The sequence below is a fragment of the Agrobacterium vitis genome (assembly GCF_014926405.1).
Taxonomy (GTDB): Bacteria; Pseudomonadota; Alphaproteobacteria; order Rhizobiales; family Rhizobiaceae; genus Allorhizobium; species Allorhizobium vitis_H.
In genome coordinates, this window is the sequence record NZ_JACXXJ020000003.1 from 528,015 (window position 1) to 585,685 (window position 57,671).

The following is a 57,671-nucleotide window of genomic DNA, read 5'->3' on the forward strand; positions in this document are numbered from 1 at the left end:
TTGTTGACGCCGTGCCTGCGCATCAGCGCGAAAGCATCTTCCGGCGTTGCCAGCTTATCCGCCGTCAGCACGACACCGCCACCCGCCATCAACGGCACCATCCAGCGCTCATGGCCACCATCCGAGGTGAAGGGCAGGACCGGATATTCGCAGGAAGTCTCATCCATTTCATAGATGCGCAGCGTCGCCTTGCAATGATGCGCCAATGGACCATGCTCAACGGCAACACCCTTCGGAATGCCGGTGGAGCCGGAGGTATAGATCACATAGGCAAGTTGGGCCGGTGCAATGGCGATGACCGGCGGCTCGGTGCTTTCCGAGGATAGATCGAGCTTGTCGAGATTGAGGATCGGCGTGCCGATATCACGCGGCAGATCGGTGATGTAGCGGCTGCGCGAAATCACCAGCGCCAGACCCGGCGCGCTGAGGATATGACGGTTGCGGGCCTCGGGATGATCCGGCTCGACCGGCGTAAAAGCGCCACCGGCCTTCAGCACCGCCAGAATGGCGATGATCGCGTCGATGGATTTGTTCAGCGCCACCGCGACCCGGTTTTCCGGGCCGATCCCCATGGCGACCAGCCGATGGGCGAGCCGGTTGGCGGCGACCTCCAGCGCGCCATGGGTAATCGACGTATCGCCCTGAGCCACCGCGAAAGCGTCTGGCCTGCGCTGCGCCTGCGCTGAAATCACCTGATGGATCGGCGTGCCATCATCGGTCTCAGGCTGGTCGGGATAGGGCGCTGACAACAGGTCCAGCTCTTCAACCGGCATGAAAGCAATCGCGCTGACCAACTGCTCCGGCTGACGCCGCAGGGCCTCGAACGCCAGGCTCAGATCGCGGGCGAACCGCTCGATCATTGCATCATTATGGCTCTGCGGATCATAGCCAAGGCGTATCGCCAATGTCTCCGACCCCAGACCGGAAACGGTAACCACCAGACCTGCATCGCGCCGCGCAGGCGGCTCCACCAGAACGGCAACCGGCTGACCGGCCACAACCTGGGCCTCCAGTTGCAGGGCGGGCCGCACATCCAGCACCGTTGCAACCAGGCTGGCGGTCTCGAACCCATCGTCGCGCCGCGCCAGGGCATTCGTCAGCGCTTCGAACGGCAAATGGTGGGACAGCGCGGTGGCAACACCCTCGGCCAGCCGCTCGCGCACTGCGTCAAGAGCCAAACGACCGTCGATCTCGCTGGTCACAAGCAACATATCTTCTGTGCGGGTCGCAACCGGGCAATCCGCCTGCCGGGTTACCAGCCCGATCCGCTGGGTACCACAGCCGCTATAGCGACGAAGCACAATCGAAAGCGCCGCCAGGCTGTCCTGCGTCACATCAGCCACGGATGTCGAGGCAGAGCATGCGACCTCGACGCGTTTTTCGCGCCATGCCTGCTGATCAGAACTGGTCACGCCTGCCGCTGGAGCCTGGGTTGGCAGCATTGCGACCGTCTCCTGTGCAGCCAACCGGTGAAACCAGAAATCGGCGTCAGCATCTGAGGTTTGGGGCATTGCTGCGCCCTGGGCCAACCAATGTGAGGCCTCGATCAAACCCACCTCTTCGCCCACCAGATCAACCTGCCGATCTAGTCCAACAAGAAAATCGACCGCCAACCGGTCGAGTGCCACCCGGTCGCCGATCAGAGGATGCAGGGACAACAGCACACCAACCGCCTGCCCCCCAGCCGTAAATAGCGTCAATTGACCGGCGGCATCCTTTTCCAGGTCGAGCGCCCTTCCGGAATAGGCGGCGGACGCCTGCTTTAAGGCTACCTCCAGATCCTCATCCCTTGCCAGATCACACTCGACAACAGGCAAGGGCTTTTGGCCGAGCAACTGATAAACGATCCCACCCGCCCGGACCTCAAAGCGACGATTTAACAGGGGATGACGACGCATCAGCGCGTCAATTCCAGCGTGTGCACGACCAATCCCGACGGACGCGAAGCGAAAGCCGATCGACTGACGTCCATAGACCGCCTCATGGCCCGCCTGCGACAACAGCCAGACCCGTGATTGCTGCGATGATAATGGCCATGCACGCCCCTCATCGAATCCGGGTTTGGCGATTGATGCGGCCGTCGTTGCCCGATCATGAATTGTCATTGCTTCCGGAGCCTCGCGCTTTTGCAGTTTTCATCTGAATTTTTATTTATAATTTTCTAATTCAATAAATTTCTGATCTATTTTTAAAGCAATACCAAAGAAAATCAGATTTTTTATTATGCATTTTCTGAAACAGCTCTCGTCAAATCTATTGGCTTGATGACGAATGACAGGTTGGAAAATTCAGAAGAAAATTTTCGGAAATTAAATTTCGCGATACATGTGAATTCGCGAAGCGCTCATTCGTCCTGCTGGGAGTGGCACTATTTTATCGCGGGCATGATCCATGTCCGTGCAGGTTTGGCCACGACGCAAACGGAGACATAGATATGGACGCCTCTCTCGCAACCGTGCAAGCAAACACCGGCACGCCTTGCTCCGGCCTGCGCCTTCCCGCAGATGGCTTCCGCAGTTATTCTTTCAACGATTTACAATCTTTGATTGTCATCGCGCATGATCATACTTTGCGGATCGAGCAGAGCGGTTCCGTCATTGCCGGAGGCCATATCGTCTGGTCAGATACGCCCCGGCTGATCGTTGAAACACTCTCCATAGAGGCGGTCGTTTCCCAGCAAGTCAGCAGTTTCTCCACACTCGGTGCTATGCTGGAGGCGATCCTGACCTGCCACCCGGAGATCCATACGCTTGCCGTGGACCTGCCGGAAGGAGTGGATGGCACACCCTTTGCCGCTTCCGGCATGCTGCTCCCCACAGAGGGCGGCTGGATCGCAAAAGCCCAGGGCTTTTTTCAGCAATCGGCGCTCTGGCTCGGCCAAGTACCGCCTGCCTATCCAGACATTCCGGTGATGACCAATGGCACCTTGCATCCCATGCGCCCGCCAAAGCCGGTTGGGCCGGTCTATAGCCGCTTCATTCCCTGGCTGGACAAGGCGCTCGGTTTTCACGTCGCCTCACCAGAAGCGGATCTGCCGCATTTCCACCGTTGGATGAACGAACCGCGCGTGGCTGCGATCTGGGAAGACAACGGCACGCTTTCCCAACATCGTGAATTTCTCGAAAACCGGCTTGCCGACCCCCGCACCTTGCCGCTGATCGGCACGTTCGGTGGTACGCCTTTCGGCTATTTTGAGCTTTACTGGGCCAAGGAAGACCGGCTCGGCCCGCATTACGATGCTGACAGCCATGATCGGGGCTGGCATGTGGCAATCGGCGAGGATGCATTTCGCGGCAAACCCTACGTTAGCGCCTGGCTGCCCTCGCTGATGCACTACATGTTCCTCGCCGACCCGCGCACGCGGCGCATCGTCGGCGAACCCATCCACCATCATCACCAGCAGATCCGTAATCTCAACCGTTCCGGCTTCGCCAAGATCAAGCATGTCCAATTTCCGCATAAAAAGGCTTTGCTGGTCATGCTGCTGCGCGAACGTTTCTTTGCCGACCAGCTGCTTTCACCCGACCTGACCGGTCTGGTCGATAAGGATGGCCTTAACGTTCCGGGCTCCCAGATTCCAGGTTCCTTGGCGCGAGGCGGCCTTTAATGACATCTTCAAAGACGAAAATGGCAGCAGATCTGAACGATCCGCGCATCAAGCGACTGGTGATGACGGTTGCCCTGCCCGCCGTGGCAGGGCTGACGGCCAGCGCCGCCCACCATGCTGTCAACGCCATGTTCATCGGCGCGTTGGGGCCGCAGGCGTTGGCAGGCGTCAGCCTCGTGCTGCCGCTGTTCCTGCTGGTTAGCGCCGCAACGGAAGGCTTGGGCATCGGCCTTGCCACGCTTCTGGCCCGCTCACTTGGTCAGGGCGATGTGAAGGCCGCCTCCTCCGTGGCGGTGACGGCCCTGGTTGCCGCCGTGCCGATGGGCATCGTGCTGTCCACACTGATTTATCTCGCCTTGCCAGCGTTCGTGCAGGCGGTGGGCGGCGAAGGCGATCTTCTCGCCTCGGGCCTGATCTATGGACGGCTGATTGCCTTTGGCGTGACGCTCGGCATGTTGCAGGCGATCTGCGATTTCATTGCCATTGCCGAGGGCAATTCCCGGTTCTCGATGACGGTGTTGATTGCCAGCTTTGCCCTCAACATCGCGCTCGATCCGGTGTTCATTTTCCTGCTCGATTTTCGGGAAGCGGGCGCGGCGATTGCCACAATGGTATCGACGGTTGCGGCTCTTATGGCCTATGCTGTTTATTTCTACCGCAGGAAGGGCAATGTCCGAATTGATCTGAGCCTGATCCGCTGGCACCTGCTGAAGCCGATCTCCAGCATCGGCATCCCGGCCTGTGCCACCAGCATCGTCACCGGCCTCGGCTTCATGGTGCTGTTGCGCCAAGCCAGCCAAAGCGGCGGGGAAACCGGCGTTGCCGCCATTGCTATTGCCATCCGGCTGATTGCCTTCGGGCAATTGCCGGTCTTCGGCTTCTGCCTTGGCGCGCAAAGCGTCGTCAGCCATGCCGTGGGGCTGGGTGACGACCAGCGGATCAAGGCCGCCATTCGCTTCATGCTGATGGTCACCATTCCCGTTGCTCTCTGCTATTCCACGCTCTTGCTGGTCGCAGCAGGTCCCATCGCCCGGCTGTTCACGCAAAGCCCTGAGGTTGCCGCGCAAACCGCCGCCTGTCTTCGCCTGCTGTTTCCGGTCTTTCCGCTGGCAGCTTTTCAATCCGTTCTTCTGGTCATGCTGCAATCACGCGGACGGGCTGGCCTGTCGGCCCTCGTCGGGCTGGCACCGAATGGTTACATGCTGATCCCGCTTCTTTTGTTTTTACCCGCCTGGCTCGGCTTTACCGGCGTTGCAATTGCGCCTGCCGCCGCTGCGGTTCTGACTGCCGCTCTTGGCATTGTCGTCGCCCGCCGCGAATGGGCGACCATACTCCCTTCCAGCCTTCCTTCCAGCGACGGCCCACTTCCCGGCCTGTCCGCACTCCATCCAGAGACAAGAGGTTTATCATGAACGAGACACCCAGATTCGACCCCGCCGCGAAAACCATTCCGGTTCCACCCCCTGCCGGCTTTACCGGTCACGACCCCTTCGATGCCGCCGTGCCGCCGATCTATCAGACATCGCTGTTTCTGTTCGATAGCTATGCCGAGTTGGAAGATGTGTTTGCCGGGCGCTCCCACAAGCCGATCTATTCGCGCGGCGACAACCCAACCGTCCAGATTCTCGAGAACCGGATCGCCGAGATGGAAGGCGCGGAAGCCGCACGGGCTTTTTCCAGCGGCATGGGCGCGATTGCCGCGACCATTCTTGCCTTCGTCAATCCGGGCGACCGGATCGTCACCGTCCGCCATGTCTATAGCGATGCGTTCCGGTTTTTCGAAAAAGTGCTGAAGCGCTTCGGCGTTCTCGTCGATTATATCGACGGCACGGATACCGAAAGCCTGATTGCCGCCCTGCCGGGAGCAAAACTCGCCTATCTCGAAAGCCCGACCTCTATGGTGTTCGAGCTTCAGGATCTGGTCGTGGTTGGCGCTGCGGCGCGCCGTCATGGTGTGTTGACCATTGTCGATAATTCCTGGGCAACACCGCTCTTTCAGAAACCGATTGCCGCAGGCATCGATCTTGTCATCCATGCCGCCTCGAAATATCTGGGCGGCCAGAGCGATACGGTCGCCGGTCTCGTCACCGGATCGAAGCAGCATATCGCCCGGATCAACGGCGAAATCTTTCCCTATACCGGTGCCAAGCTTTCGCCCTTCGAGGCCTGGCTGGTGCTGCGCAATCTGGAAACGCTGCCATTCCGCATGCGCCACCATCATGAAGCAGGTCTCGAAATCGCCCATTGGTTGAACGCCAGCCAAGCCGTAGGACGGGTCATGCACCCGGTCTTCAGCGATCATCCGGGCCGCAACACATTGACGGGCTTTGGCGGATTGTTTTCCTTCGAAGTGACCGATGACATCGATGTCGCGGCGTTTGTCGATGCCTTGCAACTGGTGCGGATCGGGGTCAGCTGGGGCGGGCCGGAAAGCCTAGTGGTGCCTGCCAAGGCGGCGCTCAGCATTTCGCCGGAAACCAATGTCTTTGCCCGCTTCGGCGTCAGCGACCGGACCATCCGCCTCAATGTCGGACTGCATGAGGCAAAGGCGATCATTGCCGATCTGGAACAGGCGCTCGCGCAAGCCGTGCGATAAAAGCCGTTTCCACGTGCTCTCTCAATTGATTGAAACTGACAAAAGACCGGCGGGGCGCCTGTAGCGCTTCGCCGGTATTTTTGCCATATGTCACGCGCGCGCCATCGTTAGCCTGCCTTTATCCGCATAGGCGCCCCATGTCGCGCTCAAATGTGCCGCCCGATTTTCGAACCCGGATCGATCCATACACCATGACACGCCTTTCAAACGACACACTTACCACGCTTGCACAGACCTACGGAACGCCGGTCTGGGTCTATGACGCAGACACGATCCGCGCCCGTATCGCACAATTATCATCCTTCGACGTCATTCGCTTTGCCCAAAAGGCTTGCTCCAACACCCATATTCTGCGGCAGATGCGTGAGGCCGGGGTGGTCGTCGATGCGGTGACGCTGGGGGAAATCGAGCGGGCCAGACGGGCGGGTTATGTCACCGGCCAAGCCTCCGGTGTTGCAGAGATCGTCTTTACCGCCGATGTGTTTGATCGCAGCACCTTGGACCGGGTGGTCGCTGATAAAATCGAAGTCAATGCCGGCTCCATCGATATGCTGCACCAACTTGGCGCACGCTCTCCGGGGCATCGCGTCTGGCTGCGCATTAATCCCGGTTTCGGCCACGGGCATAGCAACAAGACCAATACCGGCGGCGAAAACAGCAAGCATGGCATCTGGTTTGAGCAATTGCAGGAGGCTCTGGCAGCCGTGCGGCGCTACTCGCTGACGCTGGTCGGCCTGCACATGCATATCGGCTCCGGCGTCGATTACCGGCATCTGCAACGGGTTTGCGGGGCGATGGTGACGTTTTGCTGCGAGCTTGGCGCCGATATCGAGGCAATTTCGGCGGGTGGCGGCCTCTCCATCCCCTATAAGGATGGTGAGGAAGAAATCGATACCGTCCATTATTTTGCACTTTGGGATAGCGCCCGCAAACAGATCGAGGAATATCTGCGCCACAAGATCCGGCTCGAAATCGAGCCGGGCCGGTTCCTGACGGCGGATTCGGGCGTGCTGCTGGCCGAGGTCCGCGCCACCAAAACCATGGGCAGCAATCATTTCGTCCTTGTCGATGCCGGGTTCAGCGATCTGGCCCGCCCGGCGATGTATGGCAGCTATCACGGCATCTCCGTCTTGCCCGCCCCGAATAATGACGCACCGCGTAGCGACGTGCCGGTGCCGACAGTGGTGGCGGGACCGCTTTGCGAATCCGGCGATGTCTTCACCCAGGGCGAATTCGGTACGATTGAAAAGCGCGACCTGCCGCAAGCGCAACCGGGCGACTACATGGTGTTTCACGACACCGGCGCCTATGGCGCCTCCATGTCGTCAAACTATAATAGCAGGCTGTACGCACCGGAAGTCCTGATCGAGGGGGACAACCACCGGCTGATTCGCAGGCGCCAGACGCTGGATGACCTGCTGGCGCTTGAAACAACGGCATAAGCCAAAGACCCAACGAGAGCCGAGACGGCAAACTCTACCGACGACAACGAAGAATATGCTCAAGGCGGTCAAATGCCTGAGCATATTCGCAGGCCGAATGCGGCAAGGCCGTCGCCAGAATGGGCGGCAGGCATTTATGGCTACCTCTGACAGAGCTTCGCGTTTTATAAACCGCACACAGGATGCTGTAATACGTTATATTTCCTGGATGATTTTGCATCGCAACACGCGAATTTACCCCTAAAAACGCCCAGAGTCACAGCAGGACTCGTGCCACAACAGACCACAAACACGAAATCTGCGCGCGCAAAACTGACCTGATCTGGGGCAGTCGCCAATCGTAAACGCACCATACGGGCGTGGCAGGCGTCAATGTTCAGATTTTGTTTCCATTGAAATTGACCCGTTTCAATTTCAAATTGACATTGACCCCCTGCTTGTAAATGCTACACTGCAACATGACGCATAATACAACACATTTTCAAGCACTACCAATAGTTACATTTATTTTCCAATATTAAAACAGCATTTTCTGAATTTTATATTTGCGGGCATTCCAATCCTCCCTATTTCCGGCCCCGAATGCCCGGCCTCAAAAATTTCACGAAGTGACGATTTGGAGTTTTATTTCATGCATGACATCAAACATAAGACCGTAGATCCTCTCGATCGCTTTATTATGCGCCTCAATGCCGCCGTCTCCGCCGCTGAGATGAAAGCCGTCATGGAATCCAGTATAAAATCACTGGGTTACAAGTATTTTTCCTATCACATTCTTCAAACCCCTGTGCTGAATGCTACGAATGAAACCCGCCATACATTCGGCATCAACAACTATCCAGAGGAATGGGTGGAGCGATACGCATCGGAGCGGTATGTCTATTGCGATCCCATCGTCGGGATTTCTCTCTCTCGCAAGACACCGTTTCGTTGGAGCGATGCCATTGATAGCGACAAGCTGACGGAAGAAGAGCGTTGCGTTATCGAAGATGCTGCAAAACGTGGCATTGTCAACGGGCTGACCGTGCCTCTCATGTCCCGCCATGGCGAACTGGCAATCATGACTGTAATCCCCGACGAAAAATTCCAGGACAGCCTGCCGGAAGCTCATCTTATTCACATTATCTCGCAATTCTTTCATTCCTGTGCGCTGCCAGTTGTCATGGAAGAGCACCTGATCGGCAGCTATCGCCGCCGTCGGTCATTCCTGTCGGCACGGGAAAAGGAAACCGTGATCTGGGTGTCCAAGGGCAAGTCGTCCTGGGAAATTGCTAAAATCCTCGGCATTTCCGAAAAATCGGTCGAATTTTACATGGAGTCGGTCAAGCGCAAGCTGGAGGCCGTCAACCGTACCCAGGCCGTCGTCAAGGCAATCATGCTTGGATTGATCCAGACCGACCGTTTTCAGTCGGGCGACGGACGCAAAGCCACAATGGCCATGCCCAGCCGAGCCTGACGTCATCGTCGCTGACTAAAATCCTCTTAGGCTTGATAGGGGGAGTGGGGCTGAACGACTGACGTGTTGCAGTGCCAAGTCGCTAGCATTGGCACATTGCAATTCGAAAGTTGCATCGCAGAAAATGCATGGGGCATTGAGTGACTTGCCCAATAGCCGCTTTAGAATGTGTCCAATGTCGGGTGCCAATGTCAGGCATCACTATCTGGTGAATGAGTAAACCATGCAGATCGTCATATTCACGATTGGCACCGAAGGCGATGTGCGGCCGCTGGTTGCTCTTGGCGTTGGGTTGAAGCAGGCCGGTCACAAGGTCAGAATTGCCACCGATCCGCAATGCGCCGATCTCGTCACCCATCACGGCTTGGAATTCGCTCCCTTGCGTGGCGATTTCCTCGACTGGATGCGCAATGACCGGACGACACTGTCCAACGGTCTTTCACCGCTTGCTATTGCCAAGGCGGCGCGGCGAAGGTTGAAAACCATGGCCGCCAGTTGGCCTGCCCAAGGCCTTAGAGCAACAGAGGGTGCCGATCTGCTGATTGGCAACGGTATGGTCTTTCATCTTGCCGCAGCGCTCGGCGAATATCTGGGCCTTCCTGTCGCGGAAACGCAATTGGTCCCCACCCTGCCCTCGCGGCAACCGCCGCTTCTGCCGCTGCCGGGTTGGGCGAGGAGCTTGCCGGGGCCAATCAATGTGGCTCTTGGTCATGCTACGCAAATGCTGATTTGGCATATTTTGCGCCCCGCTTATAATGAGGTCGTGCGTCCGGCCCTGCGGTTGGCGCCTTATCCCTGGCGTGGTCCCTATACCTATAAGCCTCGTTCGCATCTGCGCCTGTTTGCCTATAGCCCGACGCTTGTCGAGCCGCCTGCCTCGCTCCCCTCCAATGTCCGGGTCACCGGCCCCTGGCAGTTGCAGGAAAGTTCGACATGGGCCGCACCGGACGATCTGACGCGCTTTCTAAAAGGTGGGCCTCCGCCCGTCTATGTCGGCTTCGGCAGCATGGTTGGGCCGGATGGAGGCCGCTTCACTGATATCGTGTTGCAAGCGGTACGCAAGACTGGCAAACGCATAGTGCTTGCCAGTGGCTGGGGCGGTCTGAATGGTGCTGATAGCGAGGCTGGCGGAAATATCTTCCGGATAGACCGGGCGCCGCATGATTGGCTGTTTCCCAAAATGGCGCTGGCGGTTCACCACGGAGGCGCTGGCACCACCACTGCTGCGGCACGTGCTGGCATTGCCTCAGTGGTTGTGCCATTCTTTGGCGATCAGCCATTCTGGGGCAGCCGCCTTGAAAAACTCGGCGTTGCGCCGCCTGCGCTGGACCGCGCTGCCTTGACCGCAGATGCCCTAGCCTCGGCAATTATCTCTGCCGACTGCGACGACATGCGCCATCATGCGACAGCGCTTGGTCAACGCATGCGGGCAGAAGACGGGATCGCTGTGGCCATTTCTGCAATCGAAAGCCTTGGCGTGAAAAGCAAATGGTCGGTCTGACCTTTGCTAGATAGATCCTGTCAGGCCGCGCCCTTCCGGTTCAGGGAAATGGCATAGAGACTGGTTGTTGCGGTTATGAACAATCGATGCTTGCCACGCCCGCCGAAGCAGAGATTGGAGACCGTTTCCGGCACCAGGATCTTGCCCATCAGATGGCCGTCCGGGGCGATGCAGTGGACGCCATCGGCAGCCGAGGACCAGAGATTGCCGTCAGAGTCGAGCCGCATGCCGTCGGCACAGCCCTTGTCGATTACATGAAACACGTTGCCGCCGGTCAGCTTCCATCCGTCAGCGACATCAAACACGCGGATATGCTGCGGATCGCTGCTATGCATACGACCAGTATCGGCCACGTAAAGCCGTTTTTCATCCGGGCTGAAGGCCAGTCCGTTCGGGCCGTTGAAATCGGTTAACACAGCAGAAATCGCCCCGGATGGATCGACGCGGTAGACATTGCAGGGCAATTCCTGCTCGCTTTTCGTGCCTTCATAATCGGTAGCGATGCCGTAATGCGGGTCACTGAACCAGATCGCACCATCGGAGGCAACGACCACATCATTGGGCGAGTTGAGACGCCGACCCTCAAAGCTGTCAGCAATCACCGTGATCGTGCCGTCATACTCAGTGCGGGTCACACGCCGCGTGCCGTGCTCACAACTGACCAAGCGCCCCTGCCTGTCGCGGGTATGGCCATTGGCAAAATTGGAGGGCGCACGAAACGTGGTAAGACTGCCATCCGGCATCCAGCGCAGAATACGATTGTTGGGGATGTCGGAAAACAGCAGGCAGTCCAGATCGCCGAACCAGACCGGCCCCTCCACCCAATCGAAGCCGGTTGCCAATTGCTTGACCGGGGCATTTCCCATCACAAACCGGCCGAAGGCGGGATCGGAAATTTCAAAGAACGACATGACGTAGCGCCTCCCAACACTTGATAGTCTGGACTTGGTATTCAAGTTCGAAAATCAAACTGACCGTGACAGGTGAGAACTCCTATTCCTACTCGCCAAGCTGGTCCGGTTCGAATATGGTATCGATAACATGACCGGTAGAAACTGCCAAGGGAGAGCATGCCATGAGCTTTACGATACAATCCAGCGCCTTGACCGACGAAGGCGTCGCAGCACTTTTGCGCGCTGCAATTGATGCCGCAACGGCGATGGGCCAGCCGCAATGCATTATCATTGTCGATCACAGCGGCGTAGAATTGGCGTCGTTTCGGATGCGCGGTTCGCGGTATCTCTCCTTAAAAAGCGCGAGGGCCAAGGCACGGACCGCAGCCTCGCTTGCCGCCCCCAGCCATAGCATTCCCGACCACGCCAAGCTGTTGCTGGCCGCAGCAACCCAAGGCGAAGCGACGGGGCTGAAGGGTGGCCTGCCCATTAAGGTCAACGGCATGTTGCTCGGCGGGATCGGGATCGGCTCCGGCTCGGGTGAGCAGGACGAAGACGTGGCGCGCGCAGCTCTTGCCGCCATTGGGGCGGAACTGTCATGACGCGTATCGCCTTTCTCGGCACCGGATTGATGGGGGAGCCCATGGCCCGTCATCTGGCGGTGGATTTCGAGGTCGTGGTCTGGAATCGCTCCTCACAAAAGGCGCAGGCCTTGTCCGACGTGGCCCGCATTGCCGCCAGCCCGGCAGAGGCAGCCAAGGGTGCGGATGTGGTGATTTCCATGCTGCTCGATGGTCCGGCCACCCGCGCCACACTGGAGGACAGCGGCGCAATGGCTGCGGCAGGCGAAGGCGCGCTGATCATCGACATGGGATCGGTGGAGCCGGCCTGCGACCGCGATCTCGCGTCTCTGGCTAAGCAAATGGGGAAGCGCTTCCTCGATGCCCCCGTCTCCGGCGGTGTGGCCGGGGCCAAGGCAAAAACGCTGTCGATTTTCGTCGGCGGCGCGCCGGAGGATTTCGCAGCCGCCGTGCCGGTTCTCGAAAAACTGGGCCGCCCAACACTGATGGGGCCGGTTGGCACCGGCCAAACGGCGAAGCTCGCCAATCAGTTGATCGTCGCAGTCACCATCGGCGCGGTCGCGGAAGCCTTTCGGCTGGCACAATCGGCGGGATGCGATCCGGCAACGCTACGCGGCGCCTTGCGGGGTGGCTTTGCCGATAGCCGGATTCTTGACCTGCATGGCGAGCGGATGGTGACCGGCAATTTCACGCCGGGCGGACGGTCCGCTGCGCAGTTGAAAGACTTAAACAATGCGCTTTCGGTCGCTGCCGAGCACGCCCTGACCTTGCCACTCTCTGAAACGGTGCGGGCGGGCTTTACAGATCTTGTGCAAAACAAGGGCGGGGCAGATCTCGACCACTCGGCCTATTATCTCTGGCTGCAACAGATTCAGCCTGTTCAGGACTAGAGTTTGTCAGGGAAAAGTGGAATCCGGTTTTCCCGAAAAGACAAACGAAAACAAGAGAATCTAGAGTCTGTCTGGTTCAATCTGAACCTGACAGACTCTAGCGGCCTCAACCATCCCCCCGGTTACCGCCGGGGGGATGGCAACGACTGATTACTCGACGTCGAATTTCACGCCCTGGGCCAAGGGCAGCGAGCGTCCGAAATTCACCGTGTTGGTGGCGCGGCGCATATAGGCTTTCCAGGCATCCGAGCCGGATTCGCGCCCGCCACCGGTTTCCTTCTCGCCCCCGAAAGCACCACCGATTTCAGCACCGGATGGGCCGATATTGACATTGGCAATGCCGCAATCGGAGCCGCGATCCGATAGAAACGCCTCGGCTTCGCGCAGGTCGTTGGTGAAAATCGACGAGGACAGGCCCTGCGGCACATCATTATTCAGCGCCAATGCGGCATCAAAATCGCTGTAGCGGATCACATAGAGGATCGGCGCGAAGGTTTCATCCTTCACCGGTCCGGTCTGGGAGGGCATTTCCACCAGGGCGGGGCGCACATAATAGGCCGAAGCAGCCTCTTCTTCCCGCACGCGCATGCCGCCATGCACCACGCCGCCAGCGGCCTTTGCCGCAGCCAGCGCCGTTTGCATCGCCTCATAGGCGCGGCCATCGATCAACGGTCCAACCAGCGTGCCGGTCTCCAGCGGATTGCCGATGGTGACGGAGCCATAGGCCTTGATTAGCCGGGGAACCAGCGTGTCGTAAACGCTGTCATGCACAAACAGGCGGCGAAGCGTTGTGCAGCGCTGGCCAGCTGTGCCCATGGCGGCAAAGGCAACGCCGCGCAGGGTCAGATCGAGATCGGCGGTTGGGCCGACGATGGCGGCGTTATTGCCACCCAGTTCCAGGATTGACCGGGCAAAGCGGGCCGCCAAACGCGGACCGACCGCCCGGCCCATGGCTGTCGAACCGGTGGCCGAAACCAGTGGCACTTTCGGATGATCTACCAACACTTCGCCAATGGCGCGCTCACCGATCAGCACGGTCGAAAGCCCCTCCGGCGCGCTGCCGCCAGCGGCCACATAACGGCGAACCGCTTTTTCGAAAATAGCCTGAGTAGCAAGGGCGGTAATCGGCGTCTTTTCCGAGGGCTTCCAGACGGTTGAATTGCCGCAGACCAGGGCCAGCGCCGCATTCCAGCACCAGACGGCAACCGGGAAATTAAAGGCCGAGATAATGCCGGTGACGCCGAGGGGATGCCAGGTTTCCATCATCCGGTGTTCGCTGCGTTCGGTGGCGATGGTCAGGCCGTAAAGCTGACGCGACAGGCCGACCGCGAAATCGCAGATATCGATCATTTCCTGCACTTCGCCGAGCCCTTCGGAGGTGACCTTGCCAACCTCGATGGACACGAGACGACCAAGATCGTCCTTATGAGCCCGCAATTCTTCACCCAGCAAGCGCACCAATTCGCCGCGCTTGGGGGCTGGCACAAGGCGCCACGCTAAGAAAGCGGCATGTGCATTGTCGATGGCCTTGCTTGCCTCATCGCTGGACACTGTTGCAAGCGTGGCAAGCGCGCTGCCATCCACAGGCGATGTGACCGCCAGCGAACCGCCCGACAAAGTCCCGGCGGAAATACCGAGATTTGCAAGAATGCGCGATACATCGGCAGGCAGGTTGAGTTTCGACATCGATATGATCTTTCCTTGAAACGTCGTTTGCATGTGAATGGTGTTGAGTGAAGCGGATCAGAACCGGCTATCCGCCAGATGAGCGATTTGCGCGCCCGCCTCGTAGTAGATTTCCTTTATCGTGCGCAACGCAATGGTTTCCGGCTCGGATAGCGGCAGGGGCAGATCCGCCTCGCCGATCTCGCCCAGAACCAACTGTGCCAATGTCCGCCCAAAAGTCGTGCCGGGCGCAATGCCACGGCCATTATAGCCGCTAAATCCGACAACGCGCTTGGCAAAGCGGTGGAAACGCGGCACGGCATCGCTTGTCATCCCGATCTTGCCATACCATTCCGTCTCGAACTCGACATCGCCCAATTGCGGAAACAGCCGCTTCAGGCTGCGCTTGGCCCAGGCCCGGTGGACTGCCGCCCCGCCATGGCGTAGCGCGCCGACACTGCCGAATACCAGCCGACCGGCCTGATCCATGCGGAAGGATGACAGGATTTCCCTGGTATCCCAGCAGCCCTCACGATTCGCCAACAAGGAGCGGCGCAGATTTTCGCCAAGCGGCACAGTGGCAAAGTTGAAATAGGGAAGATGCATCTGCTCTTCCCGCACACTTTTCCAGGGACCGGTGGAATAGGCATCGGTGGACACGATGATCCAGCGGCAGGACACATGGCCGGACGCGGTCTTCACCACCCAGCTCTCGCCTTCCCGCTCGGTTTCCACCACCGGGCTGCCGGTGAAAATCCGCACCTCTGCACGAATGGCGGCAGCGGCAAGGCCCCGCGCATAGGCAAGCGGTTGCAGCGTTCCGGCCCGGGGATCAAACAGCGAACCGGCGTAGGCAGTGCTTCCGACGCGAAACGCCGTTTCTTCGGCAGACAGAAGCTCGACCGGCGCACCACGTGCCACCCATTGCCGGTGACGGTTCTGCAATTCCTCCAGCCCGGTGCTGCCGACGGCCAGATGCAGCGTGCCATTGGTTTCCAACTCGCAGGCGATACCGTGCTTTTCAATTGTCTCGCGCACCAACAGCGGCGCTTCGCCCAATTGCTTCAGCGCCCGCTCTCCATGCACGGGGCCAAGCACCTTGGGCACGTCATCGGGCATCACCCACATGCCGCCATTGATCAGCCCGACATTGCGGCCCGCCCCGCCAAAGCCGATCTCGACCGCTTCCAGCAACACGACAGAAACCCCGGCCTCGGCCAGATGCAAGGCGGCAGACAGGCCGGTATAGCCGCCGCCGACCACGACCACATCGGCAATCAGGTGTTCAGTGAGCACCGATGTGGACGGCGGCGATGGCGCGGTTCGCTCCCATAGCCCGTGCGATCTTGGATTCCCCTGCATGACAGTTCCCTTATATCGCAACCGAACCGGAAGCCGGGCAAAACGGCAGCAATTACTCTGCCAAAACACTAGCAAGTGCTGAACCAGTCCGCCAGTGCGCAATTATCGATGTTTCTGCAAGAGTTCTTTCCCAAATGGAATGACCTCAAGCAAAAGACCGCCTATAGAAAACCATGTCGCCCTTCTCGCCAGTCCGATCTATGCCCGGAGCCTCCATGCAAAGTCCCCGCCGTTTCCTGCCCTCCCTGCATCTTCTTTCGGCTTTTGAGGCTGCGGCCCGCACTGGCAGCGTCACGGCGGCAGCGCGGGAATTGAGCCTGACGCAAAGCGCGGTCAGCCGGCAGATCAAGGCGCTGGAAGAGCAGCTTGGCGTCGAGCTTTTTCACCGCGAACGCCAAACGATCCGGCTGACGGCAGGCGGCAACATCTATGCCCGCGAAATCCGCGATGCGCTGCGGATCATCAGCACCGCATCGCTGACGCTGAAGGCCAATCCGTTCGGAGGGACACTCAATCTCGCCATCCTGCCAACCTTCGGCACCCGATGGCTGGCCCCGCGCCTGCCGGGATTTCTCAGCCGCCACCCCGGCATCACCATCAATCTCGTTACCAAGCTTTCCTATTTCGATTTCCGGCTGGAACCGGTCGATGCTGCCATTCACTTCGGTCTGGCCGATTGGCAGGGCGCGGAAATGTCGCTGCTGCGCTCTGAAACCGTCATTCCCGCCTGTAGCCCTGAGTTGCGCGACACCTACCGGTTTCAAACCCCGCTGGATCTGCGCCAGGCCCCTCTTCTCCATCTCACCACCCGCCCCGATGCCTGGGAACGCTGGCTTGCCAGCAATGACGTGCAATCCGACCAGGTGCGCGGCATGTTGTTTGACCAGTTTGCAACAGCCGCTCAAGCCGCGATGGCAGGACTTGGCGTCGCGCTGCTGCCTGAATTCCTGATCGAAGAGGAAATGGCCTCCGGTCGCCTGGTGAAGGCCATTGACCGGCCGATGCAAAGCACCGAGGCCTATTATCTCGTCTGGCCGAATGAACGTGGTTCACACCCACCTTTGCAGGCGTTTCGAGACTGGATATTGGAAGAAACCGCAGACGACAGACGCTAACCTACCGAATAATGAGAAAAACGGCCTTGCAATTTCTGCAACTTCAATTCTATGTTATAACTGTTCTCAGGGCGGGGTGAAACTCCCCACCGGCGGTATCGGGCTTGCCCGGAGCCCGCGAGCGCTTTCAGGGCAACCTGGGAGGTCAGCAGATCCGGTGCGATGCCGGAGCCGACGGTATAGTCCGGATGGAAGAGAGCATGCAGGAAATACCCCAGCGGAGCTTCGTCTCCGCAACGGGTTTTCACTGCTGTTCGCCCAAGGGAAAATTGGCCGCCTCCGTGCGGTGTTCCAGCCAACTCTGTTTGGCTGACCCTTGAAAGGCAGAGACATGACTATCGCAGCAAGACTTGAACCAAACCGTATTGCCGTCATCCGCGCCCGCTGGCATGCCGGGATCGTTGATCAATGCGTAAACGCCTTCGTCGCCGAATGGCAGGCGCTTGGCGGCACCGCCGCCGAGATCGACATTGTCGACGTGCCGGGCGCCTTGGAAATTCCCCTTCATGCCCAGACGCTTGCCAAAACCGGACAATATCGCGCCATCCTCGGCTGTGCGCTGGTGGTGGATGGTGGCATTTACCGCCATGATTTCGTGGCCGCCACCGTCTTGGACGGCATGATGCGCGTGCAGCTCGATACCGAGGTGCCGGTGCTTTCGGCGGTATTGACACCCCATAACTTCCAGGAAAGCGAAGCGCATATCGCCTTCTTCCGTGAACATTTCATTATCAAGGGCAAAGAAGCAGCCTCCGCCTGCCACGCCATTCTGGCGGCCCGCGCCGAAGTGCTGGTATCGGCACTGTAAAATAGCAGCGCCCAAAGCTTTTGGCTTTGGGCGCTCACCTATCTTGTTTTTAGAGATTGCCAAGCAAGTCATTCACCCGGCTTTGGGCATCCTTTAGGGCGGCATCGACATCCTTCTGACCGGTCACCGCAGCACTCATTTCTTCGCCGATAATGTCCTGGATCGGGAACTGGCGCTGCACTTGCGACGGCAGTGGCCGCCCAAGCTGGGCAATATCAGACACCGTGTCGCGATGCGGCAGTGCCTTGAAAGCATCCGAAGTCAGGACAGCCTGCACGGATGGCAGGTGGCCGGTGCGCGACCAATCGAAATCATTGTCGACGAAGAATTTCAGGAACCGCGCCACGGCCTTGGTCTGTTCGGGCGTCCGGTCCTTGACGGAAACAGCCCAGGTGTGACCATCGGCAAACTGCGCGTGATCGCCGGAAAACAGTTGCGGATAGGGATAGACGGCATAACCGCCCTTGTTCAGCGCCGTGCCCGGTTTGGCAGCCGAGGCATTATAATCGCCAATCATCCAGGTGCCGTTCAGATGAACACCGCCGGCACCCGCCAGAAAGGCGGTGATCGAGGCGCCGTAATCCATGTCCTTGGTGGTATAGCCCTTGGCGTAGATGGTCTTGTACATCTCCACCACCCGCTTGGCCTCAGGCGTGTCGAGCTTGATATGGGTCGGATCAGCGAAGAAGTCCGAGTTTTGCTGAAACAGATAAGTATAGAGATTGCGCATATAGAGCGCCGTCTCATTGGCAAGATTCTGCACGAAATAGGGCTTGCCGGTCTTCTGCTTGAACTGTTCGGCCTGCGCCAGAAGCTCTTCCGGGGATTTCGGCAGGATCGGCGTACCATCGGCATTGACGAGACCCGCCTGCTTAAACAGATCCATATTGATATGGTAGAGCATGGTCCAGCTGTCGATCGGCAATCCATAGAACTTGCCGTCCTTGGTCGCGCCCTGCCGCGCCGCCTCGGTAAAGGTTTCAGGCTTGATGCCTTGTGTGGCCAAAAGCTCGTCCAGCGGCATGATCAGGTTTTTGGACTGATAATCCGACAGGGCCGATTCATGGATCGTGACGATGTCAGGCGGATCGTTGGAGGCAAATTGCGCGTTGAGCTGGTCATAGCCCGGCCATTCCACAGTCGCCACCGACACATGGATGTCGGGATTATCGGCGTTGAACTTGTTGATCAGCGAGGTCATGATCCCACATTCGCCGACCGATTTGCTGACGTCTGTATTGCTGCCATATTCGGCATCGCAGGCGCCGAAGAACCTTTGGACGTTCAGTTCCACAGGCTCCGCCGCAAAGGCGGCATGAGCAGTCATCAATGCCACCACCGGAATGGCGGTGCGCATCAGTTTCATGATCCTCGATTTGACTGGCCTCGATTTGATTGGCGTCGCTTTCATGCTCTCTCCTCCCACGTGTTTCCTGTTATCTTCTTGCTTGTAATGTCAGCGCAAACGCTACCGAACGGCTGCCCCCGACACCGCCGTGACGATATATTTTTGGAAAAACAGATAGATGATAAGGATAGGCGCTCCAGCAAACACCGCCTGCGCCATAAGAAAGCCCAGGCCTTCGGACTGACCGAAATTAGTCTGGGTTGAGGCAAGCCCCACTGTCAGCGTATACATGTCCTTCCTGGATGCCGAAATCAGCGGCCAGAAATAATCGTTCCAGGACGCCAGAAACGTGAAAATGCCAAGCGTCGCCTGGGCGGGCAGCGTCAGAGGCAAGAGCACCTTCCAGAAGATTCGGAACCGGCTGGCATTGTCCAGCAGGGCCGCCTCATCCAGATCGCGCGGAATGGCCCGGAAATATTGCGTCATCAGAAAGACGCCGAAAGCGCTGGATAGACCCGGCAGCACAAGGCCCGGATAGGTATTGTGCAGGCCAAGCATGCTGAAAATCTGGTGGCGGGCAACCAGAACCGCCTGCTCCGGGACCGCCAGCCCGAACAGAACGATCACAAACAGCGCATCGCGGCCTGGAAAATTCAGCCGGGCAAAGCCATAGCCGGCCAGCGAAGACAGGATCAGCGTGCCGATGGTGAGGCTGATCGAAACGATCAGACTGTTAAGTATCCAGCGAAACACCGAGGATGTCTGGAGAATATTGAGATAGTTGCTGACGATATAGGGCGGATGAAACACCGAATTGGGGTCGGCCATCAGCACACTGTTTTCCTTCAGCGACAATCCGATCACCCAGAGAATGGGCAAAAGCATCACGAGAGATAACAGCACGACCAGCCCAAGGACGATCCGGTCACCAAGCTTGCTGTGAGAAGAGGAAAAGCCGCTCATGCCGCGTCTCCTTTACGTCTGGTGATCAGATATTGCGCCATGGCGGCGAGCAGGATCAGAATGAAGAGGATTTCGGAGGCTGCGGCCCCGAGACCAAGATCCCAGCGGCGGAAAGTGACTTCATAGATATAGAGAACGATGGGTCTGGTCGCATTGTTCGGCCCGCCCCGCGTCATCAACAGCGCCTGGCCAAACAGCTGGAATTGCAAGACGATCTGAATGATGACCACCAGGAGGAATGTCCGCTTGATGGATGGCAGGGTAATGGCCGTCAGTGTCCGCCAGCGGCTGGCATTGTCCAGCGCCGCCGCCTCATAGATATCGCCGGGAATTTGCTGCAAGGCCGATAGAAACAGCATCATCGGCAGGCCAAGGCACCACCAGACGGTGGCGATGGCAATCGCAATCATCGCCAGGTCCGGATCGGAAAGAGCGGCGGGCGCCGTTGCGCCGAACCAGCCGAAAATGGTGGCCAGCAAGCCGACCTGCGGAATGAACACAATCCGCCAGACCAGCGTGACGATGGTGACGGAAAGAACCGAGGAAGCAAAAAACAGGGTTCGCAGAACCGCCGCCGTCCGCGTCTGCCGGTTGAGCGCGAGCGCCAGAAATAGCCCAAGCACCGCCAGCGTCGGCACCGTCAGCGCCACGAAATAGAACGTATTCCAGATCGACTGAATGAAAACGGTATCACGAAACAGCCGCAGATAATTATCAAAGCCGACGAACCGCCCGCTCGAAAACATATCGGCCTTATGGAAACTCAGCCAAATGCCCCAGATCAGCGGAAAAACCAGAAGCGTGGTGAAAAATGTCAGGTAAGGCGCCACGAATAACGCATGGCTCCAGCGCGGAGCATGGATGCTCATCGACGCAGGGGCTGAACGGCGGCGCAGGCTCACACCCGACAATTCAAAAGAGCGGTCAGCCATCGGACAGCACCTCCGCATGCCGGGCGGTTCCATCCGCATCGAACAGATGGGCTTTTTCACCGTCAAAACCAAGGCCTATGCGATCGCCGATTTTCAGGCGCGTCTGACCCGCCGTTGCGGCCACCACACTTTGGCCATCCGCCAATCGTGTATAGATCAGTGTCCGATCACCCAGACGCTCCAGCACATCGATCGTGCCATCAACGTCCCCGCCCTCAGGAGGCGTGACGTGAACCGCCTCGGCGCGAATACCGAGCGTGACAGCCGACGCAGCATTTTCCGGATCGATATGGGTTTCGATGCGCAGGCTCTGGCCGCAAGTGACGACAAGGCCGGATCTGCCGGGGGTAAGCCCCGTAACATCGAGAAAATTCATCGCGGGCGACCCGACGAAACCGGCAACAAACCGGGTTGCCGGGCGCTCATAGATCTGCATCGGCGTGCCAATCTGCTCGATGCGACGATTGTTCATCACCACGATCCTGTCGGCCAGCGTCATGGCTTCGGTCTGATCGTGGGTGACGAAAATCATTGTTGAGCGCAGCCGCTGATGCAATTGCGCCAGCTCGATGCGGGTCCGGGTGCGCAAAGCCGCATCCAGATTGGACAGCGGCTCATCAAACAGGAAGGCCTTGGGCTCCTTCACCACCGCCCGGCCAATCGCCACGCGCTGGCGCTGACCACCGGAAAGCTGCCCCGGCTTGCGCTCCAGCAGATGATCGATTTCCAGCATCCGCGCCGCTTCCGCAATACGCGCATCGATGACCGATCGGGAAACCTGAATATTCTCAAGCCCGAAGGCCATGTTCTGGCGCACGGTCATGTGCGGATAAAGCGCATAGGACTGAAACACCATAGCCACGTCACGCTGACCGGGTGGAAGCCCGTCAATCCGCTCGCCATTGATGTGGATTTCGCCGTCATCGACGCTTTCAAGCCCGGCGATCATCCGCAGCAAAGTCGATTTTCCGCAGCCCGACGGACCAAGGAAGACCACGAATTCATGGGCCGGAATGGACAGCGACAGGCCATCCAGCACGGTCATGGCACCGTAGGTCTTGCTGACATTGCTGATTTCGATCTGTGCCGTCATCGCTATCCTCCTCCCAGGTTTAGCAAGGTCAGGAATTATCCATGCCCCCTAAGAGACATCCCGAACCTTCACCCGGATCATCTGGTAGGACAGCGCCGGAAACGACGCCGTCAGGCTTGTGCCATCGATAACCAACCCCTCGCCCGGGCGTGGCGCAACCTCCGTCATCCGCTCCTGCGTATTGACCGCCTTCAAGTCGGCATGGGTCATCACCTGATAATCGGCGATAGACGGCGCGGTGCCAAACCCCTGCAAATCGAATGTGGTCTCGATGGCCGCCTCTGAACGATTGACGATGAAGAAAGCAATCGAGCCATCCGCCGTGTCATGCACGGCGGCAATGTCGAGACTGTCGACCTCACCGACGGCAGACGCCGTATAGGTCGGGCTTTTTACCCGCAGATCCAGCGCCGTGCCACGGCCATGTACCGAGGCGAACAGGAATGGATAGAAAATCGTCTGCCGCCAGGCCGGACCGCCCGGCGCCGTCATGATTGGCGCAATCACATTGACCAATTGCGCCAGGCAGGCGATGCGCACCACGTTGGAACGGCGGATGAAAGTGTTGATAATCAGCCCGACCTGCAACACATCCTCGAAATTATAGATGTCTTCCAGCAATGGCGGCGCAAAGGGCCAGCCGTCATTACCCTGGAGGATTGCCTTGTCCTGTTCGTTGGAATGATACCAGACATTCCATTCATCAAAGGAAATATAGACATTCTTGGAAGAGCGTTTCTTGGCCTTGATGAAATCAATCACACCAGAAACCGAGACGATATAATCATCCAGCTTCTTGTTCTGGGCGAGATAATTGGGCGTATCGCCTGCCTTGTTGTCGAAATACATATGCAGGGAAATATAATCGACCTCATTATAGGTATGGTCGAGAACGGTCGCCTCCCATTGCGGATAGCTCGGCATCTTGGCGTTGGACGAACCGCAGACCACCAGTTCCAGCGATTTATCGAAGGTCCGCATGGCCTTGGCGGTTTCATGGGCAAGCCGGCCATATTCATCAGCCGATTTGTGGCCGATCTGCCAAGGGCCGTCCATTTCATTGCCCAGGCACCAGAGCTTCACATCAAAAGGCTGCGGCCTGCCATTGCTGATACGCAGATCGCTCCAATAGCTGCCGCCGGAATGATTGGCATATTCCAGAAAATTGCGCGCCTCATCCAGCCCGCGCGACCCGAGATTGACGGCCAGCATCATCTCAGTTCCGACAGAGGCGCACCAATCGGCAAACTCGTGAAGGCCGACCTCGTTGCTCTCCGACGTATGCCAGGCGAGATCAAGGCGAACCGGGCGCTGATCCCTAGGGCCAATGCCGTCTTCCCAATTATAGGCCGAAACGAAATTGCCGCCGGGATAGCGCACGATCGGCACGTTCAACTCCCGCACCAGATCGATGACATCGCGGCGCATGCCGTTTTCATCGGCGCTCGGGTGATCGGGCTCATAAATACCGGTGTAAACTGCCCGGCCCAGATGCTCTATGAAGGAGCCGTAGAGCCGTGGATCAATCTCCGCAATGCTGAAATCGGCATGCGCCAGAACGGTCGCCTTCATGTCATCCTCCCTATATGTATCCAATATGATGATTTAAACCATCTTGTTGGATATAAAATAGCGATTTTGGCAAAGCGTCAAGCTGAAAAACGACCCAAATGACGGGGAAATCAATGCTGCAACACAGCAAAACCTCAATGACAACAATGTGACAAAGGCGTGACGGCTGATATTCACGCCCAGAACCTATCAATCACCAAATCTGATATTCACTCTGTCCGAATACGCAGCACGATATCTTGGTCGTAATTGCCAAATCCGCGTCCGAAAATGTTGATCCCACCGGGATGGCGCGCATCATCGCGCACACCAATCCGCACCCGGATGGAATGATGGGCCAGCAGATCGATAGCATTGAGATCGACGGATGAAATCTTGACGCCATCAACAAACGTGCCCTCTGAGGAAATTCGCCAATTCTTCAGCTTGCCGTATTGGGAGCCCTTCAGCTTCCACCAGTCGGGCGTATAAACACCGCGCTTGTCACCGAAATCGCCGGGAGAGGTCCATGTTCCGACATCCGTGCCATTGATCGACAATGTGATGTCGGAAGGCCAGTCGGCACTGGTGCCGGGCACTTCCGAACTCAGCTCCATGGCAATTTCGATTTCGCGGATGCTGCTGCCGGATAGCTTGGCATTGTTGGGGAATTGATATTCCACATAGCCTCTGGTGAACCAGATCAGCCCGGCTTTCATCCGTTCCGGATCAAGGAAGGTATTGGGGACGTCCAGCAAGCCAATGATGCCTTCGGGGGAACAAAGACCACAGGGTGCCGTCACCTCATAGCTGGTATAAAGCCCGATTGGCATCGCGACTTCGATGGCATGGGCATCGATCTTGCGCCGCTCGCTCTTGAAGACAACCAGCACCTCCTCGGCAGTCGGATAGCAGATCTTCTGGCTGCCCTTGCGGGCCTTCTGGCTCTCGGTGCGGATCAACCCCGCGTCTTCCAGAACCTGAAGATTGGTGGAGACGGTGGATTGCGGCAGCGACAGTTCAGCAGCGATGTCATTGACATTCATCGCGCCTTTTTCATGCAATAGCTTGAGCATTGCGATCCGCAATGGCGAGGCCAGCCCTTTCAGAACCGCCATGCCGTCTTCCGGGTCGATCACAAGAAAATTTCTGCTCATTACTGATATTCATCCGAAAACAAGGCGTTTGACGAATGAATATCAGAATTCCTGATGCAATCAACTGGCCCAAAGTCTCAAACGGATTTCAACGCGGCAGCCTGTTCGCCAATATCCAGGAACAGGCCGGTCATCACCCGCATGCCCTCTTCGGCAATGGACAGAAGAGCGTGCTCGTTCGGTCCGTGCTGTCCGCATTCAGCATGGGAATGGGGAATCCAGATGGTCGGTAGGCCAAGAATGTTGGTAAAGGCATCATTGGGCAGCGAGCCCGCCAGATTGGGCAGGACATGTACCGGCTTGCCGCTTGTGCGGGTTATGGATTGCTCGACAAACCGCACCCAGGGATGATCGGGGGAAAACCGGGTGGCCCGGAACGCCTCGCCTCGGGCTGGCTCCACCGCCACCATGGGAAACCCATGGGCATCGAGATGTCGTCGTAAAGCGGGCAGAATGCCCTCCATATCCGTTCCCACCACGAACCGCAGCTGGCAGGTGGCGCGCGCCGATCCGGCAATGGCATTTTGCGGCGCGTTGATATTGCCTGAGGAGATGGCCAGAACCGCCATGGAATTCCAACCGAAAACCCGCTCGGACGGCGTCAGATCCGCTTGACCCCAGTCCGCGTCATGCTTGCGGGACGGCAGGTCCTTGAGGGCAGCGCGAATGTCAGGGGTCAGGCTGGTCGGCAGCCATTCCGGGATCTGGATCTGGCCCCGCGCATCAACAATCGCGGCGATGGCATGGGCAAGAATGATCGCCGGGTCGGCCAGCAAGCCGCCGAAATTGCCGGAATGGTGATCGCCGTCGCGCAAGTTAACGATGAGGTTGAAGGCAAAGCCGCCGCGTGAGCCCATGAACATGGTCGGTGTATCAGCAGCCAATCGCGGCCCATCGGATGCGATCAGCACATCGGCGGCAAGGGCTTCGCGCTTGGCCTGGAAAAACTCACGCAAACCGTAGGAGCCGGTTTCCTCGGCCATTTCCATGATGATCTTGACGTTGAAGCCGAGCTTACCCTTCTCTTTCAAAATCAGTTCCAGCGCCTTGATATTGATGAGATGCTGGATCTTGTTATCCGCCGTGCCGCGCCCGTAGAGCTTATCCCCTTCCTGATGCAGCACGAAAGGGTCGAGCCCTTCGCGCCAGCGATGCGCCTCGCCATTACAGACATCGCCATGCCCATAGATCAGCACGGTCGGCAGGCTGGCGTCCTCGATCAGGCTGGCGATCAAAAGCGGCGCGCCATTCTCTCGCGGATTGGCGAAAATCTCCGTGGCAAAGCCAAGCGACGACAACAGCGGCTGAATATCCTCCACCAGATAGGCTTGCAGATCCTCCGGCTTGCCTTCCGACTGACTGACCGAGCGGCGTGCGATAAGACGGGCCAGATCGTCAGTCAGCTTGCCGCCCAGCGCATAATCGGACGCATTGCGGATGAAGATCTCTCTGGTCATAAAATCTGCCTTTTGATTATTTTGCGACGCAATGCCAAGACCATAGAGGATAGGCAAGCAAAAGCGCAAACATCTATGCGCCTCAGCCGCCCTCCTTGCGCAGATTCCGGGCCAGCGCCCGATGCCGCTCCTGGGATTTCTCGATATGCTCGCGCATCGCGGCGCGCGCGCCCTGTGGGTCCTGACCGGAAATGGCATCAGCAATCCGGCCATGCTCCTCCACCACTTGCGAAAGATAGGTTTCGCTGCGTGAAGAGGCGAGGTTGGGCAAGTTGGAGCGCGGAATGGCCTGCGGACCAAAGCTTTGCAAGGCGCTCAGATAATAGCTGTTATTGGTGGCCCGGGCGATGGCCAGGTGAAAATCGAAATCCGCCTTGGAGGTCGGCGCTTTTTCAGCAACAAGATCCGCCATCACCTCATTGGCCGCCCGGATCTCATATTCCTGCGCCGAAGAGCGGCGCACGGCGGCCAGTGCTGCGGCTTCCGTCTCGATCGCCACCCTGAATTCCAGCATTTCCAGGGTTTTAGGAATGCTCCGCTGCTCTTCCGTGCTGAGGCGCATTTCCTGTCCGGGCAGGTCATCAACAACAAACACGCCCTTGCCCTGACGGGCATCGACGAGCCCAGCAGCCCGTAGCTCGGCCAAGGCCTCGCGGATCACCGTGCGGCTGACCCCGAACCGCTCGATCAGCCCCGGCTCGGTCGGCAATTGCGTGCCGAGCGCCAGCCGTCCGCCAACAATATCGGCACGCAAGGCTTCGATGACGCTTTCGGCCAGCCTTGGCTTGCGCTGTGCTTCATTCGGCGATGGGGCTTTGGCCATGGAAATCTCCATAAAGGTGCAGTTCGGGTTTTGGGCAAATGTTGAACGGAATTCGACTGGACAGGCGTTTTAAATCATAATATGACTTCACTTGAAATCATGATATGACTCGGTTGCAGTCATTATAAAGCACGAGGATAGGTGCCCGTTCAAGTCTTTCGCGAAGAAGATCGTGTGGCACGGAGCAGTTGAACGCAGGAGAGGCGGACCATGGAACCGAATGAACTGAAACGTGCACTGGGCGCAGGCTTGCTGTCTTTTCCCGTCACCCCTTTCGATGACAAGGGCGAGTTCAACCCGGATGTCTATGGTGCGCATATCGATTGGCTGTCTGGCTATGACGCGACCGTGCTGTTTGCCGCTGGCGGCACCGGCGAAATGTTCTCGCTGTCGCCGGATGAAATTCCTGGCATTGTTGCCACCGCCAAGGCGGCATCGAATGGCGTGCCTATCGTCGGCGGCTGCGGCGGTGGCACAAGGGTTGCCGTGGAAATTGCCAAGGGCATCGAAAAGGCTGGCGGCGACGGCATTCTTCTGCTGCCGCAATATCTGATCGATGCGCCGCAGGCGGGCCTCTATGCCCATGTCAAGGCGGTCTGTGATGCGGTTGGCTTCGGCGTCACCGTCTACAACCGCGACAATTGCGTGCTTCAAACCGAAACCATCCAGCGCCTGGCCGATGATTGCCCCAATCTGATCGGTTTCAAGGATGGCACAGGCGAACTCGGCCTGGTGCGCCGTATCACCGCGACGCTGGGCGACCGCCTCACCTATATCGGCGGCATGCCGACAGCGGAATTGTTTGCCGAGGCCTATCTGGGTGCCGGTTTCTCCACCTATTCGTCGGCTGTCTTCAATTTCGTGCCGCAACTGGCCTGCGATTTTTACAAGGCGCTGCGGGCTGGCGACCGGGCGACCTGCGAAAACATTCTCAACCGGTTCTTCTTCCCCTTCATGGATTTGCGCAGCCGCCAGAAGGGCTATGCGGTCGCGGCCATCAAGGCTGGCGTTCGTCTTCAGGGCTTTGCCGCCGGTTCGGTCCGTCCGCCTCTGACGGATTTGACCTCGGAAGAGGTGGATATTCTGGCCGGGCTGATCGAACCCTGGAAGCAGTGAGAAACAACTGACGACAGGAATAGACCCGGGAGCGTCTGTTCTTATCGGCTGGCGAATGCAGCAAAGCGACTTCGACCCATCATAAAATCTATCTTTTCGGGAGGAAAAACACGATGAAGACCAGAAAACTGCTTGCCACAGTGGCGCTTGCCGCACTGGTGGGCATGCCGGTCATGGCGATTGCCCAGGACTATCATCAGGCGCCGCAGCTTGATGCGCTGGTCAAGGAAGGCAAATTGCCACCGGTCGAAAAACGTCTGCCGGAAAATCCGCGCGTCGAGGATATGGTCGAACGTGTCGGCGTCTATGGCGGCTACCAGACCGGCGGATTGGTGGGCGGCAATGACCGCAACGCACTGGCCAAGCTGACCGGCTACGAGCCGCTGATGGCCTGGGACCGGGAATGGTCGGGCAAGATCATTCCCAACGTTGCCACCTCCTACAAAGCCAGCGATGATGCCACGACCTTCACCTTCGAATTGCGCAAGGGCATGAAATGGTCGAACGGCATGGATTTCACCGCCGAAGACATCGCCTTCATGGTCAATGACGTGCTTCCCGACGACAAGCTGTTTCCGGCCAAGCCCGCCTGGATGCTGGTGGGGGGCAAGCTGCCGGTGGCGACCGTCAACAGCCCAACCAGCGTCACCATCAAATTCTCCGGCCCGAACGGCCTGTTCCTCATGAATGTCGCGGGCGTGTTCGGCACGCAGCTCACCTTGATGTCGAAGCAATATTGCGGCCAGTTCATGCCGAAGTTCAATCCGGATGCCGAAAAACTGGCGAAGGATGCCGGCGATGCCAGCTGGATCGAACATCTGACCAACAAATGCGGATTGGAAATCGAGCAGGTTCAGCGCTGGCGCAATCCTGACATGCCCGTGCTCGGCCCCTGGAAGATCAAGGACCCCTATGTATCCGGCGCCACCCAGGTGACGTTTGAGCGCAATCCCTATTACTGGAAGGTCGATCCGGCGGGCAACCAGTTGCCTTATCTCGATGGCGCCCGCTATAGCGTCAATTCGGATGTACAGACGGTGCTTCTGGCGGCGATTGCCGGCAAGATCAACTATCAGGAACGCCATATCGGCGTGAACCAGAACCGTCCAGTCTTGAACGAAGGCGCGGACAAGGGTGGGTACGAGTTGATCGACCGGATTACCGGCCAGGGTGCGGACACGTCCTTTTCCTTCAATATGACCCATAAGGACCCGGAGATGCGCAAGATCTTCGGCAACAAGGATTTCCGGGTGGCGATGAGTATCGCCATTGATCGCAAATCGGTCATCGATGCGATTTATCTGGGCCTGACGCAGCCGAAACAGGTGGCACCAAACGAAAACACCCTCTACGCCAATGACCGGCTGGCGCATCAGTATCTCGATTACGACCCTGACAAGGCCAACAAGCTGCTCGACAGTATCGGTCTCGACAAGAAGGATGCCGATGGCTTCCGGCTTCGCCCTGATGGCAAACGCCTGACCTTTACCGTCATCACGCCTGCGGCGCTGTCCAACTGGGGCGATGTTGCCGAACTGGTCATTCGCTACTGGCAGGCCGTTGGCGTCGATGCGCGCTTCCAATCGATGGACCGCACGCGGTTCTATGAGGTCAAGAACAATAACGACCATGACGTGGCACTGTGGACCGGCGAAGGGTATGGCGTCGATGCCCTGCTTGATCCGCGCCTCTATATGCCGGTCTCGATTGAATCCAACTATGCGGTCGCCTGGGGCAAGGCTTATCTGAAGATGCAAGGCGGAGAAGAGCCGCCGGAGCCGGTCAAGAAACAGTGGGATCTGTATAACCAGATCAAGGGCACCACCGATCAGACCAAGCAGACGGCGCTGTTCCAGCAGATTCTCGATATTGCCGCCGACCAGTTCTACACGATTGCGATTTCGACACCGCCCGCTGGCTTCGCCGTCAAGGCCAAGAACCTGCACAACGTGATGAACAACGCACCGACCTCCTGGGTCTATCCAAGCCCGGCACCCAGCAATACCGAGCAATGGTTCATCCAAAACTAAGAGAGCTCCTCCCGACTTCGGGGCGTCGTCCGCGTGGCACTTGCCCAACCTTGCGCTGCTCGTCCGGCGCCCCGAAGACCCCGCTTTTGGTCACCCTGTAGTCCCCTGCCCACGTCCATGGACAGGAACGTAAGACCCCGGAAAGGATCGTCGATGTTACGGTTCATCACATTGCGCGTGCTGGGCATGATCCCCGCGATGTTTGCCATTTCGCTTCTGACCTTCGTGGTGATCCAGTTGCCGCCAGGCGATTTCGTCTCGACGCTGGCCGCCCAGGCCGCTGAAACCGGCGACACCATGTCTCCTGCCCAGTTGGAGACCCTGCGCCAACGCTATGGCATCGGCGAGCCGGTCGTGCTGCAATATGTCCACTGGATCGGCGGCGTGATGCATGGCGATTTCGGCTATTCCTTCGAGTGGAACCAGCCTGTCAGCCAATTGGTGATGCAGCGAATGGGCATGACGGCGCTGGTCGCTTTCATCACGCTGATGTTCGTCTGGCTGACGGCCCTGCCGATCGGCATCTACTCCGCCGTGCGCAAATACTCTCCGGGCGATTACCTTTTCACCCTGCTGGGCTTTATCGGCATGGCGATCCCGAATTTCCTGCTGGCCATCCTGTTGATGTATGTGGCGACCATTCACTTCGGCCAGAGCGTCGGCGGGTTATTCTCGCCGGAATTCGCCAATGCCCCCTGGTCACTGGCCCGGATCGGGGATTTTCTCAAGCATGTCTGGATCCCCGTGATCATTCTGGGAGCCAGCGGCACGGCGGCGCTGATCCGCGTCATGCGCGCCAATCTGCTTGACGAATTGCGCAAGCCCTATGTGGAAGCGGCCCTTGCCAAAGGGCTGCCAGAACGGCGGGCGATCCTGCGGTATCCGGTGCGCGTTGCCATCAATCCGTTCATTTCCACCGTCGGCTGGGTATTGCCGACCCTGATTTCCGGCGAGTTGATCGTGTCCACCGTGATGAACCTGCCCACCGCCGGGCCTCTCCTTTTGCAGGCGCTGAAATCCCAGGACATGTACCTGGCCGGTGCCTTCCTGCTGATGACCGGTGGCCTGGTCCTGGTCGGCACGCTGCTGTCCGACATCCTGCTTGCCATCGTCGATCCAAGGATTCGTCTGACATGAGCGTAACATCTTCCCCCCTGCCCCAAGCCACGACAGGCGCTGGCACGCCGAACGAACCCTTGCTGGACAATCAGACAACCGGCGACCGCATGGTGGTCTCCTCGCAATGGGCGTTGATGTGGTTCAAGTTTCGCCGCCACAAGCTGGCGATGATCGGCCTGATCGCTACGGCAGCGATCTATTTCCTGGCGATTTTCGCAGAATTCCTGTCGCCAACCCTGCCGACAACCTTCAAGCCGCAATATACATTCGCGCCGCCGCAGCCGATCAGCCTGTTTCACGATGGCAAATTCCTGCCGCATGTGAAGGGCTATAAGAATGTCGTCGATCCGAAATCCTTCACCCGGGTTTTCCAGGTGGATGACAATGCGATCATCCCCATCGAGTTTTTTGCCCGTGGCGAAAGCTATGACATGTGGGGCCTGTTCACCACCAATCTGCACTTCATCGGCCCGCTCGATCATACCAAGCCTTTCTATATTCTGGGTGCGGACCGGCTTGGCCGCGATCTCTTGTCGCGCGTCATCTATGGCACACGGATTTCCATGTCGATTGGCCTGATCGGCGTGTTTCTCAGCCTGGTGATCGGCCTGATCCTGGGCGGCATCTCCGGCTATTTCGGCGGGATCATCGATAGCGTCATCCAGCGCACCATCGAGTTTATCCGCTCCATCCCGACCATTCCGCTGTGGCTGGGGCTGGCCGCCGCCATGCCGAAGGACTGGTCGTCGCTCAAGGTCTATTTCGTTATCCTGGTCATTCTCTCCTTGATCGGCTGGACAGAAATGGCGCGGGTGGTCAGAGGCCGCTTCCTGTCCTTGCGCACCGAGGATTTCGTCACCGCCGCCCGGCTGGACGGTGCCAGCGAAATGCGGGTGATCGGACGTCATATGATGCCCTCCTTCACCAGCCACATCATCGCCGCCGTGACACTGGCAATCCCGACGATGATCCTTGCCGAGACATCGCTGAGCTTCCTCGGCCTTGGCCTGCAACCGCCCATCGTCAGCTGGGGCGTGCTGCTTCAGGACGCCCAGAACCTGCGGGCGTTGACCCAGGCTCCGTGGCTATTGGCACCCGGTGTGGCGGTGGTGGTCGCAGTCCTCAGCCTGAACTTCCTTGGCGACGGCCTGCGCGATGCAGCCGATCCCTATGCGTGAGGTAACTCCATGACATCGAACGTAAAGCCCCTCTTGCAAGTCAAGAACCTCAGCGTCGAATTTCCCGTGCATCGCCAGGTCATTCAGGCCGTCCGCAATGTCTCCTTCGATGTCCATGAAGGCGAAACCCTTTGCGTGCTGGGCGAAAGCGGCTCGGGCAAGAGCGTCACTGCCCGCGCCATCCTGAAGCTGCTGGCCGATCCCGGTCGGCTGACGTCAGGTGAGATCCTTCTCGCTGGCGAAAACGGCAACGCTGACCGCGACATCGCCAAGCTCAAATCCTCCAGCCAGGACATGCAATCGATCCGGGGCGGCCAGATCGCCATGATCTTTCAGGAGCCGATGACCTCGCTATCGCCCGTACACCGGATCGGCGAGCAGATCATCGAGGCGATCCTGCTGCATGAGAAGATGGACAAGGCTGAGGCGCGCGCCCGCGCCATCGACCTGTTGCGTCAGGTGCGCATTCCCGATCCGGAAACCACCATCGACCGCTATCCCTTCGAATATTCAGGCGGCATGCGCCAGCGCGCAATGATCGCCATGGCGCTGTCGTGCAATCCGCGCCTGTTGATTGCCGATGAGCCGACCACGGCGCTCGACGTCACCACCCAGGCCGAGATTCTCGACCTGATCGTCTCGCTTCAGCGTGAGCGCGGCATGGCCGTGCTGTTCATCACCCACGATATCGGCGTGGTAGCTGAGATCGCCGACCGGGTGATGGTGATGTATCGTGGCGAAAAGGTCGAGGAAGGGCTGGCCGAACAGGTTCTGCGCCGCCCGGCTGCCGCCTATACAGCAGCACTTCTGGGTGCCGTGCTGAAGCTGGAAACGCCCCTTCCCAAGCGCACGCTGCCTGCCGCCGCCAAGCCGCTGATGGAGGTTTCCGACCTGCACTTGCAGTTCGGTTCGCGCCGTCGTTGGGGAGTGAAACAGACGTTCGGCGTTAAGGCTATCGACGGGGTCAGCCTGACCCTGGCACCCGGCGAAACCCTTGGGATCGTCGGAGAAAGCGGATCGGGCAAGACCACGCTTGGCCGCACCATGTTGCAAATCTACAAGCCCACGGCTGGCCATGTGCATTATGCCGATGCCAACGGGCAAGACGTTGACATCGTCAAAGCATCGCGCAACACCATGCGTCATCTCTATACGGAAATGCGCATGGTGTTTCAGGACCCACATTCTTCGCTCAATCCACGCATGACGGTGTTTGAAACCATCGCCGAGCCGATGCGGATGATGGGCCTGACCACCACCCAGATGCGCGAGCGGGTGGAGTATCTGCTCGACCGCGTTGGCCTGCCGACCAATGCCATCAACCGTTATCCGCATGCCTTTTCCGGTGGTCAGCGTCAGCGCATTTCCATCGCCCGCGCCATCGCGCCCAATCCACGGCTGATCATCGCCGATGAGCCGACCTCGGCGCTGGACGTGTCGCTGCGCCATCAGGTTCTCGATCTGCTGGCCGAATTGCGGGCCGAGCTTGGCATCAGCTTCATCTTCATCAGCCATGACATTACCGTGGTGCGCTATTTCTGCGACCGGGTTGCGGTGATGCAAAAGGGCAAGATTGTCGAAATGGGCGATGCCGACGACATCTGCCTGCGGCCCCAGCATCCCTATACCCAAAAGCTGATCGCCTCAGTGCCGCAGCCCGATATGTCGAGACGGCGCAAACCGCTGATCATGCCGCAGGCGATGGGGGTGCAATGAGAGAATTTACCGCGCAACCGCTTGATATTCCAGCCGTCACCGTGGCAGAAAGCCCGCTATGGCATGGTGACGCGCTCTGGTATTGCGACATCGAGGCAGGCGGCCTGCTGCGCTTCGATCCGCAAGATGCCAGCTTGAAACGCTGGGTGCTGGATGGCGCGCTTGCCTCCATCGCACCATGCGGTGATGGCTTTATTGCTGGAACCTCACGCGGGTTCGAATATCTATCGCTGGATGGCGATCGACTGAACCGGGAACTGCTGCATTCTCCTTTCACTGCCGCGCCCGGTACCCGCATGAATGACGGCATCGCCGATCCGGCTGGGCGCTTCTGGTGCGGCAGTATAGAACCGCATCGTGTCCATCTCGGGCGGCTTTTCTGCATCGACAAAGGGCAGGTTCGCGTGGTGCGCGACGGCTTTCGCACCTTGAATGGTCTTGCCTTTTCGCCCGATGGCAAGCGGCTTTACGTGTCTGACAGCCATCCCACCCTTGCTCGCGTCTGGACCATTGCGCTTGACAGTGATGGCATGCCACTGGAGCCCCCACAGCTCTTCGCGGACCTGTCCGAGATCGGTGGGCGCCCGGATGGCGCAGCGGTGGACGAGGACGGTTTTTACTGGATCGCCGCCTCCGATAGCGGGCGCGTGCTGCGACTTGATCCCAAAGGCCGCCCCGATATGGTCATCCATGTGCCCACCACCAATCCGACCAATATCACCTTTGGCGGGCCGGATTTCAGAACGGCTTTCATCACCAGTCTGAAACCGGGGGGAGAAGGCAATGCGTTCGCGGGCCTGGTCTTTGCGGTTGAGCTGCCGGTAGCTGGGCGCAAATCGGACGGCTATATCGCTTGAGCCCTGCCATTTGACCTAAAGCACTTTCCGCTTAATCGCTCTCATAGAATGGGCTTTAGATTTTTGTTTATACGCATGTCTTTACCCCAAAACCGGAAAGCACTTTTTGGGAGACAGACTCTAGGCAAGGAGTGTTTGATGACCCGTCTCCTGATCACCGGTGCCGCTGGCAATATTGGCACCACGCTTGCACCGCGCCTCACAGCACTTGGCTATGACCTGGTGTTGAGCGACCTGCATGACGATACGGCCTGGGGCATCAAAGGTGCCGATCTCGGCAATTTCGATGCGATATGCACCGTCATGCAAGGTGTGGACGGCGTCATCCATCTCGGCGGCATGGCCAATGAGGCATCGTTCGAAACCGTGCTGAATGCCAATATTCGCGGCACCTATCACATATTCGAAGCCGCCCGACGCCTTGGTGTCCCGCGTATCGTGCTGGCCAGTTCCTACCATGTCGTCGGCTTACACCCGTTCGGGGCGCCAATCGATGAGACCGCGCCAATGCTGCCCGACAGTTTCTACGGCCTGTCCAAGGCCTATGGCGAGTTGCTGGCCCGCACCTATCACGACAAATGCGGCATTCAATCGGTATCCGTGCGCATCGGCTCCTGCTTCGATACGGTTCGCAGCCCCCGTATGCTCACCACATGGATCAGTGCCGATGACCTGACCCGTCTCGTCGACCGCGCCTTCAAGGTCGAGACGCTCGGCTGCCTGATGGTTTACGGCGTCTCCGACAATGATCGCGGCTGCATGGTGAGTAGCGACGCCGATAAGCTCGGCTGGAAAGCACAGGACCGGTCACAGGACGCGCCGATGGACCAGGGCCGCGAAAGCGAGAGCATCGGTCCCCTGCTGGGCGGACCATTTGCCGAAGCCCCCCTGCCACAAAACTAAACGCAGCGCCTCGTGGTCTGACTTTTTTGGTGAAATCCATTCTCATTAACGGCATAATGTCGTAGATAGACCACGACGATGTCTTTTGGCTTCATCGTGATTGTCCTCGCTATCCTCTCCACCTAAGGCGATGGATATCGAGATCATGTCTGCGAGGATCGTAAATGAAGACGATTTGGGCCGGCAACGGGCTGTTCGTATGAATGTCACAGCATTGCTGGTCGATCTCTGTCGCCAGGAATTGAAACGTGCTGTGTCGCCCGACGACAATCTGCTGGAAGACGGTCTGACCATCAACCGGGCCTTGCGCATCATTGACCGTTTCTGGCGGGAGACCTCGATAGAACTGGATGTCAACAGTTTCTATCTCTGGCCAAGTCCGCAGGCGCTTGCCCGTGCCATCGAGAATGGGGCCTATTTGAACCTGCCAAAGATTATCGAAATCAGGAAGGGTTCCACGGACAAGACATTGATCGTTTTTGCCGGAGGCTTGAGCTGTTTTCTGGAAGTACAGGACTTCATTCAGCGCTTGCGCTTTCCGGGCCGAATTCTCGGCATGTCCCTGACGCCCTTCGATAACACCAGTCGTGACCCGGCTGTTGTCGAGGATGAAATTCGCACCTGTCTCACAGCCCTGCGAGAGGCGAGCATTCCCGGTCCCTATTGTTTGATGGGCTATTCCTTCGGCGGAGTTTTGGCGCTTGAACTGGCGAGAGCATTGAAAGACAGTGGCCAGGATGTCGCCTTTCTCGGCCTGATCGACACACCCCAAAGCGAGTATACTTGGCCGCTATCCGTCTGGTTGAGTTTCATGCTGAAACGCTTGACGCGGCGGCTGAAGACCGTAAAGCCCCGGCTTGACCCGGCCGCCATACCGCCTCCGCGTCAGGGCGGAGATGATGGAGGGCTATCCATCAGACATCCATGGACAAAAATTACTGCCCGAGCCGCTGGCATTCCCGCCTATTTCCGCCCATTTCTGTTTCGCTTCCGCGATCCCCGTCACCCCGACTATCCGACGATGGCGCCGCAATGGATCGGCAATTACCCTCCCAGCTATGATCGAATGGCCCGTCAGCTTCTGAGAATGAAGGGGCTCTACCGGCCACGACTTTATACCGGTCGCTTGACATTCTATCGCGCCCTTGGCGGATCACCGATCGATTGCGATCCGAAGACCATATGGGAGGCTTTCTTGCCGGGCGCAGAGTGGATCGACATGCGCGGCAATCACCAGAGTATCGTGATTGGCCGCAATGCCGAAACACTCGCCCGAGACCTGGATCGACGGTTGGACAAAAGCCTCTGACGTCCGTCAGGTCAGTGCGCCAAGTAAGCTTGACCTTACACCGTCCAGCGACCTATAGTTCATCGCGCATTCCCCGTAATGCATTATTTATACATTACAATTTCCCCTTGAAATGGAAGAGGATCAGGCGGAAATTCTGCAATAATCCGGTGGTATCGATAGGAAGACGAGTGGTTCGTGCACCAAAAGCCCAACCCCTTCGTCCCCTTAAAGGCTGCCCGAACCCCAGGAGGAAAACCCAATGTCGTCGTCTCTTGATCATAAAAAAGTGCTGATAACAGCCGCTGGCCAGGGCATAGGCAGGGCCAGCGCCTTGGCCTTTGCCCGCGCCGGCGCCACGGTCGTCGCCACTGACATCAACGAGCAGGCGCTGGCCAGTCTGGAAGCGGAGGCTGGCATCACCACGCGCCGGTTGAACGTTTTGAAGGACGACGAGGTCAAGGCGGTGATTACTGAAACCGGTCCCTTCGACGTGCTGTTCAATTGCGCCGGTTTCGTTCATGCTGGCTCGGTTCTCGACATGAAGGACGACGAACTGGACTTTGCCTTCGACCTCAATGTGCATGCCATGGTGCGCACCATCCGCGCCGTGCTGCCTGCGATGATCGAAAAAGGCGATGGCGCGATCATCAACATGTCTTCAGTCGCCTCCAGCGTGAAAGGCGTTGCCAACCGCTGCGCCTATTCGATCACCAAGGCCGCCGTGATCGGCCTGACCAAATCCGTCTCTGCCGAATATGTCGCCCAGGGCATCCGCTGCAATGCCATTTGCCCCGGCACGGTGGAAAGCCCTTCGCTTCAGGACAGGCTGAAGGCGCAAGGCGATTATGAGGCTGCCCGCGCCGCCTTCATCGCCCGCCAGCCAATTGGGCGGATCGGCACGCCGGAAGAGATCGCCGATCTTGCCGTCTATCTGGCCGGCGCCACCTATACGACCGGGCAGGCCTACGCCATCGACGGCGGCTGGTCGATTTAGAGTTGCCTTAAATTTCAGCCAGAGTGCTTGGAAACATGAAAGGAAATACCCGATGAAACTGATGCGCGTTGGCCCGATTGGCCAGGAAAAGCCAGCCCTTCTCGATAACGATGGCAAGATCCGCGACCTCTCCGCCCATGTAACCGATATCGGCGGTGCGGCGATTTCGCCGGAAGGACTGTCACAACTGGCAGCGCTCAATCCAGCGACCCTGCCGGAACTTGCGCCCGGCCGGATCGGCGCCTGCGTCTCCGGCACTGGCAAGTTCATCTGCATCGGCCTCAACTATTCCGACCATGCCGCAGAAACCGGCGCAACCGTACCGCCTGAACCGGTGATCTTCATGAAGGCGACTTCAGCGATTTGCGGTCCTAACGATGAAGTATTGATCCCTCGCGGCTCGGAAAAAACCGACTGGGAAGTCGAACTTGGCGTCGTCATCGGCAAGACGGCAAAATATGTGTCCGAGGCAGATGCCATGGACTATGTTGCAGGTTACTGCGTCTCCCATGACGTGTCCGAGCGCGCCTTCCAGACCGAACGAGCCGGTCAATGGACCAAGGGCAAATCCTGCGACACGTTCGGCCCGATCGGCCCCTGGCTGGTCACCAAGGACGAGATTGCCGATCCGCAGAACCTGAAAATGTGGCTGACCGTCAATGGCGAGACCATGCAGGACGGCTCCTCCAAGACCATGGTCTACGGCGTCGCCTTTCTCGTGTCCTATCTCAGCCAGTTCATGAGCCTGCATCCCGGCGATGTGATTTCCACCGGCACACCGCCCGGCGTCGGCCTGGGCATGAAGCCCCCACGCTTCCTGAAGGCTGGCGATGTGGTTGAGCTGGGCATCGAAGGTCTCGGTACCCAGAAACAGGCATTCATCGCCGATATCTAAGGTTTTTGTGGTTCCTGCGTCCTCGTGGTTCGGTGCGAATCACCACAGGCTCGCCGTCAGCAGTATATCGGCCTCGGCAATAAAAATGCCGAGGCTTAAGATATCAGAGGTCGCGGTGGCCTACTGGGTAATGACGCAAACCGGAATCGGTTGAAGGAATTATGCAGTATCGCTACTTCTGACCAGCCTGCGCTTCCGGTTGGATGTCTACTGTGGCCGTCAGGCCCGAGATCAGCCGTGTACCCTCTGGGACATTTTCGAGATGAATGCGTACCGGCACGCGCTGCGCCAGCCGGACCCAGTTGAATGTCGGGGTGATATTGACCAGCAGGCCGGAGCTTGAATCGCGCTCGCGGTCCTGAATGCCGGTCGCCATGCTTTCGACCCGGCCAGTCAGCACGGTTTTTTGTCCCATGATCCGCACGGAGGCCCGGTCGCCTTCACGAATGCGCTGCAATTTGCTTTCCTCGAAATAGGCCTCGACCCGCAAGGTATCGGTGTTGACGACAGCCACCGTTGCCGTGCCTCTATTGACGAAATCGCCGACCTGAAGAGAGAAATTGCTCACCGTGCCGTTAACGGTAGATTTGACTTCGGTGCGATCCAGATCCAGCTTGGCAACATCGCGGCTGGCAAGGGCCTTGTTATAGGAAGCCTGGGCCTGCTCTTCGGCTGACACCGCCTTGTCGCGCGCCTGGGCCGAAGCGGAATCGCCAAGCCGCTCTTCGCGCTGGCGTTCGCGGACGGCCTCATCCAGCGAGGATTTCGCCTGATCGAGATCGGCCTGCGCCTGCTCCAGCGCTAGTTCGAACCGTTTCGCATCGACCTTGAACAGAACATCGCCCTTGCGCACGGTCGCATTGTCCTTCGCCAGCACCTCGCTGACGGGGCCGGTGACATCAGGGGCAATCTCGGCGACATCGGCGCGCACGCGCCCGTCGCGCGTCCACGGCTCTTCCATATAATAGACCCAGAGGTGATAGCCGGCAAAAAGCGCGGCAACAACGACAACCAGGGTAACAGCGACCCTACCGAGAGATTTCAACATCGTCATGAGACAAACCAGCGTGTTAGAAAGGAAAGACCTGCCGTCAGCAGGACAAAGAGCGCAACATCGAAAAGCCCACGATGCCAGACGAGCCCATAGGCACCCATCCAGGCCAGCAGCTTGCGGATCACCATGCTGATCAGCAACGCGATCAGCATCACCACGAAAAGGCGCGGGATATAGACGCCATAAATATCGAATTCGGTCGGCATTGACGTTACTCTGCTGCGAAAGAAAGTTGGTGGGGGCCGGACGGTATGGACAGGCTTGGCGGTGGTGATTGACCAAACAGCACACGCCTGAGACCGACCAGCGCGTCGGTGACCCGACGCCCGCCATCGCCCTCGTTGCGCATGACCGTCTCCAGCGCCCGGTCGATGGTGTCCTGCAATTGCGGCTGCGCCGACCCTGACCCACCCCGCTTCAGCCGACGCCGGTAATGATCCGCAATGCCAGCCAGAACCTGCGAGATCAGCGTGCCGCTTTCCTGCCCAAGCGATGGCCGCTGCTGTTGCAGCGTCACCACGTTGAACCCAAGCCGGACATCGGCAAAGCCATCGACATCACCGAGATCGCGCACATTCAATGCCGCCAACCGGGGGACAAGCTGCCCAAGCCGGTCAAGACTGCGGCTGGAAAGGCGATCGACATCTCCCGACCGTGATCCGGAAGCCGTATCGGCAAGATCCCGCCATCCCGACTTCATCAATCGCCGGGCCGCCAGTTCAGCCCCAAAAGGCTGGGCGACGGTGACCCAGAGTTGGGCAAAACCGATGCCGAGCAGGGTCGCCAGCCCACCATTGGCAAAGCTGGTCAGATCCGCGGAATACTGGTCCTGAATGGCGATCAGCGTGGCGCTGTTGACCGCCAGCAGCATGAAAAACATGCCCATTTGCGGATTGCTCATCTTCAACCCGATGAAAAGGAACATCGGCGCCAGCGTCAGCACCAGCATTTCGAAGGAGGTCACAACTGGGAGAATGGCAAAGAGATAGACGAAGGCAACCACAATCGACAGGGCCGTCCAGATCAGCATCTTGCGGATCATCGGCGCAGGCCGGTCCTGGGCGGCAAAAAACGAACAGGACACCGCGACCATAGAAACGAAACTCGCCCCCTGGCTCCAGCCGCTGGCAATCCAGAATGCGCAGGCCAACAGAATGCCCACCACAACGACAGCCACTTTCATGGCCAGCAGTGCATGGTCGAAATGCCGGGAGCCCGTCAGGATACGTCTGGTGTGCAGGAGCGGCAAAGTCTCCGCCGCATGGCCGCCGCTGGCGATGTGATCGCGCAGTGTGAGGCAATCCTGCCAGAGTTCAACGACATCCTTCAGCCGGGTCAGCAGGCTCGACATGACGAGATCATCCCAGCCACCTGGCTTATCCTGGTTCTGCAGGGCGTCGATCCGAGCCAGCAGGCTGGCACCAACCTTTTCCGTCTCGACGCCGCCACCCAGTTTGAACCAATCGGCGATATCATTGAGCAGGGCGATGAGAGCGTCATCCAGCCCGGATTGCTGTTTGACAGCATGCAACCGGTCTGCCAGCGACGAAAACACTGGCAGCAGCATCAAAAGCCGACCGCGCAGCTCCCGCGCTTGGCCAACGACATCCTTGGTTCCTGGATCGTAACTCAACTGACTGATCATCAGGTCAAGACTGGACACGTCAGAGGCCAATTGCTGGCGCTTCAGCGGGGTGGACGGTATGGCACCTTCGCCGCGCAAAATATCCTCGGCCCAGGCACCAGCATCGGCCAGCCAGACATTAATCCGATCACTGAACAGTCGCCCGATACTGGAGGGAAACACCACCTGATTAACGAGCGTGGCGCAGAGAATGCCCAGGGTGATTTCCTCGGACCGCGCCAGCGCGACATCAAAGACACCGCCAGGGTCGCTCACGCTAGGCAAGGCAATTAACGGCAGCGTGTAACCGGCCAGCATGAAAACATAGGCACGCGCCGAACGGTCCAACATCGACAAAAACAGCAGAGTTCCTGTCCAGAGCGCCACGACCAGAGATAAAAGCTCCGGCGCATTGACGAAAACCGGCACGAACACAACCGCAGCGCTTGCACCCAGCAATGTGCCAAGCACACGGTACAGCGCCTTGGATTTGGTGGCCCCCGCGAAGGGATTGGAAACGATATAGACTGCCGAAACAGCCCAATAAGGCCGCGACAGATCAAACATCAGGGCAAGATAAAGGGCCAGCACGGCGGCCGCGAAAGCCTTGCCGGAAAACACCCAATCTCTCCAGGTTGGTGCGACCATCGACCCTAGTCCTTCTTGTCCCGGCTCGCCCGCATATCGACGCAACGCTGCTGAAACTCCATTAAAACGCGCAGAGTCGTTTCAAGATCCGCCTGGGAAACGCCTTCAAAGGCTCCAGCCCGTTCATCGTCCAGCACAGCTTCTATCCGCGCCGCCATGCGCGAGCCTTCCGGCGTCAACCAAAGGCCCTTGGCCCGCCTGTCGGTGGGATCGTCCTTGCGCATGACCATTCCCGAGGCTTCAAGCTGATCGAGCAGCCGCACCAGCGAAGGCCCCTCGATGCCGACATGTTCGGCAAGGGTGATCTGGCGAATACCGCCCCCTAACCGGCCGATCCACACCAGCGGCGAAGCACAGGCCTCGGAAATTCCATGTTCGGCCAGGATCACATCGATCGTTCGGCGCCAGAGGCGCGCGGCCGAAAACAGCTGACTGGTCAAACGTCTGCGCGTGTCGAGATCATTGTTCATGGCATCTTGATAGCACAGATATAATTAGTATTCAAACTATTTTGATAAAAATAATACCATCACCTATATGCGCTCCGAAAAACTCCAAACCTTCAGCGTGGCATTATTGGTTTCGCAACCGGCCCTGCATGAGATTGATGACGGCGCGGGCGGCCTCCAGCACGTTTGTTCCGGGACCGAAGACGGCGGCGACGCCGTGGTCGAGGAGGAATTGATAGTCCTGTCTTGGGATCACACCGCCAACCACGACGATGATGTTTTCCGCGCCTTTGGCCTTGAGTGCAGCAACCAGTTGCGGCGCAAGCGTTTTATGGCCAGCCGCCAGCGAGGACATGCCGACGACCTGCACCTTGTGGCTGACGGCCAGATCGGCGGCTTCCTCCGGGGTCTGGAACAACGGGCCTGCAATAACATCAAAGCCGATATCACCAAACGCCGAGGAAATGACTTTCGCACCCCGGTCATGGCCATCCTGGCCAAGCTTGGCCACCATGATCTTCGGCTTTCCCCCCAACGCCGTAGCAAAGTCAGATAGCTGGCCGACAAGCGTCTGATATTCTGGGTCGTCGTGATAGCTGTCGCCGTAGACCTTGGACACCACTTTGGGCACGGCGGTGTGATCGCCAAACACCGACCGCATGGCATCCGACATTTCGCCCACGGTGGCGCGGGCGCGGGCGGCATCAACCGCGGCGGCCAAAAGATTGCCCTCTCCGGTTTTGGCAATGCGGATCAGTTCCAACAGGCTCGCCTCCACCGCTTTTGCATCCCGGCGGCGCTTGGTGTCTTCAAGGCGCTTGATCTGGCCAACGCGGACGGTGGCATTGTCGATATCGAGAATGTCGATCTCGTCTTCGGTTTCCAGCCGGTATTTGTTGACGCCAACGATCACCTCCTCGCGGCGGTCCACAGCCGCCTGGCGGCGGGTGGCGGCCTCCTCGATCAGGCGTTTGGGCAGGCCGTCAGCCACCGCCCTGGTCATGCCACCCAGGCTTTCCACCTCTTCGATCAGCGCCCAGGCCGCATCCGCCAGTTCCTTGGTCAGGCTTTCGACGTAGTAAGAACCAGCCAGTGGATCGACCACATTGGTCACGCCGGTTTCATGCTGCAAAATCAACTGGGTATTGCGGGCAATGCGCGCGGAGAACTCGGTGGGAAGCGCAATGGCTTCATCGAAGGAATTGGTGTGCAGCGATTGCGTGCCACCCAGCACCGCCGACATCGCCTCAAAAGCCGTGCGGACAATGTTGTTATACGGGTCTTGCTCGGCCAGCGACACGCCTGACGTCTGACAATGAGTGCGCAGCATCAGCGAGCCCGGATTTTTGGGGTTGAACTCCTGCATGATCCGGGTCCACAGCAGCCGGGCGGCCCGCAGCTTTGCCGCTTCCATAAAAAAATTCATGCCAATGGCGAAGAAGAACGACAGGCGGCCTGCGAAGGCATCGACATCCAGGCCCTTGGCCAGCGCTGCCCGCACATATTCGCGGCCATCGGCAAGGGTGAAGGCCAGTTCCTGCACCAGCGTCGCACCTGCCTCCTGCATGTGATAGCCGGAGATCGAGATGGAGTTGAACTTCGGCATCTCCCGGGCGGTATAGTCGATAATATCTGCGACAATACGCATCGAAGGCTCAGGCGGATAGATATAGGTGTTGCGGACCATGAACTCCTTCAGAATATCGTTCTGAATGGTGCCCGACAATTTATCCCGCGAAACGCCCTGTTCGTCGCCCGCCACAATGAAGCTCGCCAGGATCGGAATGACCGCGCCATTCATGGTCATCGACACCGACATCTCACCCAGCGGAATGCCGTCGAACAGGATTTTCATATCCTCGACACTGTCGATCGCCACACCCGCCTTGCCGACATCGCCTTCGACACGCGGATGGTCGCTGTCATAGCCGCGATGGGTGGCAAGATCGAAGGCGACGGATAGTCCCTTCTGTCCAGCCGCCAGATTGCGCTTGTAAAAAGCATTGGAGGCTTCAGCGGTGGAAAACCCGGCATATTGGCGGATCGTCCAGGGCCGCCCGGCATACATCGTCGCGCGTGGCCCACGGGTGAAGGGCGCAAAGCCAGGCAGGCTATCGAGATGGTCCATGCCGGCAAGATCGTCGGCCGTATAAATCGGCTTGACGGCAATGCCTTCCGGCGTTTGCCACGTCAGGCTGTCCGGGCTGGCTTTCAGCTCCTTTTCAGCCAAAGCGCGCCAATCTGCAACCGTCTTCTTCGACATCGATTAATCCCTCCACCCTTGCAGACGAAAGACGACATTCCAGCGCCTCTCCGTTCAGCTTGATTTTAATGCGACTGAGTAGTATTTTTAATAGCTAATCCTTGAGGAGCCTGTCCCCATGTCCGTGAAAGCCTCCGTTTCCATCTCCGAACAGCAAGACAAGTTTGCCCGCAAGCTTGTGGAAGACGGACGGTATTCAAGCCTGAGCGCCGTCGTGCAGCGCGGTCTTGAGCTGCTGCGGGAAGAAACAGAGATGAAGGAGGCGGAAGTGCAGGCATTGCGCGCGCTGATCGATGAGCGCAGCAAAGGTCCGTTCCTGAACGCCGAGGAAAGCAGCCGGACAATCCAGCAGATGATCGCTGCGAAAAAGTCTTTCTATGGCCTTTGACTTGGTGCGGTCTGCCGCCAGCAATCGAGATCTTGACCTGATCTTCGATCACCTTATCGAAGCCTATTTGTCTTTCGGAGATGCGATACAGGAGGCGTTTGATCGCGCCTCGGCGCGTCTTCAAGCGATCGACGATGATTTGAAGGCGCTGGTCCATGCGCCCTTTCAGGGAACATTGCTGCCAACCATCTCGCCGGACTTGCGGCATGTGACAAAAAATCGTGCGATCATCACTTTCAAAGTGGATGAGGTTAAAAACCAGGTCCAGATCCTGGCGATCTTTTTCGGTGGGCAGGACCATCAGAGACATATGCTGGCGCGACTGGGTGAGAGGCAGGGCGATGATGCCTGATCCTTGGCTACCCGATCTTTGGCCAAAAGCACATTCGCCCATCACTCGAATTCCATGATCAGTTCGTCCACGGCCAGGCTTTGGCCAGCCTTGGCAACAAGCCTCTTCACCACGCCGCGTCGCTCGGCCTTGAGGATGTTTTCCATCTTCATCGCCTCGACCGTCGCCAGCGCCTGGCCGGCCTCCACGGCGTCGCCTTCGGCAACCGCAATGCCTGTCACCACACCTGGCATCGGGCAGAGCAGCATTTTTGACGTGTCGGGCGGTAATTTCCGGGGCATAAGCCGGGCAAGCTCGGCGACGCGCGGGCTGCGCACATGCGCCACAACATCCATGCCCCGCCAGCGCAGGCGGATAGCAGGACCCTTGAGGTCAATTTTAAGCCCGATGCTTTGACCATCAACGGTAAAGATTGCCAGGGTCTGCCCAGGCTGCCAAACACCATCGACCGCGAGCACGCTGCCATCTGCAAATGTCAGACTGCCGGGATCAGCCGACAGCGTCAGCGGATAACTCCGCTCTGCCAGCTCCACCACCCAATCACGGCCAATGGTGCGGGCATGATTGCCCATGGTGCCGGAGACCTGCGCAGCGCGGGCCTCGCGCCGCTGGTGGACAAGGGCTGCAATGGCGGCAAGCGTCTTACCCGCCATCTCATCCGGCTCGACCCCGGAAAAGCCCTCTGGAAACTCCTCGGCGATGAAGGCGGTGGTGATCTTGCCGGAGCGAAAGCGCGGATGCTGCATGACCGCCGACAGAAACGGCAGGTTATGGCCAATGCCCTCGACTTCGAACCGGTCCAGCGCCGCACTCATCGCATCGATGGCAGTGATCCGGTCAGGCCCCCATGTACAAAGCTTGGCAACCATCGGATCGTAATACATCGAGATTTCCCCGCCCTCGAACACCCCGGTATCGTTGCGGACCACCGTGCCATCGGCTTGCTGGCCTTCGCTGGGCGGGCGGTAGCGTGACAGCCTGCCGATCGACGGCAGAAAATTGCGATAGGGGTCTTCGGCATAGAGCCGGCTTTCGACCGCCCAGCCCGTCAACGTCACATCCCCTTGCGCAAAAGCCAGCGTTTCGCCAGAGGCCACCCGGATCATCTGCTCGACCAGATCAAGCCCGGTGATCAGTTCTGTTACCGGATGCTCGACCTGCAAGCGCGTGTTCATTTCCAGGAAGTAGAAATTGCGATTGCCATCGACGATAAATTCCACTGTGCCAGCGGAATAATATCCAACCGCCTTGGCCAGCGCCACGGCCTGTTCGCCCATCGCCTTGCGGGTGTCCGCATCCAGAAACGGCGACGGGGCTTCCTCGATCACCTTCTGGTTTCGCCGCTGGATCGAGCATTCGCGCTCGCCGAGATAGAGCACGTTGCCATGCTTATCGCCCAGCACCTGGATTTCGATATGGCGCGGTTGGTCAACGAATTTCTCGATAAAGATCCGGTCGTCGCCAAACGAGTTCATCGCCTCGTTCTTCGACGATTGGAACCCCTCGCGCGCCTCGGCATCGCTCCAGGCGATACGCATGCCCTTGCCACCGCCACCGGCAGACGCCTTGATCATCACGGGATAGCCGATCTGAGCGGCGATTTTCACCGCTTCCTCGGCATCGGCAATCAGCCCCATATGGCCGGGCACAGTGGACACCCCCGCCTCTGCCGCCAGCCTCTTCGAGGTGATCTTGTCGCCCATCGCCTTGATGGCGCCAACCGGCGGGCCGATGAAGGCGATACCAGCCTTGTCCAGCGCTTCGGCAAAGGCGGCATTTTCCGACAAGAACCCATAGCCCGGATGCACCGCATCCGCGCCGGTCTGCCTGATCGCCTCGAGGATCTTGTCGATAACGATATAGGACTGGTTGGACGGCGACGGGCCGATATGCACCGCCTCATCCGCCAGCTTGACATGCAGCGCATTGGCATCGGCATCGGAATACACAGCGACCGTGGCAATGCCCATGCGTTTGGCGGTCTTGATTACCCGGCAGGCGATTTCGCCACGGTTGGCGATCAGGATTTTGGAAATTGCCATATTCACACCCCTGCCGTGTCATCAAAGGCCTGCGGAAAGTTCTTCCGGGCCAGCTTTTCGTTGAGTTTCAGCTTGGCCGTATAGGAGGTCGGGTCAAAACCCCGCTCCGCGGCCAAAAGCTCCCGTCCAAACAGACGGCACAGCCGCTCGCCATCCAGATTGCCGCGCTCGAAAGGCTCTGCGCCAAAATACTCCCAGAGCGCCCGCACAAAGCCGATATCCGCCAATGCTACGGTCTGGTCCATGGTGCGGTGGCGCGGCATGGAGGTGAGCTTTGTCACGTTGGAATTGGCGCGCCGCAGTGTGAACTGCCATTGCGTGCCGAGAAGGCCCGCCGGGAACCCGCGATGCTTCGGCATCTCAGAGGTTTTGACCATCATGCAGCATCCCGTTGAATCAGGAGAGGAACCATCGCCTCACACCTCAAATACATCATCGAAGGATTCCGGAAAGCTGTGCCGTGCCACCCGCTCATCAATGCGCAGCATCGCTTCATAAGACAGCGGATCGAAATCCTTTTCGACCGCCACCACCTCGCGCCCAAACAGCAGATTGAGCCGGGCCGCATCGAGATTGCCGCGCTCAAAGGGTTCTGCGCCGAAGTGATGCCAGAGCGCGTGCAGGAAAGCCGCATCGATGCGGTGTTCCTTGGTGCCTGGATAGGCCTTGCGCGGCATGGCCTTGATGGGGGTGACGCCCCGGGGATTGGCCCGGCGAATGGTGAACTGTACACCTGTTCCGGGCATGCCGGAGGGAAATCCACGATGCTTGGTCATATCAGGGGCCTTGGACATCCATGCCGCCCTTTCTTGTCTGCCGGAACAGGTCCGATCTTGTTGTTGAAGTGAACCCGCTATCAAAGTGGGCCCGTTTTTAAAGCGGAATGGTATCGTGTTTTTTCCAATGGGTCGCAACCTGCTTGCCCCGCAGCGAGGCAAAGGCCCGGGCGATGCGCTTGCGCGACGAATGCGGCATGATCACCTCATCGATAAAGCCGCGCTCTGCCGCAACAAACAGATTGGCAAACCGCTCCTCATATTCCCTGGTGCGCATCGCAATCTTTTCGGGATCGGCAAGTTCGGAACGATAGAGGATTTCGGTCGCGCCCTTGGCACCCATGACAGCGATTTCCGCTGTCGGCCAGGCATAATTCACGTCAGCGCCAATATGCTTGGAGGCCATCACGTCATAGGCGCCGCCATAGGCCTTGCGGGTGATCAGCGTCACCATCGGCACGGTGGCCTCAGAATAGGCAAACAGCAGCTTGGCACCGTGCTTGATGACCCCGCCATATTCCTGCGCCACGCCAGGCAGAAAGCCCGGCACATCCACCAGCGTCAGGATCGGAATGGAAAAAGCATCGCAAAACCGCACGAAACGGGCCGCCTTGCGCGAGCTATCAATATCCAGGCAACCCGCCAGCACCATCGGCTGGTTGGCAACCACACCGACCGTCTGGCCTTCCAGCCGGATGAAACCGGTGATGATGTTCCTGGCAAAAGCCTCCTGAAGCTCGAAAAAATCGCCTTCATCGGCCAGCGCGTGGATCAGTTCCTTCATGTCGTAAGGCTTGCTGGAACTGTCGGGGATCAGCGTATCCAGCCGCATTTCAAGCCGGGCCGGATCGTCATAGAACGGCCTGCTCGGTGGCTTTTCGCGGTTGTTCAGCGGCAGGAAGTCAAACAGCAGCCGCACCTGTTCCAGCGCCTCGACATCGTTTTCAAAAGCGCCATCGGCCACCGAGGATTTCTTCGTATGGGTACCTGCCCCGCCCAGTTCTTCAGCCGTGACGATTTCGTTGGTCACGGTCTTCACCACGTCGGGGCCGGTGACGAACATGTAGGACGTATCGCGCACCATGAAGATGAAGTCGGTCATGGCAGGCGAATACACCGCGCCGCCCGCGCAGGGACCCATAATGACAGAGATCTGCGGAATGACGCCAGACACTTCGGCATTGCGGCGAAACACTTCCGCATAGCCGGCAAGCGACGCCACGCCTTCCTGGATCCGCGCCCCGCCCGAATCGTTGATGCCGATCACCGGCGCTCCAACACGGACCGCCATATCCATGATCTTGCAAATCTTCTGCGCATGGGTTTCCGACAGCGAACCGCCGAGAACGGTAAAATCCTGGGAAAACACATAGACCTGCCGCCCGTTGATCGTCCCCCAACCGGTAACGACCCCATCGCCAGCCACTTTCTGACCATCCATGCCGAAATCTGTGCAGCGATGGGTGACATACATATCGTATTCTTCAAACGAGCCTTCATCGAGCAATATCTCAATCCGCTCGCGCGCCGTCAGCTTGCCCTTGGCATGCTGCGCGTCAATCCGCTTTTCCCCACCGCCAAGACGGGCCTCGGCGCGGCGGCTTTCCAGCTGATCCAATATTGTCGGCATGTGATCCTCATCCTGTGTCACGCGGACCTTAAAGCATAAAAGCTTAAACCGGAATCGGCTTAAGGTATCATGCAGAAAAGACATTTTATGAGGCGGGACCGTGATGCCCAATGAGAAAAGCCGCAATGGCAACAGAGTGCAATTGCGGCTTTGAAGCGTAAAAATGGCCGGAATATCATGTAAATTGACCGGATCGGAAGCCGCGTTGCAATCTCCGATCCGGTCTTTTCAAACGATATGCTTAGTCAACTGACTTACGGGTCGGTATGCGGCGCATGATGTCCGGATGGTTTGCCCAAGCCAAGCCAGGACTTCAATTTTTCACGCACTGTCTGGAAGGTGACGTAGAGCATCGGAATGACGAACAGACCGAGCGTGCTGGCCGTCAACATGCCGATGAAGACAGGCGTACTGACATTGTGCCGTGCCATCATCGAGGCGCCGTTTGCCCAGACCAGCGGCACGAGGCCAAGGATGAAGGCAATCGACGTCATCATCACGGCGCGGAAACGCAGCTTTGCCCCAAGCACCGCCGCATCGGCAATCGGCATGCCTTGCTCACGATGCTCCTTGGCAAACTCGACGATCAGGATACCGTTCTTGGCGGCAAGGGCGATCAGCACCACGAGACCGATCTGTGCGTAGAGATCCATGGTCATATGCGTCAGCGCCATGCCGGCAAAGGCCCCGAATACACCCACGATGACGGAAAGCAGAACCGGCACAGGAATGGTCCAGCTTTCGTAAAGCGCCACCAGGAACAGATAGGCAAACAGCAGGGCGAGTGCCAGGATGATACCCGTTTGGCCTGAGGCCTGCTGTTCCTGATAGGCCGTTCCCGTCCATTCCAGCGCAAAGCCGGATGGCAGGGTCTTGGCAACCACCTGCTTGAAAGCTTCCATTGCGTCCCCGGAAGATGTGCCGGGAGCAGCCGAGCCATTGATCGTCACGGCGCGATAGTTGTTATAGCGGGTGATGACTGGCGGACCGACGATTGTTTTCACCTCGGCAATCGACTGGAGCGGCACCATGTCGCTGTTGGAGTTGCGGACATAGATGTTCCAAAGCGCCGATGTATCGCGGCGATTGGCGGCATCGCCCTGGACCTTGACCTGCCAAGTGCGTCCGAACTCGTTGAAGTCGTTGACATAGGAGCCACCGAGCGTTGCCTGTAGGGCGTTAAAGATATCACTGATGCTGATACCGAGCGCCTGGGCTTTTTCACGATCAATATCGAGATAGATCGACGGCGCATTGGCACCATAGGTGGTAAAGACACGTGCCAATTGCGGGTTCTGATTGGCCGCACCGACCACGCCATAGGCCACATTGGCCATGGTTGCCGGATCAGCACCCTCAAGCGATTCGATCATCGCTTCGAAACCGCCGCTGGTGGAAAGACCAAGAACCGGCGGAAGGTTGAAGGGCAGAACCGTGGCGGCCTTGACCTGCTGGACCATGCCGAACGTCCGGCCGATGACCGCTTGGACCTTGTCCAGGGCTGCGGGACGATCCGCGAAGGGTTTCAGCCGCACGATCATGAAGGCGGAATTGCTGGCCGAATAGCTGTCAAGGAAGGAATAACCGATAACCGAGGAGACGTTATCGATTTGAGGAATAGCCTTCAGCAAATCCTCCACTTGTCCAACCGCACCACTTGTCCGCGCCACCGAAGCGCCATCGGGCAATTGCACCGCGATGAAGAACGTGCCCTGGTCTTCTTCCGGTAGGAAGCCGCTCGGGGTGATCTTCGATATGCCGTAAATACCAGCGCCACCGACCCCGATGATCAGCAGGGACAGGACCGCCATGCGGACCATTTTCTGGACTGCCCAGGCATAGCCGTCGCGGGTATTGTCGATGCGTCGGCTGATCCAGCCCATGATGCCGCGTTTTTCGCCGGTATGGCGCAGGAAGACGGCGCAGAGAGCCGGCGACAGCGTCAAGGCGTTGATGGCCGAAATCAGCATGGCAACACTGATGGTGACCGAGAACTGCCGGAACAATTCCCCTGAGATACCGGAGATGAAGCCGATGGGAACGAAAACCGAGAGCAGGACAAGGGTGATCGCAATAATCGGACCGGTGACCTGCCCCATGGCCTTCTTGGTGGCGGCAACCGGGGACAGCTCCGGCTCCTCCTCCATCACGCGCTCGACATTTTCCACGACGACAATCGCATCGTCAACGACAATACCGATGGCGAGAACAAGGGCGAGAAGCGAGACCGTATTGGCCGAATAGCCAAGCGCCAGCAATACCGCGAATGTGGCGATAACGCTGACCGGTACGGCGATGATCGGGATGATTGTCGCCCGGACATTACCGAGAAACAGGAAGACGACCACAGCCACCAACACGAAAGCTTCGATCAATGTATGAATGACGGATTCAATCGTATCCTGAACGAAGGTGGTCGAGTCATACATGACATTGGCACGCATGCCTTCCGGCATCCGGCTGTTCAATTGCGCGATCTTGGCGCTGACGGCCGCAGCCGTATTCAGCGCATTCGCACCGGGAGACATGTAAATGCCCATGGCAACACCCGGATCGCCTTCGCGTCGGGAGACCGTGTCATCATTCTGTGCGCCCAGTTCAACACGGGCGACATCCTTCACCTTCAGGACAGAGCCGTCCTTATTGGCACGCAGCACGATATTGCCGAATTCCTCCGGCGTCTCAAGGCGGCCCTGGGTCTGGACGTTGTATTGAAATGCCTGGTCATCAGGCACCGGACGTGCACCGATACGGCCAACGGGTGCCTGAACGTTCTGGGCTGAAATCGCACTTGTGACATCCGAAGGCACCAGGCCAAGGCTGGACAAGCGGTCGACATCGAACCAGATGCGCATCGAATACTTCATGTTGCTGAAGAGCGATGCCGAACCGACGCCTGGAACACGCGAGATCTCGTCCAGGACGTTGATCGTCGCATAATTGGTCATGAACAACGGGTCAAACTTGCCCTTGTCGCTCTGCAACATGATAAATTGCAGGATGGACGAGGATTTCTTGCTGACCGAGACACCCAGACTTTGAACGTCGCTGGGCAGCGAGGACAGAGCCGTCTGCACGCGGTTGTTGACGTTAACGGTGTTAATGTCAGCATCGCTGCCCAGCGCGAAACTGACAGTCAGCGAATAGCTGCCATCATTACCGCTGGTGCTTTTCATATAGAGTGCTTTGTCGACCCCGATCACCTTGGATTCGATCGGTTGCGCGACGGTCTGTTCCAGCACCTCGGCGGAAGCGCCGGGATAGGAGGCCGTCACCTGGACTTGTGGCGGCACGATATCGGGAAGTTGGGATACCGATATTCTGGTCAGCGCCAGCCCACCGGCAATCGTCAGCACGATGGCAATGACGATTGCCATGCGTGGACGATCAATGAAAATATTGGAAAACATCGCTTAGCCCTGCTTTGGTGCGGCGGGTGAAGGAGCCTGGTCGGCCGGCTGTGCATTAACCGGTGTATTGGGCCGAACACGCTGGATGCCGTCGGTAATCACCTTGTCGCCTTCCTTCAGGCCATTGGTGACAACAGCCATGTCAGGCGTGGATTGCCCAAGCGTCACACGGCGCACCTGCGCAACGCTCTTGTCATCAACCACATAGACGTAGGAGCCCTGCTGGTCGATCATGACCGAGGCGCGCGGAATGGTGAGGTAGTTGGTTGGCTCGACGGTTTCGAGGATCACGCGGACGAATTCGTCATTCACCAGTTCCCGATGTCCCGTTGGCAGCAGCGGATTGGGGATCGTGCCACGCAGGGTGATGGAATCGGTATTCTCGGAAACGCTGATGTCGTAGAAATCGAGCGTGCCTTCCTGAGCGTATAGTCTGCCATCGGGCAAGCGGATCTTGAGCTTCACGCTCTTTTCCAGACCACCTTCCTTGTCGAACCGCTGTCTCAATTCAATGAGACGGCGCACCGATATCGGGAATTTCACATACATCGGGTCCTGACTGACCACAGTGGCCAAGGTTCCCGATGAGGACGACACGACATTGCCGACCGTGACCGAAGCAAGGCCGATACGACCATCGATAGGCGCGATGATATCGGTATAGCCAAGATTGATCTGCGAGGTGCGCACATCCGCTTCCGATTCAGCCACCTTGGCAATCGAGGTCCGCTGCGTGGCGCGTGCGTCGTCCAGATTGCTCTGGCTACCGCTTCCACCAGCTCGAAGTTGTTCATTACGAGCAAGGGATATATTTGAATTTTCAAGGGTGGCCTGGTTCTCGGCAAGAGTGGCCTTCTTGGAATCCAGATCAGCCTCATAGGACTGCCGCTCAATGCGGAACAGGACCTGGCCCTTCTTGACCTCGGAACCTTCCTTGAAAAGTTGTTCTTCCAGGAATCCGGTCACACGGGCGACGAGATTGACGGAATCCTTCGCCTCGACCCGGCCATTGACCTCGGTCGTGTCATTGATCGGCTTCAGCTTGGCAATCGTGACGCCGACGGCCGGCGGTCCAGCATTTGGCATCTGCGCAAATGATGGGGTGGAAAAGGAAAGGGCTGCAATAGCGCAACCCGCAACAAGAAATCGCTTTGTTTTTTGCATGGCTAGGAACACTCCAACGGTAGCCTCTCCGATATATATACATACATACCGCTTGTAAATAGGATTGATCGCGGCGTACAAATATGTGATGAATTAGAAAACGACGCGCCGTGCCCAACAAATTCGCCCAGGAGGACCCATTGCGGAGAACCAAGGAAGAAGCAGCCGAAACCCACATGCAGCTCCTGAACGCTGCCGAGCAACTTTTCCTCACCAAGGGCTTTGACCAGACGTCATTGGACGAAATTGCCCAGACAGTTGGCGTGACGCGCGGTGCTGTCCATTGGCACTTCAAGAACAAGCGCGGCATTCTCGAAGCCCTGCGCAACCAGGCTTTCAAGCCTTTCGAGCATTTGGCGGCTCGGCTTCCGGCGGACAGTTCCGTCGACGTGTTTGCCGCCCTTGAACAGATATTGTTCGACATGCTGGCGCATCTTCAGGCCGATGAGCGGCGGCGCGGTGTGATCCGGGTCAGCCTCCATCTGGACCTTTCGATAAAGGAAACCGACTCGGATGGCATTCTGAGCACACTCAAGGGCAAGCTGCTGCCCCTCTTCCAGGTTGCCGCCGACAGGGGCCAGTTGACCGCGCCCTGGAACCCTGCCTCCGCAGCCATGACCCTGAGCGCGACCATATCGGGCCTGATCGGCGAATGGGCCTTCGGGAGGGATAATTTCCAGCTCGTACCGTATGCACAGCAATTCGTCCGGATTGCTCTGGTGGGTTTCGGCATGCAAAGCCAGGACTGTTCTACATTCCATAAACAGCCTGGGAAGGCCTGATCCGGCTGTCTCGGTAGCGTCGGTATAATCCGCTCCCCTTAGCCTCCGGAACCGAAGATTCCACCAAATATCCCCTGCTTTCAGCAGTAAAAATACCGCTTGGCTTGTAGATTCCAGATCCGGCGCACTCGGGCTTTCCAAGGCATTGAGCTTTGCGTCTTATCAGCAGTGCGCCGCACTGCGAGACCGGATCGATGGAGCGACCCTTGGACATTCTCGAACGCCTCGTGGCCTTCCCTTCCGTTGTCGGCACAGCCAACGGCGAGATCGTCAGCTTCATTCGTGACTATCTGCAAAACCACGGCACGGCAGTGAGCGTGCTTCCCGGGCCGGAGGGCGACCGCAGCAATCTGTTTGCCACCATCGGCCCCAGGCATATGCCCGGCTATATTCTGTCAGGCCATATGGATGTGGTGCCAGCAGGCGAAAGCGGTTGGGTGAGCGATCCATTCCAGTTGCGACGCGACGGTGACAGGCTTTTTGGCCGTGGCACCAGCGACATGAAGGGTTTTCTGGCTTGCGCTTTGGCGTGTGTGCCCAAACTCGCCGCCATGCCGCTTGTCCGCCCCATTCATCTTGCTTTTTCCTATGATGAAGAGGCCGGGTGCCGTGGCGTGCCGCATATGCTGGCGCAACTGCCGAGCCTTTGCGAAAGCCCACTTGGTGCCATCATAGGCGAGCCCAGCGGCATGCGGGCCATCCGCGCCCATAAGGGCAAGGCTGCGGCCCGCGTCACCATCACCGGGCGCTCCGGCCATTCATCGCGGCCCGATCTGGGCCTGAATGCGATTCATGCGATGAGTGAGGTTCTGATTGCTGCCCGCGATGCTGCCTCTGATTTAACGAGCGGCCCGTTTGAAGCGGTGTTTGAGCCGCCCTATTCCTCGCTGCAAGTGGGAACCGTGCGTGGTGGACAAGCCGTCAATATCATTCCTGATACCTGTGAGGCCGAGTTTGAGGCCCGCGCCATTTCTGGCGTTGATCCCGCAGCGCTTTTGCAGCCTGTTCGTCGGGCAGCGGAAGCGTTGAAAGACAAAGGCTTTGGAGTGGAATGGGCTGAAATGAGTGCATACCCCGCACTCTCACTCCCGCAAAACGCACCTCTTGCCAGCTTGCTGCACACTCTCACCAGCGTCGAGCCGCTGGCTGCCGTGAGTTACGGCACCGAAGCCGGGCTTTTCCAGCAAGCGGGAATCGATGCCATCATCTGCGGCCCCGGCGATATCAGCCGTGCCCACAAGCCCAACGAATATATCCTGATGGATGAGCTGGCCACCTGCCAGACGATGATCACCGCTCTCGCAGACCACTGCTGCCAACTCTGAACCAAGGACCAATCCATGTCTCTTTTGAAAACAATCGACACCAACCCCACGTTCACCCCGAAAGAATCCAAGGCCCTGCCAGAACGTTTGATCTCTGGTGATCCGGCCTTCAAGACCTGGCCGCAGGATGTCTGCCGTGGCGAAATGATCCACACCGGCGTGTGGGAAGCCACCCCCGGCGAGACCAAATCCATCAAGGGCGAGAGCTTTGAATACTGCCATATTCTGTCGGGTGTGGTGGAGATCACCCCGGATGGCGGCGAGCCGGTGATTTACAAGGCAGGCGATCATTTCATCATGAAGCCGGGCTTTGTTGGCGTTTGGAAAACCATTGAAACGGTGAAGAAAATCTACGTCACCATCATGGCGTAAGCCGAGCTTAGAGCATCGTGCAGAAAATCGGAATCCGCACGATGCTCTAAGCT

48 protein-coding genes and 1 riboswitch (1 of these 49 only partly in view) are annotated in these 57,671 nt (G+C 58.4%); of the genes, 25 read left to right on the forward strand and 23 right to left on the reverse strand.

What is annotated here, in order from left to right:
• Positions 1–2,105: the 5' portion of a non-ribosomal peptide synthetase gene (locus IEI95_RS03975; RefSeq protein WP_194415960.1), read on the reverse strand. The gene continues 1,879 nt to the left of window position 1, outside the view; 2,105 of the gene's 3,984 nt are visible here — the first part of the coding sequence; the start codon lies at positions 2,103–2,105; its stop codon lies beyond the left edge, outside the window.
• A 329-nt stretch (positions 2,106–2,434) separates the two neighbouring features.
• Here IEI95_RS03975 and IEI95_RS03980 point away from each other — a divergent pair, with 329 nt between their 5' ends.
• The 6 genes from IEI95_RS03980 to IEI95_RS04005 all read left to right on the forward strand — a co-directional run bounded on the left by IEI95_RS03980 (position 2,435) and on the right by IEI95_RS04005 (position 10,602).
• The gene (locus IEI95_RS03980) at positions 2,435–3,607 is read left to right on the forward strand and encodes a GNAT family N-acetyltransferase (protein ID WP_420360060.1); all 1,173 of its coding nucleotides are present in this window, start codon (positions 2,435–2,437) and stop codon (positions 3,605–3,607) included.
• Positions 3,607–5,019: an MATE family efflux transporter gene (locus IEI95_RS03985; RefSeq protein ID WP_156537225.1), complete on the forward strand. Its 1,413-nt coding sequence runs from the start codon at positions 3,607–3,609 to the stop codon at positions 5,017–5,019. The genes IEI95_RS03980 and IEI95_RS03985 overlap by 1 nt, the downstream gene beginning before the upstream one ends.
• Positions 5,016–6,203: a PLP-dependent transferase gene (locus tag IEI95_RS03990; RefSeq protein WP_156537226.1), complete on the forward strand. Its 1,188-nt coding sequence runs from the start codon at positions 5,016–5,018 to the stop codon at positions 6,201–6,203. The genes IEI95_RS03985 and IEI95_RS03990 overlap by 4 nt, the downstream gene beginning before the upstream one ends.
• A gap of 191 nt (positions 6,204–6,394) precedes the next feature.
• A complete protein-coding gene (gene lysA / locus IEI95_RS03995; RefSeq protein WP_156532259.1) occupies positions 6,395–7,645 on the forward strand; it encodes a diaminopimelate decarboxylase in 1,251 nt (416 codons plus the stop codon).
• A 631-nt stretch (positions 7,646–8,276) separates the two neighbouring features.
• A complete protein-coding gene (locus tag IEI95_RS04000; RefSeq protein ID WP_041698563.1) occupies positions 8,277–9,101 on the forward strand; it encodes a helix-turn-helix transcriptional regulator in 825 nt (274 codons plus the stop codon).
• Positions 9,102–9,324: 223 nt separating this feature from the next.
• Positions 9,325–10,602: a glycosyltransferase gene (locus tag IEI95_RS04005; RefSeq protein WP_156532258.1), complete on the forward strand. Its 1,278-nt coding sequence runs from the start codon at positions 9,325–9,327 to the stop codon at positions 10,600–10,602.
• A 20-nt stretch (positions 10,603–10,622) separates the two neighbouring features.
• Here IEI95_RS04005 and IEI95_RS04010 read toward each other — a convergent pair whose 3' ends face one another.
• Positions 10,623–11,513 (reverse strand): SMP-30/gluconolactonase/LRE family protein, encoded by an 891-nt coding sequence (locus IEI95_RS04010; protein WP_156532257.1) that lies wholly within the window; start codon positions 11,511–11,513, stop codon positions 10,623–10,625.
• A 164-nt stretch (positions 11,514–11,677) separates the two neighbouring features.
• On the opposite strand from IEI95_RS04010, the gene IEI95_RS04015 reads away from it, so the two are divergent.
• Complete coding sequence (locus IEI95_RS04015) at positions 11,678–12,097, forward strand: heme-binding protein (RefSeq protein WP_156532256.1); 420 nt, start codon at positions 11,678–11,680, stop codon at positions 12,095–12,097.
• Positions 12,094–12,966: an NAD(P)-dependent oxidoreductase gene (locus tag IEI95_RS04020; protein WP_156532255.1), complete on the forward strand. Its 873-nt coding sequence runs from the start codon at positions 12,094–12,096 to the stop codon at positions 12,964–12,966. The genes IEI95_RS04015 and IEI95_RS04020 overlap by 4 nt, the downstream gene beginning before the upstream one ends.
• Positions 12,967–13,116: 150 nt before the next feature.
• Here IEI95_RS04020 and amaB read toward each other — a convergent pair whose 3' ends face one another.
• The gene (amaB, locus tag IEI95_RS04025) at positions 13,117–14,652 is read right to left on the reverse strand and encodes an L-piperidine-6-carboxylate dehydrogenase (protein ID WP_156532254.1); all 1,536 of its coding nucleotides are present in this window, start codon (positions 14,650–14,652) and stop codon (positions 13,117–13,119) included.
• A 57-nt stretch (positions 14,653–14,709) separates the two neighbouring features.
• A complete protein-coding gene (locus tag IEI95_RS04030; RefSeq protein WP_156537228.1) occupies positions 14,710–15,993 on the reverse strand; it encodes an NAD(P)/FAD-dependent oxidoreductase in 1,284 nt (427 codons plus the stop codon).
• A gap of 215 nt (positions 15,994–16,208) precedes the next feature.
• On the opposite strand from IEI95_RS04030, the gene IEI95_RS04035 reads away from it, so the two are divergent.
• Together IEI95_RS04035 and IEI95_RS04040 are read left to right on the forward strand one after the other, a co-directional pair.
• Positions 16,209–17,108: a LysR family transcriptional regulator gene (locus IEI95_RS04035; RefSeq protein ID WP_071584416.1), complete on the forward strand. Its 900-nt coding sequence runs from the start codon at positions 16,209–16,211 to the stop codon at positions 17,106–17,108.
• A gap of 58 nt (positions 17,109–17,166) precedes the next feature.
• A riboswitch (FMN riboswitch) is annotated at positions 17,167–17,312 on the forward strand.
• 127 nt (positions 17,313–17,439) lie between these two features.
• Entirely contained in the window at positions 17,440–17,916 is a 477-nt protein-coding gene (locus tag IEI95_RS04040; RefSeq protein ID WP_156532252.1) for a 6,7-dimethyl-8-ribityllumazine synthase, read from the forward strand.
• 49 nt (positions 17,917–17,965) lie between these two features.
• Here the strand turns inward: IEI95_RS04040 and IEI95_RS04045 are convergent, their stop codons facing one another.
• From IEI95_RS04045 to IEI95_RS04080, 8 genes are all read right to left on the reverse strand, one after another.
• Positions 17,966–19,282 carry an extracellular solute-binding protein gene (locus tag IEI95_RS04045; RefSeq protein ID WP_156532377.1) on the reverse strand — a complete coding sequence of 439 codons (1,317 nt, stop codon included), beginning with the start codon at positions 19,280–19,282 and terminating at the stop codon, positions 17,966–17,968.
• Between the two features lie 102 nt (positions 19,283–19,384).
• Positions 19,385–20,227: a carbohydrate ABC transporter permease gene (locus IEI95_RS04050; RefSeq protein WP_156537229.1), complete on the reverse strand. Its 843-nt coding sequence runs from the start codon at positions 20,225–20,227 to the stop codon at positions 19,385–19,387.
• Entirely contained in the window at positions 20,224–21,096 is an 873-nt protein-coding gene (locus IEI95_RS04055; RefSeq protein ID WP_234890957.1) for a carbohydrate ABC transporter permease, read from the reverse strand. The genes IEI95_RS04050 and IEI95_RS04055 overlap by 4 nt, the downstream gene beginning before the upstream one ends.
• 55 nt (positions 21,097–21,151) lie before the next feature.
• Positions 21,152–22,252, reverse strand: coding sequence for a sn-glycerol-3-phosphate ABC transporter ATP-binding protein UgpC (locus IEI95_RS04060; RefSeq protein ID WP_194415962.1), 1,101 nt, complete (start codon positions 22,250–22,252; stop codon positions 21,152–21,154).
• Between the two features lie 48 nt (positions 22,253–22,300).
• The gene (arfA, locus tag IEI95_RS04065) at positions 22,301–23,824 is read right to left on the reverse strand and encodes an arabinosylfuranosidase ArfA (protein ID WP_156537231.1); all 1,524 of its coding nucleotides are present in this window, start codon (positions 23,822–23,824) and stop codon (positions 22,301–22,303) included.
• A gap of 209 nt (positions 23,825–24,033) precedes the next feature.
• A complete protein-coding gene (locus tag IEI95_RS04070) occupies positions 24,034–24,960 on the reverse strand; it encodes a metalloregulator ArsR/SmtB family transcription factor (RefSeq protein WP_194415963.1) in 927 nt (308 codons plus the stop codon).
• A 77-nt stretch (positions 24,961–25,037) separates the two neighbouring features.
• Complete coding sequence (locus IEI95_RS04075) at positions 25,038–26,417, reverse strand: M20 family metallopeptidase (RefSeq protein ID WP_194415965.1); 1,380 nt, start codon at positions 26,415–26,417, stop codon at positions 25,038–25,040.
• 82 nt (positions 26,418–26,499) lie between these two features.
• On the reverse strand, positions 26,500–27,240 hold the full coding sequence (locus IEI95_RS04080; protein WP_071204191.1) for a FadR/GntR family transcriptional regulator: 741 nt from the start codon (positions 27,238–27,240) through the stop codon (positions 26,500–26,502).
• Positions 27,241–27,450: 210 nt separating this feature from the next.
• Here IEI95_RS04080 and kdgD point away from each other — a divergent pair, with 210 nt between their 5' ends.
• The 10 genes from kdgD to IEI95_RS04130 all read left to right on the forward strand — a co-directional run bounded on the left by kdgD (position 27,451) and on the right by IEI95_RS04130 (position 39,339).
• Positions 27,451–28,356, forward strand: coding sequence for a 5-dehydro-4-deoxyglucarate dehydratase (gene kdgD / locus IEI95_RS04085; protein WP_194415967.1), 906 nt, complete (start codon positions 27,451–27,453; stop codon positions 28,354–28,356).
• Between the two features lie 113 nt (positions 28,357–28,469).
• Positions 28,470–30,386, forward strand: coding sequence for an ABC transporter substrate-binding protein (locus IEI95_RS04090; RefSeq protein WP_194415969.1), 1,917 nt, complete (start codon positions 28,470–28,472; stop codon positions 30,384–30,386).
• A gap of 153 nt (positions 30,387–30,539) precedes the next feature.
• Entirely contained in the window at positions 30,540–31,523 is a 984-nt protein-coding gene (locus IEI95_RS04095; RefSeq protein ID WP_012654022.1) for an ABC transporter permease, read from the forward strand.
• The gene (locus IEI95_RS04100; RefSeq protein WP_156532243.1) at positions 31,520–32,683 is read left to right on the forward strand and encodes an ABC transporter permease; all 1,164 of its coding nucleotides are present in this window, start codon (positions 31,520–31,522) and stop codon (positions 32,681–32,683) included. The genes IEI95_RS04095 and IEI95_RS04100 overlap by 4 nt, the downstream gene beginning before the upstream one ends.
• A gap of 9 nt (positions 32,684–32,692) precedes the next feature.
• Complete coding sequence (locus IEI95_RS04105) at positions 32,693–34,399, forward strand: ABC transporter ATP-binding protein (protein ID WP_194415971.1); 1,707 nt, start codon at positions 32,693–32,695, stop codon at positions 34,397–34,399.
• The gene (locus IEI95_RS04110) at positions 34,396–35,256 is read left to right on the forward strand and encodes an SMP-30/gluconolactonase/LRE family protein (protein ID WP_194415973.1); all 861 of its coding nucleotides are present in this window, start codon (positions 34,396–34,398) and stop codon (positions 35,254–35,256) included. The genes IEI95_RS04105 and IEI95_RS04110 overlap by 4 nt, the downstream gene beginning before the upstream one ends.
• A gap of 138 nt (positions 35,257–35,394) precedes the next feature.
• Positions 35,395–36,159, forward strand: a complete 765-nt coding sequence (locus IEI95_RS04115; RefSeq protein WP_194415975.1) for an NAD-dependent epimerase/dehydratase family protein — start codon at positions 35,395–35,397, stop codon at positions 36,157–36,159.
• 199 nt (positions 36,160–36,358) lie between these two features.
• Positions 36,359–37,468 (forward strand): thioesterase domain-containing protein, encoded by a 1,110-nt coding sequence (locus IEI95_RS04120; RefSeq protein ID WP_156532376.1) that lies wholly within the window; start codon positions 36,359–36,361, stop codon positions 37,466–37,468.
• Between the two features lie 241 nt (positions 37,469–37,709).
• Positions 37,710–38,444, forward strand: a complete 735-nt coding sequence (locus tag IEI95_RS04125) for an SDR family oxidoreductase (protein WP_194415977.1) — start codon at positions 37,710–37,712, stop codon at positions 38,442–38,444.
• Between the two features lie 52 nt (positions 38,445–38,496).
• Positions 38,497–39,339 carry a fumarylacetoacetate hydrolase family protein gene (locus tag IEI95_RS04130; RefSeq protein WP_194415979.1) on the forward strand — a complete coding sequence of 281 codons (843 nt, stop codon included), beginning with the start codon at positions 38,497–38,499 and terminating at the stop codon, positions 39,337–39,339.
• Between the two features lie 172 nt (positions 39,340–39,511).
• On the opposite strand, the gene IEI95_RS04135 is transcribed toward IEI95_RS04130, so the two are convergent.
• From IEI95_RS04135 to scpA, 5 genes are all read right to left on the reverse strand, one after another.
• Entirely contained in the window at positions 39,512–40,393 is an 882-nt protein-coding gene (locus IEI95_RS04135; RefSeq protein ID WP_012654014.1) for an efflux RND transporter periplasmic adaptor subunit, read from the reverse strand.
• Positions 40,390–40,599 carry a DUF1656 domain-containing protein gene (locus tag IEI95_RS04140; protein WP_041698552.1) on the reverse strand — a complete coding sequence of 70 codons (210 nt, stop codon included), beginning with the start codon at positions 40,597–40,599 and terminating at the stop codon, positions 40,390–40,392. The genes IEI95_RS04135 and IEI95_RS04140 overlap by 4 nt, the downstream gene beginning before the upstream one ends.
• 5 nt (positions 40,600–40,604) lie before the next feature.
• Positions 40,605–42,665, reverse strand: a complete 2,061-nt coding sequence (locus tag IEI95_RS04145) for an FUSC family protein (protein ID WP_194415981.1) — start codon at positions 42,663–42,665, stop codon at positions 40,605–40,607.
• A gap of 5 nt (positions 42,666–42,670) precedes the next feature.
• Positions 42,671–43,135, reverse strand: coding sequence for a MarR family winged helix-turn-helix transcriptional regulator (locus IEI95_RS04150; protein ID WP_194415983.1), 465 nt, complete (start codon positions 43,133–43,135; stop codon positions 42,671–42,673).
• 103 nt (positions 43,136–43,238) lie between these two features.
• Entirely contained in the window at positions 43,239–45,377 is a 2,139-nt protein-coding gene (gene scpA / locus IEI95_RS04155; protein ID WP_194415985.1) for a methylmalonyl-CoA mutase, read from the reverse strand.
• A gap of 118 nt (positions 45,378–45,495) precedes the next feature.
• Here scpA and IEI95_RS04160 point away from each other — a divergent pair, with 118 nt between their 5' ends.
• Positions 45,496–45,765 (forward strand): type II toxin-antitoxin system ParD family antitoxin, encoded by a 270-nt coding sequence (locus IEI95_RS04160; protein WP_194415987.1) that lies wholly within the window; start codon positions 45,496–45,498, stop codon positions 45,763–45,765.
• A complete protein-coding gene (locus tag IEI95_RS04165) occupies positions 45,755–46,117 on the forward strand; it encodes a type II toxin-antitoxin system RelE/ParE family toxin (protein ID WP_194415990.1) in 363 nt (120 codons plus the stop codon). Before IEI95_RS04160 ends, IEI95_RS04165 begins: the two co-directional genes overlap by 11 nt.
• 41 nt (positions 46,118–46,158) lie before the next feature.
• On the opposite strand, the gene IEI95_RS04170 is transcribed toward IEI95_RS04165, so the two are convergent.
• The 6 genes from IEI95_RS04170 to IEI95_RS04195 all read right to left on the reverse strand — a co-directional run bounded on the left by IEI95_RS04170 (position 46,159) and on the right by IEI95_RS04195 (position 55,139).
• Positions 46,159–48,159, reverse strand: coding sequence for an acetyl-CoA carboxylase biotin carboxylase subunit (locus tag IEI95_RS04170; protein WP_194415992.1), 2,001 nt, complete (start codon positions 48,157–48,159; stop codon positions 46,159–46,161).
• Between the two features lie 2 nt (positions 48,160–48,161).
• Positions 48,162–48,536: a hypothetical protein gene (locus IEI95_RS04175; RefSeq protein WP_041698941.1), complete on the reverse strand. Its 375-nt coding sequence runs from the start codon at positions 48,534–48,536 to the stop codon at positions 48,162–48,164.
• 39 nt (positions 48,537–48,575) lie between these two features.
• On the reverse strand, positions 48,576–48,953 hold the full coding sequence (locus IEI95_RS04180; RefSeq protein ID WP_060717470.1) for a hypothetical protein: 378 nt from the start codon (positions 48,951–48,953) through the stop codon (positions 48,576–48,578).
• Positions 48,954–49,032: 79 nt separating this feature from the next.
• The gene (locus tag IEI95_RS04185) at positions 49,033–50,565 is read right to left on the reverse strand and encodes an acyl-CoA carboxylase subunit beta (protein ID WP_194415994.1); all 1,533 of its coding nucleotides are present in this window, start codon (positions 50,563–50,565) and stop codon (positions 49,033–49,035) included.
• 254 nt (positions 50,566–50,819) lie between these two features.
• Positions 50,820–53,975 (reverse strand): multidrug efflux RND transporter permease subunit, encoded by a 3,156-nt coding sequence (locus tag IEI95_RS04190; RefSeq protein ID WP_156537244.1) that lies wholly within the window; start codon positions 53,973–53,975, stop codon positions 50,820–50,822.
• Between the two features lie 3 nt (positions 53,976–53,978).
• Positions 53,979–55,139 carry an efflux RND transporter periplasmic adaptor subunit gene (locus tag IEI95_RS04195; protein WP_012654003.1) on the reverse strand — a complete coding sequence of 387 codons (1,161 nt, stop codon included), beginning with the start codon at positions 55,137–55,139 and terminating at the stop codon, positions 53,979–53,981.
• A gap of 140 nt (positions 55,140–55,279) precedes the next feature.
• On the opposite strand from IEI95_RS04195, the gene IEI95_RS04200 reads away from it, so the two are divergent.
• From IEI95_RS04200 to IEI95_RS04210, 3 genes are all read left to right on the forward strand, one after another.
• Complete coding sequence (locus IEI95_RS04200) at positions 55,280–55,921, forward strand: TetR family transcriptional regulator (RefSeq protein WP_156532229.1); 642 nt, start codon at positions 55,280–55,282, stop codon at positions 55,919–55,921.
• A 194-nt stretch (positions 55,922–56,115) separates the two neighbouring features.
• Positions 56,116–57,246: an acetylornithine deacetylase gene (gene argE, locus IEI95_RS04205; protein ID WP_194415995.1), complete on the forward strand. Its 1,131-nt coding sequence runs from the start codon at positions 56,116–56,118 to the stop codon at positions 57,244–57,246.
• A 15-nt stretch (positions 57,247–57,261) separates the two neighbouring features.
• Positions 57,262–57,618 (forward strand): cupin domain-containing protein, encoded by a 357-nt coding sequence (locus tag IEI95_RS04210; RefSeq protein ID WP_070147591.1) that lies wholly within the window; start codon positions 57,262–57,264, stop codon positions 57,616–57,618.
• The last annotated feature ends 53 nt before the right edge of the window (positions 57,619–57,671 follow it).

Excerpts from the sequence above, each read along its gene's own strand:
- IEI95_RS03980 (WP_420360060.1), top strand. The coding sequence starts at position 2,435 with ATGGACGCCTCTCTCGCAACCGTGCAAGCAAACACCGGCACGCCTTGC.
- IEI95_RS03985 (WP_156537225.1), top strand. The coding sequence starts at position 3,607 with ATGACATCTTCAAAGACGAAAATGGCAGCAGATCTGAACGATCCGCGC.
- IEI95_RS03990 (WP_156537226.1), top strand. The coding sequence starts at position 5,016 with ATGAACGAGACACCCAGATTCGACCCCGCCGCGAAAACCATTCCGGTT.
- lysA (WP_156532259.1), top strand. The coding sequence starts at position 6,395 with ATGACACGCCTTTCAAACGACACACTTACCACGCTTGCACAGACCTAC.
- IEI95_RS04000 (WP_041698563.1), top strand. The coding sequence starts at position 8,277 with ATGCATGACATCAAACATAAGACCGTAGATCCTCTCGATCGCTTTATT.
- IEI95_RS04005 (WP_156532258.1), top strand. The coding sequence starts at position 9,325 with ATGCAGATCGTCATATTCACGATTGGCACCGAAGGCGATGTGCGGCCG.
- IEI95_RS04010 (WP_156532257.1), bottom strand. The coding sequence starts at position 11,513 with ATGTCGTTCTTTGAAATTTCCGATCCCGCCTTCGGCCGGTTTGTGATG.
- IEI95_RS04015 (WP_156532256.1), top strand. The coding sequence starts at position 11,678 with ATGAGCTTTACGATACAATCCAGCGCCTTGACCGACGAAGGCGTCGCA.
- IEI95_RS04020 (WP_156532255.1), top strand. The coding sequence starts at position 12,094 with ATGACGCGTATCGCCTTTCTCGGCACCGGATTGATGGGGGAGCCCATG.
- amaB (WP_156532254.1), bottom strand. The coding sequence starts at position 14,652 with ATGTCGAAACTCAACCTGCCTGCCGATGTATCGCGCATTCTTGCAAAT.
- IEI95_RS04030 (WP_156537228.1), bottom strand. The coding sequence starts at position 15,993 with ATGCAGGGGAATCCAAGATCGCACGGGCTATGGGAGCGAACCGCGCCA.
- IEI95_RS04035 (WP_071584416.1), top strand. The coding sequence starts at position 16,209 with ATGCAAAGTCCCCGCCGTTTCCTGCCCTCCCTGCATCTTCTTTCGGCT.
- IEI95_RS04040 (WP_156532252.1), top strand. The coding sequence starts at position 17,440 with ATGACTATCGCAGCAAGACTTGAACCAAACCGTATTGCCGTCATCCGC.
- IEI95_RS04045 (WP_156532377.1), bottom strand. The coding sequence starts at position 19,282 with ATGAAACTGATGCGCACCGCCATTCCGGTGGTGGCATTGATGACTGCT.
- IEI95_RS04050 (WP_156537229.1), bottom strand. The coding sequence starts at position 20,227 with ATGAGCGGCTTTTCCTCTTCTCACAGCAAGCTTGGTGACCGGATCGTC.
- IEI95_RS04055 (WP_234890957.1), bottom strand. The coding sequence starts at position 21,096 with ATGAGCATCCATGCTCCGCGCTGGAGCCATGCGTTATTCGTGGCGCCT.
- IEI95_RS04060 (WP_194415962.1), bottom strand. The coding sequence starts at position 22,252 with ATGACGGCACAGATCGAAATCAGCAATGTCAGCAAGACCTACGGTGCC.
- arfA (WP_156537231.1), bottom strand. The coding sequence starts at position 23,824 with ATGAAGGCGACCGTTCTGGCGCATGCCGATTTCAGCATTGCGGAGATT.
- IEI95_RS04070 (WP_194415963.1), bottom strand. The coding sequence starts at position 24,960 with ATGAGCAGAAATTTTCTTGTGATCGACCCGGAAGACGGCATGGCGGTT.
- IEI95_RS04075 (WP_194415965.1), bottom strand. The coding sequence starts at position 26,417 with ATGACCAGAGAGATCTTCATCCGCAATGCGTCCGATTATGCGCTGGGC.
- IEI95_RS04080 (WP_071204191.1), bottom strand. The coding sequence starts at position 27,240 with ATGGCCAAAGCCCCATCGCCGAATGAAGCACAGCGCAAGCCAAGGCTG.
- kdgD (WP_194415967.1), top strand. The coding sequence starts at position 27,451 with ATGGAACCGAATGAACTGAAACGTGCACTGGGCGCAGGCTTGCTGTCT.
- IEI95_RS04090 (WP_194415969.1), top strand. The coding sequence starts at position 28,470 with ATGAAGACCAGAAAACTGCTTGCCACAGTGGCGCTTGCCGCACTGGTG.
- IEI95_RS04095 (WP_012654022.1), top strand. The coding sequence starts at position 30,540 with ATGTTACGGTTCATCACATTGCGCGTGCTGGGCATGATCCCCGCGATG.
- IEI95_RS04100 (WP_156532243.1), top strand. The coding sequence starts at position 31,520 with ATGAGCGTAACATCTTCCCCCCTGCCCCAAGCCACGACAGGCGCTGGC.
- IEI95_RS04105 (WP_194415971.1), top strand. The coding sequence starts at position 32,693 with ATGACATCGAACGTAAAGCCCCTCTTGCAAGTCAAGAACCTCAGCGTC.
- IEI95_RS04110 (WP_194415973.1), top strand. The coding sequence starts at position 34,396 with ATGAGAGAATTTACCGCGCAACCGCTTGATATTCCAGCCGTCACCGTG.
- IEI95_RS04115 (WP_194415975.1), top strand. The coding sequence starts at position 35,395 with ATGACCCGTCTCCTGATCACCGGTGCCGCTGGCAATATTGGCACCACG.
- IEI95_RS04120 (WP_156532376.1), top strand. The coding sequence starts at position 36,359 with ATGAATGTCACAGCATTGCTGGTCGATCTCTGTCGCCAGGAATTGAAA.
- IEI95_RS04125 (WP_194415977.1), top strand. The coding sequence starts at position 37,710 with ATGTCGTCGTCTCTTGATCATAAAAAAGTGCTGATAACAGCCGCTGGC.
- IEI95_RS04130 (WP_194415979.1), top strand. The coding sequence starts at position 38,497 with ATGAAACTGATGCGCGTTGGCCCGATTGGCCAGGAAAAGCCAGCCCTT.
- IEI95_RS04135 (WP_012654014.1), bottom strand. The coding sequence starts at position 40,393 with ATGACGATGTTGAAATCTCTCGGTAGGGTCGCTGTTACCCTGGTTGTC.
- IEI95_RS04140 (WP_041698552.1), bottom strand. The coding sequence starts at position 40,599 with ATGCCGACCGAATTCGATATTTATGGCGTCTATATCCCGCGCCTTTTC.
- IEI95_RS04145 (WP_194415981.1), bottom strand. The coding sequence starts at position 42,665 with ATGGTCGCACCAACCTGGAGAGATTGGGTGTTTTCCGGCAAGGCTTTC.
- IEI95_RS04150 (WP_194415983.1), bottom strand. The coding sequence starts at position 43,135 with ATGAACAATGATCTCGACACGCGCAGACGTTTGACCAGTCAGCTGTTT.
- scpA (WP_194415985.1), bottom strand. The coding sequence starts at position 45,377 with ATGTCGAAGAAGACGGTTGCAGATTGGCGCGCTTTGGCTGAAAAGGAG.
- IEI95_RS04160 (WP_194415987.1), top strand. The coding sequence starts at position 45,496 with ATGTCCGTGAAAGCCTCCGTTTCCATCTCCGAACAGCAAGACAAGTTT.
- IEI95_RS04165 (WP_194415990.1), top strand. The coding sequence starts at position 45,755 with ATGGCCTTTGACTTGGTGCGGTCTGCCGCCAGCAATCGAGATCTTGAC.
- IEI95_RS04170 (WP_194415992.1), bottom strand. The coding sequence starts at position 48,159 with ATGGCAATTTCCAAAATCCTGATCGCCAACCGTGGCGAAATCGCCTGC.
- IEI95_RS04175 (WP_041698941.1), bottom strand. The coding sequence starts at position 48,536 with ATGGTCAAAACCTCTGAGATGCCGAAGCATCGCGGGTTCCCGGCGGGC.
- IEI95_RS04180 (WP_060717470.1), bottom strand. The coding sequence starts at position 48,953 with ATGTCCAAGGCCCCTGATATGACCAAGCATCGTGGATTTCCCTCCGGC.
- IEI95_RS04185 (WP_194415994.1), bottom strand. The coding sequence starts at position 50,565 with ATGCCGACAATATTGGATCAGCTGGAAAGCCGCCGCGCCGAGGCCCGT.
- IEI95_RS04190 (WP_156537244.1), bottom strand. The coding sequence starts at position 53,975 with ATGTTTTCCAATATTTTCATTGATCGTCCACGCATGGCAATCGTCATT.
- IEI95_RS04195 (WP_012654003.1), bottom strand. The coding sequence starts at position 55,139 with ATGCAAAAAACAAAGCGATTTCTTGTTGCGGGTTGCGCTATTGCAGCC.
- argE (WP_194415995.1), top strand. The coding sequence starts at position 56,116 with ATGGAGCGACCCTTGGACATTCTCGAACGCCTCGTGGCCTTCCCTTCC.
- IEI95_RS04210 (WP_070147591.1), top strand. The coding sequence starts at position 57,262 with ATGTCTCTTTTGAAAACAATCGACACCAACCCCACGTTCACCCCGAAA.